This window comes from Marinobacter sp. BSs20148, from assembly GCF_000283275.1.
GTDB lineage: Bacteria > Pseudomonadota > Gammaproteobacteria > Pseudomonadales > Oleiphilaceae > Marinobacter > Marinobacter psychrophilus.
Window position 1 is genome coordinate 801,304 of record NC_018268.1, and the last position, 56,978, is coordinate 858,281.

52 protein-coding genes, 1 other RNA gene and 2 pseudogenes (2 of these 55 only partly in view) are annotated in these 56,978 nt (G+C 55.8%); 42 read left to right on the plus strand and 13 right to left on the minus strand.

Annotated features, from left to right (window positions below):
- The 3 genes from MRBBS_RS03595 to MRBBS_RS03605 form a co-directional block, all read left to right on the plus strand.
- Window positions 1-713, plus strand: the 3' portion of a protein-coding gene (locus MRBBS_RS03595; RefSeq protein ID WP_014870055.1) for a cytochrome c1. The gene continues 43 nt to the left of window position 1, outside the view; 713 of the gene's 756 nt are visible here — the last part of the coding sequence; its start codon lies beyond the left edge, outside the window; it ends in the stop codon at window positions 711-713.
- A gap of 108 nt (window positions 714-821) precedes the next feature.
- The gene (locus tag MRBBS_RS03600; protein WP_007348967.1) at window positions 822-1,451 is read left to right on the plus strand and encodes a glutathione S-transferase N-terminal domain-containing protein; all 630 of its coding nucleotides are present in this window, start codon (window positions 822-824) and stop codon (window positions 1,449-1,451) included.
- 62 nt (window positions 1,452-1,513) lie between these two features.
- Window positions 1,514-1,927, plus strand: coding sequence for a ClpXP protease specificity-enhancing factor (locus tag MRBBS_RS03605; protein ID WP_227497620.1), 414 nt, complete (start codon window positions 1,514-1,516; stop codon window positions 1,925-1,927).
- A gap of 184 nt (window positions 1,928-2,111) precedes the next feature.
- Here MRBBS_RS03605 and MRBBS_RS03610 read toward each other — a convergent pair whose 3' ends face one another.
- From MRBBS_RS03610 to MRBBS_RS03620, 3 genes are read right to left on the minus strand one after another with little or no spacing between them, the layout of a single operon-like run.
- Entirely contained in the window at window positions 2,112-2,702 is a 591-nt protein-coding gene (locus MRBBS_RS03610; RefSeq protein WP_014870057.1) for an SIS domain-containing protein, read from the minus strand.
- Between the two features lie 9 nt (window positions 2,703-2,711).
- A complete protein-coding gene (locus tag MRBBS_RS03615) occupies window positions 2,712-3,077 on the minus strand; it encodes a YraN family protein (protein ID WP_014870058.1) in 366 nt (121 codons plus the stop codon).
- A 26-nt stretch (window positions 3,078-3,103) separates the two neighbouring features.
- Window positions 3,104-5,089, minus strand: a complete 1,986-nt coding sequence (locus MRBBS_RS03620) for a penicillin-binding protein activator (RefSeq protein WP_227497570.1) — start codon at window positions 5,087-5,089, stop codon at window positions 3,104-3,106.
- A gap of 64 nt (window positions 5,090-5,153) precedes the next feature.
- Between MRBBS_RS03620 and rsmI the strand changes: the two genes are divergently transcribed.
- From rsmI to lpxC, 18 genes and pseudogenes are all read left to right on the plus strand, one after another.
- Window positions 5,154-6,035, plus strand: a complete 882-nt coding sequence (gene rsmI, locus MRBBS_RS03625) for a 16S rRNA (cytidine(1402)-2'-O)-methyltransferase (protein ID WP_014870060.1) — start codon at window positions 5,154-5,156, stop codon at window positions 6,033-6,035.
- A gap of 50 nt (window positions 6,036-6,085) precedes the next feature.
- Window positions 6,086-6,442, plus strand: an RNA gene (gene rnpB / locus MRBBS_RS18725) — RNase P RNA component class A.
- Window positions 6,443-6,745: 303 nt separating this feature from the next.
- A complete protein-coding gene (gene mraZ / locus MRBBS_RS03630) occupies window positions 6,746-7,195 on the plus strand; it encodes a division/cell wall cluster transcriptional repressor MraZ (protein ID WP_014870061.1) in 450 nt (149 codons plus the stop codon).
- Window positions 7,192-8,169 carry a 16S rRNA (cytosine(1402)-N(4))-methyltransferase RsmH gene (gene rsmH / locus MRBBS_RS03635; protein WP_014870062.1) on the plus strand — a complete coding sequence of 326 codons (978 nt, stop codon included), beginning with the start codon at window positions 7,192-7,194 and terminating at the stop codon, window positions 8,167-8,169. Before mraZ ends, rsmH begins: the two co-directional genes overlap by 4 nt.
- Window positions 8,169-8,576 carry a cell division protein FtsL gene (ftsL, locus tag MRBBS_RS03640; protein WP_014870063.1) on the plus strand — a complete coding sequence of 136 codons (408 nt, stop codon included), beginning with the start codon at window positions 8,169-8,171 and terminating at the stop codon, window positions 8,574-8,576. The genes rsmH and ftsL overlap by 1 nt, the downstream gene beginning before the upstream one ends.
- A 73-nt stretch (window positions 8,577-8,649) precedes the next feature.
- Window positions 8,650-10,395 carry a peptidoglycan D,D-transpeptidase FtsI family protein gene (locus tag MRBBS_RS03645; RefSeq protein ID WP_014870064.1) on the plus strand — a complete coding sequence of 582 codons (1,746 nt, stop codon included), beginning with the start codon at window positions 8,650-8,652 and terminating at the stop codon, window positions 10,393-10,395.
- A 2-nt stretch (window positions 10,396-10,397) separates the two neighbouring features.
- On the plus strand, window positions 10,398-11,882 hold the full coding sequence (locus MRBBS_RS03650; protein WP_014870065.1) for a UDP-N-acetylmuramoyl-L-alanyl-D-glutamate--2,6-diaminopimelate ligase: 1,485 nt from the start codon (window positions 10,398-10,400) through the stop codon (window positions 11,880-11,882).
- Complete coding sequence (locus tag MRBBS_RS03655; protein ID WP_014870066.1) at window positions 11,879-13,258, plus strand: UDP-N-acetylmuramoyl-tripeptide--D-alanyl-D-alanine ligase; 1,380 nt, start codon at window positions 11,879-11,881, stop codon at window positions 13,256-13,258. Before MRBBS_RS03650 ends, MRBBS_RS03655 begins: the two co-directional genes overlap by 4 nt.
- Window positions 13,243-14,328 (plus strand): phospho-N-acetylmuramoyl-pentapeptide-transferase, encoded by a 1,086-nt coding sequence (gene mraY / locus MRBBS_RS03660; RefSeq protein WP_014870067.1) that lies wholly within the window; start codon window positions 13,243-13,245, stop codon window positions 14,326-14,328. Before MRBBS_RS03655 ends, mraY begins: the two co-directional genes overlap by 16 nt.
- A 15-nt stretch (window positions 14,329-14,343) precedes the next feature.
- Window positions 14,344-15,690 carry a UDP-N-acetylmuramoyl-L-alanine--D-glutamate ligase gene (gene murD, locus MRBBS_RS03665; protein ID WP_014870068.1) on the plus strand — a complete coding sequence of 449 codons (1,347 nt, stop codon included), beginning with the start codon at window positions 14,344-14,346 and terminating at the stop codon, window positions 15,688-15,690.
- Window positions 15,687-16,889, plus strand: a pseudogene (gene ftsW, locus MRBBS_RS03670) (putative lipid II flippase FtsW). The gene murD and the pseudogene ftsW overlap by 4 nt, the downstream one beginning before the upstream one ends.
- Window positions 16,882-17,967, plus strand: coding sequence for an undecaprenyldiphospho-muramoylpentapeptide beta-N-acetylglucosaminyltransferase (gene murG / locus MRBBS_RS03675; RefSeq protein ID WP_014870071.1), 1,086 nt, complete (start codon window positions 16,882-16,884; stop codon window positions 17,965-17,967). The pseudogene ftsW and the gene murG overlap by 8 nt, the downstream one beginning before the upstream one ends.
- The gene (gene murC / locus MRBBS_RS03680; protein WP_014870072.1) at window positions 17,960-19,420 is read left to right on the plus strand and encodes a UDP-N-acetylmuramate--L-alanine ligase; all 1,461 of its coding nucleotides are present in this window, start codon (window positions 17,960-17,962) and stop codon (window positions 19,418-19,420) included. Before murG ends, murC begins: the two co-directional genes overlap by 8 nt.
- A 55-nt stretch (window positions 19,421-19,475) precedes the next feature.
- Complete coding sequence (locus tag MRBBS_RS03685; RefSeq protein ID WP_187290793.1) at window positions 19,476-20,414, plus strand: D-alanine--D-alanine ligase; 939 nt, start codon at window positions 19,476-19,478, stop codon at window positions 20,412-20,414.
- Window positions 20,407-21,246, plus strand: coding sequence for a cell division protein FtsQ/DivIB (locus tag MRBBS_RS03690; protein ID WP_014870074.1), 840 nt, complete (start codon window positions 20,407-20,409; stop codon window positions 21,244-21,246). Before MRBBS_RS03685 ends, MRBBS_RS03690 begins: the two co-directional genes overlap by 8 nt.
- Window positions 21,247-21,282: 36 nt before the next feature.
- Complete coding sequence (gene ftsA / locus MRBBS_RS03695; protein ID WP_014870075.1) at window positions 21,283-22,518, plus strand: cell division protein FtsA; 1,236 nt, start codon at window positions 21,283-21,285, stop codon at window positions 22,516-22,518.
- 97 nt (window positions 22,519-22,615) lie between these two features.
- Window positions 22,616-23,602, plus strand: a pseudogene (ftsZ, locus tag MRBBS_RS03700) (cell division protein FtsZ); the annotation flags it as partial.
- A 376-nt stretch (window positions 23,603-23,978) separates the two neighbouring features.
- Window positions 23,979-24,893: a UDP-3-O-acyl-N-acetylglucosamine deacetylase gene (gene lpxC / locus MRBBS_RS03705; protein WP_014870078.1), complete on the plus strand. Its 915-nt coding sequence runs from the start codon at window positions 23,979-23,981 to the stop codon at window positions 24,891-24,893.
- Between the two features lie 10 nt (window positions 24,894-24,903).
- Here lpxC and MRBBS_RS03710 read toward each other — a convergent pair whose 3' ends face one another.
- Entirely contained in the window at window positions 24,904-25,350 is a 447-nt protein-coding gene (locus MRBBS_RS03710) for a DciA family protein (RefSeq protein ID WP_014870079.1), read from the minus strand.
- A 147-nt stretch (window positions 25,351-25,497) separates the two neighbouring features.
- Between MRBBS_RS03710 and MRBBS_RS03715 the strand changes: the two genes are divergently transcribed.
- The 6 genes from MRBBS_RS03715 to ribA all read left to right on the plus strand — a co-directional run bounded on the left by MRBBS_RS03715 (window position 25,498) and on the right by ribA (window position 32,968).
- Complete coding sequence (locus tag MRBBS_RS03715; protein ID WP_014870080.1) at window positions 25,498-26,430, plus strand: M23 family metallopeptidase; 933 nt, start codon at window positions 25,498-25,500, stop codon at window positions 26,428-26,430.
- Window positions 26,431-26,567: 137 nt separating this feature from the next.
- Window positions 26,568-29,303, plus strand: a complete 2,736-nt coding sequence (gene secA, locus MRBBS_RS03720; protein WP_041635059.1) for a preprotein translocase subunit SecA — start codon at window positions 26,568-26,570, stop codon at window positions 29,301-29,303.
- A 117-nt stretch (window positions 29,304-29,420) separates the two neighbouring features.
- Window positions 29,421-30,638: a bifunctional glutamate N-acetyltransferase/amino-acid acetyltransferase ArgJ gene (gene argJ / locus MRBBS_RS03725; protein WP_014870082.1), complete on the plus strand. Its 1,218-nt coding sequence runs from the start codon at window positions 29,421-29,423 to the stop codon at window positions 30,636-30,638.
- A gap of 17 nt (window positions 30,639-30,655) precedes the next feature.
- Entirely contained in the window at window positions 30,656-31,669 is a 1,014-nt protein-coding gene (locus tag MRBBS_RS03730) for a Nudix family hydrolase (protein WP_050996694.1), read from the plus strand.
- A gap of 107 nt (window positions 31,670-31,776) precedes the next feature.
- Entirely contained in the window at window positions 31,777-32,277 is a 501-nt protein-coding gene (moaC, locus tag MRBBS_RS03735) for a cyclic pyranopterin monophosphate synthase MoaC (protein WP_014870084.1), read from the plus strand.
- A gap of 76 nt (window positions 32,278-32,353) precedes the next feature.
- Entirely contained in the window at window positions 32,354-32,968 is a 615-nt protein-coding gene (gene ribA / locus MRBBS_RS03740; protein ID WP_041635060.1) for a GTP cyclohydrolase II, read from the plus strand.
- Between the two features lie 81 nt (window positions 32,969-33,049).
- Here ribA and dxs read toward each other — a convergent pair whose 3' ends face one another.
- From dxs to MRBBS_RS03760, 4 genes are all read right to left on the minus strand, one after another.
- The gene (gene dxs / locus MRBBS_RS03745) at window positions 33,050-35,014 is read right to left on the minus strand and encodes a 1-deoxy-D-xylulose-5-phosphate synthase (RefSeq protein ID WP_014870086.1); all 1,965 of its coding nucleotides are present in this window, start codon (window positions 35,012-35,014) and stop codon (window positions 33,050-33,052) included.
- A gap of 163 nt (window positions 35,015-35,177) precedes the next feature.
- Window positions 35,178-36,077 (minus strand): polyprenyl synthetase family protein, encoded by a 900-nt coding sequence (locus MRBBS_RS03750; protein WP_041635061.1) that lies wholly within the window; start codon window positions 36,075-36,077, stop codon window positions 35,178-35,180.
- Window positions 36,074-36,370, minus strand: a complete 297-nt coding sequence (locus MRBBS_RS03755; RefSeq protein ID WP_014870087.1) for an exodeoxyribonuclease VII small subunit — start codon at window positions 36,368-36,370, stop codon at window positions 36,074-36,076. Before MRBBS_RS03755 ends, MRBBS_RS03750 begins: the two co-directional genes overlap by 4 nt.
- A gap of 86 nt (window positions 36,371-36,456) precedes the next feature.
- The gene (locus MRBBS_RS03760; protein WP_014870088.1) at window positions 36,457-37,263 is read right to left on the minus strand and encodes an NRDE family protein; all 807 of its coding nucleotides are present in this window, start codon (window positions 37,261-37,263) and stop codon (window positions 36,457-36,459) included.
- 122 nt (window positions 37,264-37,385) lie between these two features.
- Between MRBBS_RS03760 and MRBBS_RS03765 the strand changes: the two genes are divergently transcribed.
- Genes MRBBS_RS03765 through MRBBS_RS03780 form a run of 4 tightly spaced genes read left to right on the plus strand, consistent with a single transcriptional unit; the run spans window position 37,386 to window position 40,360 of the window.
- On the plus strand, window positions 37,386-38,171 hold the full coding sequence (locus MRBBS_RS03765) for a sulfite exporter TauE/SafE family protein (RefSeq protein WP_014870089.1): 786 nt from the start codon (window positions 37,386-37,388) through the stop codon (window positions 38,169-38,171).
- A 9-nt stretch (window positions 38,172-38,180) separates the two neighbouring features.
- Complete coding sequence (gene lgt / locus MRBBS_RS03770) at window positions 38,181-38,969, plus strand: prolipoprotein diacylglyceryl transferase (RefSeq protein WP_014870090.1); 789 nt, start codon at window positions 38,181-38,183, stop codon at window positions 38,967-38,969.
- Complete coding sequence (locus MRBBS_RS03775) at window positions 38,966-39,805, plus strand: thymidylate synthase (RefSeq protein ID WP_014870091.1); 840 nt, start codon at window positions 38,966-38,968, stop codon at window positions 39,803-39,805. The genes lgt and MRBBS_RS03775 overlap by 4 nt, the downstream gene beginning before the upstream one ends.
- A 39-nt stretch (window positions 39,806-39,844) precedes the next feature.
- A complete protein-coding gene (locus MRBBS_RS03780; RefSeq protein ID WP_014870092.1) occupies window positions 39,845-40,360 on the plus strand; it encodes a dihydrofolate reductase in 516 nt (171 codons plus the stop codon).
- Here the strand turns inward: MRBBS_RS03780 and MRBBS_RS03785 are convergent.
- Window positions 40,339-41,853 (minus strand): DEAD/DEAH box helicase, encoded by a 1,515-nt coding sequence (locus MRBBS_RS03785; protein ID WP_014870093.1) that lies wholly within the window; start codon window positions 41,851-41,853, stop codon window positions 40,339-40,341. The genes MRBBS_RS03780 and MRBBS_RS03785 overlap by 22 nt on opposite strands.
- A 142-nt stretch (window positions 41,854-41,995) precedes the next feature.
- Entirely contained in the window at window positions 41,996-42,340 is a 345-nt protein-coding gene (locus tag MRBBS_RS03790) for a hypothetical protein (protein WP_014870094.1), read from the minus strand.
- 116 nt (window positions 42,341-42,456) lie between these two features.
- Here MRBBS_RS03790 and MRBBS_RS03795 point away from each other — a divergent pair, with 116 nt between their 5' ends.
- Window positions 42,457-43,593, plus strand: a complete 1,137-nt coding sequence (locus MRBBS_RS03795) for an AI-2E family transporter (RefSeq protein ID WP_014870095.1) — start codon at window positions 42,457-42,459, stop codon at window positions 43,591-43,593.
- 167 nt (window positions 43,594-43,760) lie between these two features.
- Entirely contained in the window at window positions 43,761-45,014 is a 1,254-nt protein-coding gene (locus tag MRBBS_RS03800) for an HDOD domain-containing protein (RefSeq protein ID WP_014870096.1), read from the plus strand.
- Between the two features lie 6 nt (window positions 45,015-45,020).
- Here MRBBS_RS03800 and MRBBS_RS03805 read toward each other — a convergent pair whose 3' ends face one another.
- The 3 genes from MRBBS_RS03805 to MRBBS_RS03815 are packed head-to-tail and all read right to left on the minus strand — an operon-like array spanning window position 45,021 to window position 48,450.
- Complete coding sequence (locus MRBBS_RS03805) at window positions 45,021-46,472, minus strand: bifunctional DedA family/phosphatase PAP2 family protein (protein WP_014870097.1); 1,452 nt, start codon at window positions 46,470-46,472, stop codon at window positions 45,021-45,023.
- Window positions 46,472-47,467, minus strand: a complete 996-nt coding sequence (locus tag MRBBS_RS03810; RefSeq protein ID WP_014870098.1) for a GGDEF domain-containing protein — start codon at window positions 47,465-47,467, stop codon at window positions 46,472-46,474. Before MRBBS_RS03810 ends, MRBBS_RS03805 begins: the two co-directional genes overlap by 1 nt.
- Window positions 47,464-48,450, minus strand: coding sequence for a diguanylate cyclase domain-containing protein (locus MRBBS_RS03815; protein ID WP_014870099.1), 987 nt, complete (start codon window positions 48,448-48,450; stop codon window positions 47,464-47,466). Before MRBBS_RS03815 ends, MRBBS_RS03810 begins: the two co-directional genes overlap by 4 nt.
- Window positions 48,451-48,586: 136 nt before the next feature.
- Between MRBBS_RS03815 and MRBBS_RS03820 the strand changes: the two genes are divergently transcribed.
- The 9 genes from MRBBS_RS03820 to MRBBS_RS03860 all read left to right on the plus strand — a co-directional run.
- Complete coding sequence (locus MRBBS_RS03820) at window positions 48,587-49,843, plus strand: glutamate-5-semialdehyde dehydrogenase (RefSeq protein ID WP_041635063.1); 1,257 nt, start codon at window positions 48,587-48,589, stop codon at window positions 49,841-49,843.
- 3 nt (window positions 49,844-49,846) lie between these two features.
- Window positions 49,847-50,497 (plus strand): nicotinate-nucleotide adenylyltransferase, encoded by a 651-nt coding sequence (gene nadD, locus MRBBS_RS03825; protein WP_014870101.1) that lies wholly within the window; start codon window positions 49,847-49,849, stop codon window positions 50,495-50,497.
- 69 nt (window positions 50,498-50,566) lie between these two features.
- The gene (gene rsfS / locus MRBBS_RS03830; protein ID WP_014870102.1) at window positions 50,567-50,923 is read left to right on the plus strand and encodes a ribosome silencing factor; all 357 of its coding nucleotides are present in this window, start codon (window positions 50,567-50,569) and stop codon (window positions 50,921-50,923) included.
- Window positions 50,924-50,925: 2 nt separating this feature from the next.
- Window positions 50,926-51,396: a 23S rRNA (pseudouridine(1915)-N(3))-methyltransferase RlmH gene (gene rlmH, locus MRBBS_RS03835; protein ID WP_014870103.1), complete on the plus strand. Its 471-nt coding sequence runs from the start codon at window positions 50,926-50,928 to the stop codon at window positions 51,394-51,396.
- 21 nt (window positions 51,397-51,417) lie between these two features.
- Entirely contained in the window at window positions 51,418-53,325 is a 1,908-nt protein-coding gene (mrdA, locus tag MRBBS_RS03840) for a penicillin-binding protein 2 (RefSeq protein ID WP_014870104.1), read from the plus strand.
- The gene (gene rodA, locus MRBBS_RS03845; protein WP_014870105.1) at window positions 53,325-54,467 is read left to right on the plus strand and encodes a rod shape-determining protein RodA; all 1,143 of its coding nucleotides are present in this window, start codon (window positions 53,325-53,327) and stop codon (window positions 54,465-54,467) included. The genes mrdA and rodA overlap by 1 nt, the downstream gene beginning before the upstream one ends.
- 112 nt (window positions 54,468-54,579) lie before the next feature.
- Window positions 54,580-55,551, plus strand: coding sequence for a septal ring lytic transglycosylase RlpA family protein (locus tag MRBBS_RS03850; RefSeq protein WP_014870106.1), 972 nt, complete (start codon window positions 54,580-54,582; stop codon window positions 55,549-55,551).
- A gap of 106 nt (window positions 55,552-55,657) precedes the next feature.
- Window positions 55,658-56,824, plus strand: a complete 1,167-nt coding sequence (locus tag MRBBS_RS03855) for a D-alanyl-D-alanine carboxypeptidase family protein (protein ID WP_041635458.1) — start codon at window positions 55,658-55,660, stop codon at window positions 56,822-56,824.
- A gap of 27 nt (window positions 56,825-56,851) precedes the next feature.
- On the plus strand, window positions 56,852-56,978 hold the start of the coding sequence (locus tag MRBBS_RS03860; protein WP_014870108.1) for a YbeD family protein. It continues 143 nt past the right edge of the window; 127 of the gene's 270 nt are visible here — the first part of the coding sequence; its start codon is at window positions 56,852-56,854; the stop codon falls past the right edge of the window.

A 56,978-nucleotide genomic window follows, 5' to 3' on the forward strand; every position in this document is an offset into this window, starting at 1 on the left:
CACTTGGGCTGGCAGCGGGTGGCGCCGTGCCACTGGACCACATTAAAACCGATCACACCGATAAAGCGTCATTACAGCGCGGTGTGGCAATGTTCACTAACTATTGCATGGGCTGTCATTCCATGGAGTACGCCCGCTATAAACGTGTGGCGGACGATCTGGAAATCCCGGTTGATCTGTACACGGAAAATCTGATTTTCACCGGTGCAAATATCGGTGAATTGATGAAAAACGCCATGAACAAAGATATGGCTGCCGACTGGTTTGGTGCGCCGCCTCCGGATCTTACGTTGGAAACTCGTCTGCGCGGTGAAAGCTGGGTGTATTCATACCTGCGAGGCTTCTACAAGGATGACAGTCGCCCGCTAGGCGTTAACAACGTCGTGTTTGCAGCCGTGGGTATGCCCCATGTACTGGTTGAATTGCAGGGCTTGTGCGCGGTTAAGCCAAATATTGGCGTGAAAGCCTCGGTTGAGCCACTCAGTGGCAACATCAATAACGCAGAAATTTGCCCCAGCTATGCCATCGAAGGCAGTATGGAGGCGGCCGAGTTTGACCGTGCCATGTATGACCTGACCAACTTCATGTCTTACATGGCGGATCCGGTCAAGGTAGAGCGCGAACGTCTTGGTGTTTTTGTGCTGATCTTCGTCGCGATTTTCTTTATATTCGCCTACCTGCTCAACCGTGAGTACTGGAAGGATATACACTGAAAAGTAGGGTATAATTCGCAGCCCTGAGCTTCAGCGAGCCATGATTGGTTCGCTGGGCTTTTTTCGTTTTTCAGGGCCAATTTTTTTGATCAATCATGAGGTAGTGCTATGGGCGTTGTGACCAAGCGGTCGTCGATGACGTTTTTTTCAGACCCCGCGAGCCAGTATAGCCACAGGGTTCGCATTGTATTGGCTGAGAAGGGCGTTACCGTTGATATCGTAGATGTGGATCCGGATAACCCTCCGGCCGAGCTTGCTGACCTCAACCCGTACAACGCGTTGCCGACACTGGTGGATAGGGATCTTGTGCTTTACGAGCCCAATATTATGATGGAATATCTGGATGAGCGTTTTCCTCATCCGCCGTTGCTGCCGGTTTACCCGGTCGCCCGTGCTAACAGCCGCCTGATGATTCATCGGATTCAGCGCGACTGGTGCGTCAAGGTCGATCAGATTGTGGCCCAGCCCAATGCTAAGGCTTCGGAAGTCGCTCGTAAGGAATTGCGCGAAAGCCTGCTGGCCACTGCGCCAGTATTCGGTGAAATGCCGTTTTTTCTGTCGGAAGAATTTACCATCGTGGATTGCTGTATTGCGCCAATTCTGTGGCGTTTGCCGGCTCTGGGTATTGAACTGGACGACAAGCAGGCTAAGCCGCTGGATAAGTACATGAAGAGTATTTTCAGTCGCGAAGGTTTCAAGGCCAGTCTGTCTGACCTTGAAGAAGACATTCGTAGCTAAGCAGTGATTAATACGCCAGTCGTCGCAGCAGGAGAATCGCAGTGGCCGATGTAAAAACTACCATGAGCTCAAGTCGCCCATATCTGGTGCGGGCGTTGAACGAGTGGGTTCTGGACAACGATTGCACGCCGTATATCGTGGTTGATGCCGGGATTCAGGGTGTGCAGGTTCCTAATGAGCATGTGGCGAATGGCCAGATCGTGCTCAACATAAGCCCTGGTGCGGTCAAGTCTTTGGTTATTGGCAATAGTGCTTTGGAATTCAACGCCCGTTTTGGTGGTGTGCCCATGCAAGTATTTGTGCCATTGCAGGCGGTGATCGCTATTTACGCCAAAGAAAATGGCGAAGGTATGGTGTTTGGTTCTGAACCTGGCATGCCAGATCCGAATGGCGCGGGTGAGACCAGTAACGCCGGCGGCTCCAAGCCCAAGCAAGATCGCCCGAGCGGTCGCCCGACTCTAAAGGTTGTTAAGTAGAGTTGTCCACTCGGAAAAGCTGATGTTCTGGCAAATAAAAACCGCTGTATCCAACCGGTCTATTGACCGCAAGGATACAGCGGTTTTTATTTGGCTAAAGTTCGTCAGCGCCCCGTCTGGCTACCCCTGAGCGCTCAGATGCTCAGTACGTCTACGAATTAGCCAGATGGGACGTTAGCCGTTGTTAGCCACCGAACAGCTTGCTATCAACTCTGGCACACAGAACGTTGATGAGCAGCATCAGTAGCGGCATGGCATCGCTTGGGCTTAGATTGTTCAATGCGATTTCATGATCTTGTGGATCCAATAAAGACGTAATGTCGGATTTTTCACGGGCGCTCAATACGGCGACGCTCATGTCACGATCGTGTGCGGCCTGAATGGCTTGAATGAGGTTCGCCTTGTGGCCGTTGTCCACAATTAAAAATAGAAGGTCGCCGGGCTTGCCCACGGCGCGGATTTGGCGCGAAAAAGTGTCGTTAAAGCGGTTGTCCCGACAAATAGCCGAGTAGGTAGTGGCGTCGGCGCCCAGATTGATGGCAGGCAGGGCCGGACGATCTTGCTCGAAGCGGTTTAGAAATGCGGTGCAAAAATACTGTGCTAGTACGTTGGCGCTGCCGTTGGCGCAGGTCACGATTTTTCCATCTTGTAATAATACATTTACAAAAGCGTCAGCCATGGCTTCAATATTTTCGGTGGCCATACTTGCTGCCATAGCGGTATGTTCCATATGGTTGGCAAAGCGCTGATTGATCTCTTGTGCAGAATCGGTCATGGGTTGAAGTCATCCTGCCTGTAGTGCGTTTTTAAGCCATTGTACCCGGTATTTTTTTAGGCTACCCGGACCAATAGCGATAACGTCAATACGGCTGTCGGTATTGTTCAGTTGGTGGCGGTGCAAATAAAAACGCGCCGCTTGAATCAGACGTTGCTGTTTACGCCAGGTAATAGATTCAGCCGCTCCGACCAAGCTGCCGGCGCGGCGATAACGAACCTCAAAAAATACTAATGTAGTGCCATCCTGGCCGATCAGGTCGATTTCTCCGCCGCGATTATAAACATTTCGCGCCAGAATTCTTACACCATGACTGCCCAGATAGCGGGCGGCTACTCCTTCGTAGTAATCGCCGATTTTGCGTTTGCCGTCCATGGCTTTGGCTGTCCTTTTTCAGGTGATCAAAGTGCGCCCCCGGCAATCGCTGGCCGAGTCTGAGGCAGGCTAACGTTGGTTTCTGTCTTGGGTAAGCTGTCAGGTATTGCTGGCAGCAGTTCGACGTTGCCAGAACTAAAGCGGGCCCAACGCTGATAACGGCGAATGCTGCCGGAGGGCGTCATTGTCAGCACACCGGTCTGGCCGTCAATAGTGGCTCCTGGAACCTGCTTGAGCAGGGGCAGGCGTTTGCTTAAGTGCCAAGCGTCTGCACCCATGGCAAACAGGCGGCCCAGCTGCCCGCGTGTGGCGCCCGGAAGTTGGCTGCCGGCTTCATCCCGGAGAGAATTTTTTTCGTCCAGCACCCAGGGTATGTCGGTAAATATCACCCCGTTCAGGTCGCGGTCGCGGCCAGGCGCGGGGGTGCCGGCATAAACAATAGAGGGTGCGTAAACAGGCAGGTCGCCGGCGAAGTAAAACGCAAACAGGGGGTTCAGCTGGCGTGCGGTATCAGGCTCGGCCACCATCACAATGGCTTGAGCGTCCTGGCGCCGCCGCGCTTCGAACTCAATATTGAGGCCTATAGTACGTTCCACATCAATAGCGCGGTCGCGGGAAGTGTTGATGCCCAGCAGGTCGGCCGTAATCGCGCGCAGGTTGTCCTCTCGCAAAAACCTCTGGATGCCAATAATGCGCCCGCTATGTTTGGCCATCTGTTCGATTAAGGCGGCCTCGACGCGGTTGCCCCATTCGCCACTGGGAATAATCACCAGTATGCGTTTAAGCCCCTCGGCGTCCAGTCGATCCGCAATTTGCCGGGCTTCATCTTCAGCGGACAAGCCAAACTGGTACAGTCCTGCGGGCGCGCTGACGCCCGGGGGCAAATAGTTAAGGGCCAGTGTTTGCAGGGGTAGACTGGGCAATTTGCCCAGTTCGGCCAGAGCGTCTTTATCCAGCGGGCCTACCAACAGGTCTACTGGCTGCTTCGCCAGTTCTTGATATAATTCTCCAAAGGGCTTCTGTTTGCTGTCGACAACACGTATTCGCGTGGCTTCGCGGTCAACGGATGTATCGCTGAAGTAAGCAGCCAGAAAACCGTCTCGTATGGCTTTACCGGCGGTGGTCAGTGGGCCGTTCAGGGGCAGTGCCAGAACAATCTGCTCAGGCCGGCTGGCAGCAAGGCCTGCAATCAGCTTTAGCTCAGAGGGCAGTAGCTGGGCAGCGGGATGACCTGGCCAGTTTGACTGCCAGCGTCGGATAGTCCGGCCTTGCTCGTCGAAGCCCGTGCCCGGTGATCTTACCTGCGTTGCCAGTTCCAGCCAGCCCTGGGCTTCGTAGCCTATTTCGCGACTATCGGCACTACTAAGTTGTATGTTGCTGATGGTTTTTAGCAATTGCCAGATGCGATCGTGCAGCGGTTGTGCGTTGGCGCTGCTGTCAGCCTGGGTCAGGGCGATCAAGGTTTTGGCTGCTCCCAGCGGATTACCCGCCAGCGCGAGCGTCTGCGCCTGCAGGTTACCAGCGCGATTAAGCAACTCTGGCGTTACCTCCATAAAGCTGGTGGTGCTAAGGTTCGCGGTAATCTGCTGTGCCCATGTTTGGTCTTTCAGCGTCACCGCGCCGTTCATGGCCAATAAGCGTTTCTGGTTGGTCAGTTCAGGTAGGGGTTGCGCTAATTGCTCGCTTTGCAGTAGCTTGCGCGCTCCCTGATGATCACCCTGCTGCTGAAAGCGGCTGGCGATGCGCAGCAGGTAGCGTTGTGCTGTATCTTGATTGTGCTCCTGGCTGGCCAGTTCCAGAGCTTGCGCTGGTGTACTGACGACTTGGGACTGCAGGTCAACCCCTGCGCAGCCGGCGGTTAGCAGAATAGCGGCCAATAGGCCGGCAATGGCGGGGTGGGCAAGGCGCTTGTTAGTCATAGCTGGCTCAGCGTGCTCCGGGTGGTTAAGCTTGGAAGAAAAACCTGCGAAGTTTAGCAGTTCCGGCATCAATTCACATGAAGTAAGTGTCATGCTGCGCTTCTGTAAGTGCGGGTTCACACACAGTCTCGCTTTTGCGGGCAAGGCGGTTAACACAATGGTTACAAAGCACGCAGACAAAGCTCAAGCCACTGGCGCCGGGGTGCTTTATATTGTCGCAACGCCCATTGGTAACCTGGACGACTTATCGACGCGTGCGGTAAAAACCTTGGCAATGGTAGACCTGATTGCCGCTGAAGATACGCGCCACAGCGGGCGTCTGTTGCAGCACTTGGGCTTGCACAAGCCAATGATGGCGCTACACGATCACAACGAGCGTGACCAACATAGCCGGATACTCGCCGAGCTAGGGGCAGGCCGCAGCGTGGCTTTAATTTCGGATGCCGGAACGCCATTGATTTCAGATCCCGGTTTTATTTTGGTGCGCGAAGCCCGAGTCCAAGGCTTTCAGGTTAGCCCCATACCAGGCGCTTGTGCTCTGGTAGCAGCCTTGAGCGCTAGCGGCCTACCCACCGATCGTTTTCAATTTATTGGTTTTTTGCCGGCCAAAGGTTCTGGCCGTCGTTCGGTGCTGGAATCGTTGCAGGCCGAAACGTCAACTCTGGTGTTATATGAGTCACCACATCGCATCACTAATACAATTGCTGATGTCATTGCGGTAATGGGCGCAGGCCGGGAGCTGGTTCTGGGGCGGGAGCTGACGAAGGCGTTTGAAACCTTTTACTGTGGCACAGCCGAGCAGGTACTGGCCGAATTGCAGCAGGACCCCCACGGCAGTCGCGGTGAGTTTGTGGTGATGATTCACGGAGCAACTCCAGAGCCGGATAGTGAACAGACAACGTTGGAAACGGATCGCCTATTAACGATTTTGTTGACCGAATTGCCAGTTAAGACTGTGGCAAAAATGGTGGCGGAGATTACCGGCCGCAAGAAGAACGAGCTCTACCAGCGCGCCTTGCAACTTAAAAGTGGTGGCTGAGCGCTGCGCTTTTGCTTGCATGAGCTGCGGTGCCGCGCTATTGTCGGCGCCGAGCTCGCCAGACAGTCGCCGCCGTTTCACCGGGGGAGGAAAGTCCGGGCTCCATAGGGCAAGGTGCCAGGTAACGCCTGGGCGGCGCGAGCCGACGGAAAGTGCAGCAGAGAGTAGACCGCCTAAGCCAGCGGATTCGTCCGGTGGCCGGTAAGGGTGAAAGGGTGCGGTAAGAGCGCACCGCGTGGCTGGCAACAGTTCACGGCATGGTAAACCCCACCTGGAGCAAGACCAAATAGGAGTCCGTTGGCGTGGCCCGCGCTGGACTCGGGTAGGTTGCTTGAGGCCTGTGGTGACGCAGGCCCTAGATGAATGACTGTCCACGACAGAACCCGGCTTACCGGCGAGCTCGATTTTTTCGCCCCTCTTTTAATCCCCTTTTTATTTGCCTTTGTGTGATCTATCGCTAAAAAATCTTACACCTCAACTACAGTCTGCGGTGTTCGATGCAGGTATTTGATTTTATTTATTTTCTTAAGTTTAATCTGGCAACTTCCCTTCAGCGCTGTTTGTAACTCCTTGTCTTAAAAGCAACTTTTTAACATTGGCTCTCATAGCCGACGCTTGCATTGTAGGGTGCGTGTTTCTATAGTGTGCATAAGTGGGAAAAAGTGGTTTTTAGTGGTTTTTAGTGGATCCAAATCCCAGAGACAGGGCTAATGAGTAATTTTTTTGGCAGTCATGCGATCAATATGGACGTTAAGGGTCGCTTGGCGATCCCTGCAAAGGTGCGCGAGGAACTCATTCAGATCTGTGGCGGCCGTTTTATATTGACAGTTGCAGACGCTGACCGTTGTCTGCGGTTGTATCCGCAATCTGTGTGGGATGAATTGCGTCCCGCCATTGAAGCGCTTCCCAACATGAGCAGAGCAGCATTACGCCTGCAGCGCCTGGTGCTGGGTAATGCCGCGCAAATGGAACTGGATTCGGCAGGCCGGGTTTTAATTCCACCCACGCTCAGACAATACGCCCGGCTGGAGAAAAAACTGATGTTAATAGGCCAAGGTAAAAAGTTGGAATTATGGAGCGAGGAAAGCTGGAATCATTTGCTCGACACACCTCCTGACGCAGAAGAGATGACTGACGCCATGAAGGACTTGTCGCTGTGACGCTGACGTCGATTAATAGCGCTGCGGGTTCGTTCTCGCATCGCTCGGTGTTGTTGGACTCAGCGGTAGATTTATTGCTGACCGATAGTGGCGGCCACTACGTTGACGCTACGTTTGGCCGTGGCGGCCACAGTCGCATGATTCTTGAACGCCTGACTGAAAGTGGCGTGCTGCTGGGTATCGATAAAGACCCGCAGGCCATCGACGAAGCTCGTACTCTGGCGGCGGCAGATTCACGTTTTAATGTTTTTCACGGCTCGTTTGCCGATCTGAGTCAGGCGCTGGAACAGGCGCAGTGGCCTCAGGTTGAAGGCGTATTAATGGATTTAGGGGTGTCTTCGCCACAGCTGGACGATGCTTCTCGTGGTTTTAGTTTTATGCGCAAGGGCCCACTGGACATGCGGATGAATCCTCAGCAAGCGCCCAGTGCTGCAGAGTGGCTTGCCAGTGCTGATGAAAAAGTGATTGCTGACGTTATTTTTAAATACGGTGAAGAACGATTCTCCCGCCGTATTGCCCGGCTGATTGTGGAGCGCCGTGCAGAAACGCCGATCAGCACCACCCTGGAATTGGCAGAACTGGTGGCTAAGGCGGTACCAAAAAAGGAAAAACACAAGCATCCGGCGACTCGGACATTTCAGGCTATTCGCATTTTTATCAACCGCGAACTGGAAGACCTGGAGCTTGGTTTGAGGGCAGCTGCTGAGAAACTGGCCCCCGGTGGCCGTCTGGTAGTGATCAGTTTTCACTCGTTGGAAGACCGGTTGGTGAAGCGTTTTATGCGTGATCTGGCGCGTGGGCCGCAGATGCCCAAGGGTATTCCGGTCACTGCAGCTGAAGAGTCATCGGCGTATCGTCTTATTGGTAAGGCCAGCAAGGCGGCGTCTGACGAGGTGAGCGATAACGTAAGAGCCCGCAGCGCGGTAATGCGGGTGTTGGAACGTCGCGCAGACATTGCACAGGACAATATTTGATGGGCGCTGTGGCGATCGAAGAGCGGGTGCAAACCCGCCGCTTGAATACCAAAGTGGTGAGGAGTGGCGTAGCGTCTGCGCTGCGCATTTCCGGCCAAGTGTTCGTTGCAACACGGCAAAGCAACGTTTTGATCTCGCTGGTACTTGTGATTGTGTTGGTGGCTTCTGCCATTGGTGTGGTGGCGAGTGCCCATAAAAATCGTGTGCTGTTCAACGGGCTGTCACAACTGCATGAAGGTCGCGACGATTTCCAGCGAGAATGGAGCCAGTTGCTGTTGGAACAAAGTGCGTTAAGTGCTCACGGACGTGTTGAAAGCTTGGCGTCCACGCGTTTCGATATGGTTGTGCCCGGGCGTCAGGACATTGTGTTGGTGCCGCTACTGGTGCCAACAAAACGGCTTTATTGAATTTCACGCAGATATATCAGGCAGCGGTCAAGCCGACTGACGATGAACAGAATCTTGAGCAGGAATCGCTAACGTGTCCGACCCGCAAGCCACAGCTACATGGAGTCAGCGCATCGCCGCTAACTGGCGCTATGGCTTCGTATTAGGCGCATTTATTCTGGTGGTCGGCTCTATTTCTGTGCGTTTAGTGGATCTACATGTCGTCGACAACGATTTTCTTCGCCAGCAGGGCGACGTCCGAACAATTCGCGTAGAAAGTATTGACGCTCATCGTGGCGTTATTTCCGATCGGTATGGTGAACCATTGGCAGTTAGTACGCCGGTACAGACACTTTGGATGAATCCATCGGAGATGGACCCAGCAGAGCCGCGCATCGCCAACCTTGCTCGCTTGCTTCAGCTTAACGAAGCGACTCTGCGTCAGCGATTGACTGACTATGCTGCTCGGGAATTTATTTACCTTCGCAGGAAAGTTCAGCCCGAACTGGCGCGTAAAGCGATGGATCTGGGCATCGGCGGAGTCTACTCTCGCCAAGAATATCGACGCTACTACCCTGCAGGGGAAGTCACCGCGCACGTTGTTGGCTTTACCAACATAGACGAGAGCGGTCAGGAAGGTATTGAGCTGGCTTACAATCGGGTTTTGTCCGGAGAGTCCGGGCGTAAGCGCGTGTTGAAAGATAACCGTGGTCGGCTGATCAAAGATTTGACGCTGATTCGTAATGCCCGTCCGGGTGCCAAATTGACATTAAGCCTCGATTTGCGACTCCAGTATTTAGCTTACCGCGAATTGAAAGCGGTCGTCAGCGCACACAATGCCCGCGGTGGCACCCTGGTGATGCTGGATGCGAACAGTGGCGAAGTGCTGGCGATGGTGAACCAAGGCTCCTATAACCCAAATGATCGCAGCCAAATGGCGGCGGAAAATCTTCGCAACAAAGCCATTACCGATCTGTTTGAACCTGGTTCTGCGATGAAACCACTGGCTATGGCCGCGGCCCTGGAAACGGGTCAATATACGATCGGCAGCCATATTGATACGTCCCCGGGTTTTCGCCGTTTTGGTCGTTTTACCATTCGTGACAGCGGTAACTACGGCGTTTTGAGTCTGACGGATATCGTTGTGAAGTCGAGCAACGTAGGCATGAGCAAGATTGCCACCGAGATTGGCGGCCAAGTGATTCGCGATTTTTACGCCCGTGTTGGCCTGGGTCAACCAACGGGCATCGGCTTTCCGGGTGAAGCTATCGGGGTTCTGCCATCGCCTGTTAAATGGCGCCCGGCAGCAGAGGCCACGCTGGCTTACGGTTACGGGCTTAGCGTAAATGCGCTGCAGTTGGCGCAAGCTTATATGGTCATTGCCAACGGCGGCGTGCGCTATCCGTTGAGCTTGTTGAAGCTGGATCATGCGCCGACCGGCCAGCGCGTGGTGTCAGAGCAGGTAACAGCAAAGATTCGTAGCATGCTAAGTGACGTTGTCACTCGCGGTACCGGCAAGCGCGCGCAACCGGGGTTCTATTCTGCCGGAGGTAAAACCGGCACCGTTCACTTGGTGGGGGCCCAAGGTTACGAAGACGGCCAATACAAGGCTATTTTTGCCGGCATGGCGCCCATCAATAACCCGCGAATTGTCACTGTCGTGGCGGTGGATGCGCCTCAGTCTGGCGAATATTACGGCGGTGAGGTGGCTGCGCCAGTGTTTGCAAGAGTGATGAGCGATGCTTTACGGTTGCTTAACGTTAAACCGGAGTTGGATATAGTGCACAGCAGTGCGCGGACGCCGCCAGCACCTTCATCCGCCAGCGGGGAGAGGGGCTAACCATGCAGATAGCGTCGTTAAATACATTGTTGCAAGGTCTCGTTGTGGTGCCGGCGGTATTTGATGTGACCATCCACGGCTTGCAAACCGACAGCCGAAAAGTGCGGGCCGGTGACGCGTTTGTAGCTTTGGCTGGCGCTCATACCGGCCCCGAACGTTATATAGATGACGCTATTCTCGCAGGCGCATCGGTGGTTTTACTGGAGTCGGAGCAGGCCGGTGAGTGCAGCGAGCGTAGCGGCGCTTTAATAGTGCCGGTGCCCGACTTGAAATCCTGCCTGGGTAAGTTGGCGGACCGGTTTTTTGAATATCCGTCCCAGCGCCTGCAGCTTATCGGCGTAACTGGTACCAACGGCAAAACCTCGGTAACTCAGTATATTGCCCAGCTGCTTCAGGCGGCGGGCATGCCCTGTGGCCTAATGGGCACATTGGGTTACGGCATGCTCGAGGCTTTGCAGCCGGCGACGCACACAACCCCAGATGTGGTGCAAACCAATCGGGTACTGGCAGGTATCTTGGCCAACGGTGGCCGTGCTGCCGCGATGGAAGTGTCTTCCCATGCTTTGGACCAAGGCCGCATCGATCGTCTTACTCTAACGGCCGCGGTGTTTACCAATCTGACCCGGGATCATCTTGATTACCACGGCTCCATGGCCGCCTACGGTGAAGCCAAGGCCAAACTTTTTACCCGTGAAGAATTGCGTTTCGTGGTGATTAATGTCGACGACCCATTTGGTCGCAAGCTTTACCACCAGCTTGAAGGCAAGTGTGATCGCCTTCGTTTCAGCCTTGACGAGTCGCATATGGAGTTATGGCTGAAAGAATTTTGTGTTTTGGACAACGGCTTTCGCGCTGTGCTGGATGGCCGGTGGGGCGAATTCACCATCGAAGCGCCGCTGATGGGCCGCTTTAATGCCAGTAATGTACTGGCTGCGGTTACCACCGTGATGGCATTGGGGGTCGATGTAATCCAAGTGCAGCAAGGCGTTTGCCGGTTGGCGCCACCCCCTGGGCGTTTGCAGGTGTTTACCGCCGGTGACGGTGCTCGGGCGGTGGTGGATTATGCCCACACCCCGGATGCATTGAACAACGCGCTGGCGGCGTTGCGCCCCCACGTAAGCGGACGGCTGATTTGCGTTTTCGGCTGTGGCGGCGATCGTGACAGCGGCAAACGGCCGGAAATGGCGCACCAGGCTGAAAACGGCGCTGATTTGGTGATTGTCACGGACGATAACCCGCGTACTGAAAACCCGTCCGCTATCACGGCCGCTGTCATGGCCGGATTCATAGCTCCAGAAAAGGTTCAACTGATTCACGGTCGCGCCCAAGCCATCGCTGCCGCCCTTGCTCTGGCTGGCCCGAACGATCTGGTACTGGTGGCTGGTAAAGGTCACGAAGATTATCAGGATATCGCCGGTTGCAAGCATCCGTTCAGTGACAGCGAGCAGGTAACCCATGCGCTGACACAGCGGGAGGAGGTGGTATGATGCGCGCCTTTTCGCTAGCTGAAGCCGTGCAGTGGTTGCAGCCTGAATGTCATTTTGACGGGCCAGACAATGTAACGTTCAACGCGGTCAACACCGACACTCGCAGCTTGCTGCCAGGGCAGTTGTTTGTGGCGTTGCGCGGTGACAATTTTGACGGCCACCGGTTTTTGCAGCAAGCGCAGGAGCAGGGTGCAAGCGCTGCCGTTGTGGATCGTATTGATGCCGCTGTGGCCCTGCCCCAGTTACTGGTCAGCAACACCTTGATCGCGTTGGGCCAGCTGGCAACGGCGCACCGTGCAACCAGCAACGCAATCCTGGTTGCCATTACCGGTAGCAGCGGCAAAACCACGGTGCGTGAAATGACCGGGGCTATTTTGCAACAGATGGGCCCGGCTTTGATTACCCAGGGCAATCTGAACAATCACATTGGTGTGCCGCTGACCCTGTTTGGTCTGGCTCCTCAACACCGCTTTGGTGCGATCGAGCTGGGCGCCAGTGGCCTTAATGAAATTGCTTATACCGTGGCTATGGTGAAACCGCAGGTGGTGATTCTAACCAATGCGGGCCAAGCCCATCTGGAAGGTTTTGGCAGCTACCAGAACATCGTGCTTGCCAAGGGCGAAATTATCGACGGCGCAGCCGATGATGGCCTGGTTGTGCTTAATCGGGACGATCCAGCGTTTGATCAGTGGCTGGCCCGTGCCGGCCGTCGCCGTGTGGCAAGCGTAAGTCGCGCAGACCATGCTGAAGCTGATTATAAGGCCACAGCCGGGGCCGGCGGCCAGCTGCAGATCAGCGGGCCAGATGGCTGGCTTTGCGACCTGCGGCTTGGTCTTGAAGGTGACCACAATCTCAGTAACGCGGCTATGGCAGCCGTTGCAGCGCGTGAACTGGGCGCCACCAATGAACAGATTAAAGCCGGGCTGGAGCAGGTGTTAGCGGTAAAAGGTCGCTTGCACATACAGCCACTGGCGCAGGGTTGGACCCTCATTGATGACAGCTACAACGCCAATCCCGCGTCGATCAAAGCCGCGCTGGCGGTGCTGGCAAAACGCCCGTCACCGCGCATCGCAGTGCTGGGCGCCATGGCTGAACTGGGAGAGGAGTCTGCCCAGCTGCACCGGGAAGTCGCGCAATACGCTCGTGATCTGGGCATTGAACGGCTGCTGGCGGTAGGCCCGGGCTGTGAAGGCTACGGCAGGGGATTTGGTGCCACGGTCGAAATCTGCGCCAGTCACGACCAGGCCATTAATGCCGTTTTAAAAAACACACAAGTACCGGCTACTGTGCTGGTGAAAGGTTCTCGTAGTTCCGCCATGGATATTGTGGCGGAAGGAATAAAAAATAAGGTGAATGGCACATGCTGCTCTGGTTGACAGAGATACTCTCACAGTACTTCACATCGCTGACGGTGTTTCAGTACCTCACCCTGCGTGGCATTCTGGGCACGCTAACGGCGCTGCTGATTTCGCTGCTGGTGGGCCCGGTGATGATTCGCAAACTGGCGCAATACCAAATTGGCCAGGCGGTGCGCGACGACGGCCCGCAAACCCATCTAAGCAAAGCCGGAACACCAACCATGGGTGGCGCGCTTATTCTTGTGGCCATCGCTGTTAGCACCCTATTGTGGGCAGATTTAAGCAACCGCTACGTGTGGATCACCCTGCTGGTCACTCTGCTATTTGGTGCTATCGGCTGGGTAGATGATTATCGCAAAGTGGTCGAGCGCAACCCTCGTGGCCTGCCCGCCCGGTGGAAGTATTTCTGGCAGTCGGTGGTAGGCGCTGGTGCCGCTGTTGCGTTGTTTATGACAGCCTCTCTACCTCAGGAAACCTCGCTATATCTGCCGTTTTTCAAGCAGGTGTCGCTCACTATGGGGCCGGTGCTGTTTATTCTGCTGACCTATTTCGTGATTGTTGGCACCAGTAACGCGGTCAACCTTACCGACGGACTGGATGGCCTGGCGATTATGCCCACGGTAATGGTAGCCGCTGCGCTGGGCATATTTGCTTACCTGTCGGGCCACGTCCAGTTTGCCAATTACCTGTTAATTCCGCGCTTGCCTGGCACCGGCGAACTGATTGTGTTTTGCGGCTCTATTGTCGGCGCCGGTCTGGGGTTTTTGTGGTTCAACACTTATCCCGCTCAGGTGTTTATGGGCGATGTCGGTGCTCTTGCTCTGGGTGCAGCGCTTGGCATAGTGGCGGTGATTGTGCGTCAGGAAATTGTGCTGTTCATCATGGGTGGCGTGTTTGTGATGGAAACCGTATCGGTAATCTTGCAGGTGGCGTCGTTCCGCCTGACCGGGCGGCGAATTTTTCGCATGGCGCCGCTGCATCACCATTTTGAATTGAAAGGATGGCCCGAGCCGCGGGTTATCGTGCGCTTTTGGGTCATTACCGTGGTTCTGGTGTTAATTGGTTTGGCCAGTTTAAAACTGAGATAAGGAGGGTTGCCGAATATGGGTGTCATTGTGTCGGATCGTCGCACGTTAATCGTAGGGCTCGGTAAAACCGGGCTTTCCTGCGTGCGCTATCTGGCAGCACAAGACCGTAAGCTAGCCGTTGCTGACACCCGTGAGGCTCCACCGGGTCTTGCCGAGCTGCAAGCCGGTTGGCCTGACGTCGAAGTGCATCTGGGCGCATTTGACAGCGACTTTTTCAGCGCTTTTAGTGAGCTGATTGTGAGCCCGGGTATCAGTGTGGCCGAGCCAGCTATTGCTGCTGCTGCAGCCAGTGGCGCGCGTATTCGCGGTGATATTGACCTGTTTGCAGAAGCCGCCGATGCTCCGATTATTGCCATCACCGGCTCCAACGGCAAAACCACGGTAACCACGCTGGTCGCTGACATGGCTCGTGATGCCGGTTACCTGGTTGCAGTGGGAGGCAATATTGGCACTCCGGCGCTGGATTTGCTGAATACCGGTGCGCGCTTATACGTGTTGGAGCTGTCTAGTTTTCAGCTGGAGACCACGGACGAACTGAAGGCGCTGGCGGCTACGGTGCTCAATATCAGTGACGATCATATGGATCGTTACCCAGATAAAATGGCCTATTACCAAGCCAAACAGCGGATATTCCGCGGCTGCCAGTACGCCATTGTGAATCTGGATGACGCTCTTAGCACACCTATGGCGCGGACCACTCTGCGCTTTATCTGCTTTGGTATGAACCGGGTCAATCCGGATACCTTCAGCACCCGTGACGACAGCGTCAGTGGCCACCCCTGGGTAACCTGGGGGTTGGATAATTTGATTCGCGCCGATGAACTTGGACTCATCGGTCGCCATAATCTCAGCAACGTGATGGCGGCCCTTGGTCTGGGCAAAGCGGCCGGTCTGCCCATGGATAGCATGCTGGCGACCGCGCGCGCATTTCACGGTTTGCCCCACCGTTGTGAATCGCTTCGCCTGGTCAATGGCGTTGAGTACATCAACGATTCCAAAGGCACCAACGTGGGCGCGACAGTTGCCGCGCTCGACAGTCTGGCACCGGCGGCGGGCAAGATTGTGCTGATTGCTGGCGGTGATGGTAAAGGGGCGGATTTCAGCCCGCTAGCGGACCCTGCACGCCGACACTGTCGTGCGGTCGTTTTGATTGGCCGTGATGCAGCGCAGCTGCAAAAAGTTCTGGCGCAGGGCACCGCAACCCACATTGAAAATAGCTTGGCCGATGCGGTGGCAAGCGCCGCACGGCTGGCGCAACCGGGTGACCGGGTATTGTTGTCGCCCGCCTGCGCCAGTCTGGATATGTTCCGTGATTATATCGATCGCGGTGAGCGCTTCCGCACGCTGGTGGAGGCGCTATGATTCAGACCCAATCAGTATTGCCCGCGTATGGCAATCGTCATTCAGCGCTGCAGCCTTTGCCATTGCTGATTGTTAGCGCTGCTGCGTTGATGGTGTTGGGGCTGGTGATGATTTCGTCGGCGTCTATGGACATTGCCAGTGCGACCTTTGGCAATAGTTACCACTTTATAGTTCGCCAGCTTGTGTTTGCGGTGCTTGGCTGCATGTTGGCTCTAATCGCGGTTAATGTGCCGGTTTACTGGTGGCAGAACAGCGGCTGGTTGCTGTTGGGCGTGGGGTTGTTGGTTTTGGTGCTGGTGCTAACGCCGCTGGGGCGCACGGTAAACGGTTCTACTCGCTGGATTCCGTTTGGCATTTTTAACGTTCAGGTGTCCGAAATCGCCAAGCTTTGCCTGGTGGGCTATCTGGCCAGCTACGTGGTGCGCCGCCGCGACGAGCTGCTGAATACCTGGCCTGGTTTTATCAAGCCGCTGGTGGTGATGGGCGTGGCTTCTGGCCTGCTGATGGTGCAGCCGGACTTTGGCGCCACCGTGGTGCTGGTAGGCGCAGCTGCCGGCATGATTTTTCTTAGCGGTGTCAGCCTTATGCGCTTTGCACCCTTAGTAATGATACTGGCTGCACTGGGCGCCCTGGCAGTGATTGCCGAACCCTATCGAATGAAACGCGTGGTGAGCTATCTGGACCCGTGGCAAGACCAGTTTAACAGCGGTTATCAGCTGACCCAGTCGCTGATTGCGTTCGGCCGTGGAGACTGGGCCGGAGTCGGCTTGGGCAATTCAATTCAGAAGCTGTTTTTTCTGCCCGAGGCCCATACCGACTTTATTTTCGCCATTATTGCCGAAGAATTTGGCCTGATTGGGGCTTTGTTAGTGGTCGCACTGTTTACCATTCTGGTGATCAGCGGTTTTGTGATTGCCCGCCGCGCAGAACAGGCAAAGCAGCCATTTGCGGCCTGTTTCGCCTATGGCATTAGCCTGTTGATTGGCCTGCAGGCGGCCATTAATATGGCGGTAGCTACCGGGTTGCTGCCGACCAAAGGCTAACGTTGCCGTTGGTTAGTTACGGCGGTTCCAGCTTGATGATGACCTGCGTGTGCCTGAGCATATTGGCGCGGATAGAGATGGAGCGCTTAGATGCCGCAACGGCAGTAGCCGAGCCTGCCGGCAAAAAAACACCGGGGAGGGGCCGCTTATGACTGAACCCCGGCGTTTTTTGATGATGGCCGGTGGCACTGGTGGCCACGTGTTCCCGGCGTTGGCTACCGCCCGCGCCTTGCAGGCCCGCGGCCATCAGGTGTTCTGGCTGGGTGCTATTGGCGGAATGGAACAGCGGCTGGTCGCCGATACCAATATTGAAATGTCGTTGATTCATATTTCTGGATTGCGCGGCAAGGGTAAGCTGGCGCTGATAAAAGCACCGTTCAAACTGATGCGTGCCCTGGGCGAAGCATTCACCATTATGCGGCGCATTCGCCCGCACTGCGTGGTTGGCATGGGCGGCTTTGTGACCGGCCCTGGTGGCTTGGCGGCCAGATTGACCGGCACACCCTTGGTCATTCACGAACAAAACGCTGTTGCCGGCATGACCAATAGACTGCTGGTGCGCTTTGCCGACACTGTGCTGGAAGCGTTCCCCGGTAGCTTTGATGCCAAAACCGTCACCCGCTGCACCGGCAATCCGGTGCGCACGGATTTTGCCGCGCTGGCTGCCCCCATAGAACGCCTGGCGGGGCGCACAGGCCCGCTGCGGTTACTTGTCGTTGGTGGCAGTCTGGGTGCACAGGTGTTCAACCAGCAGGTGCCCCAGGCGCTGGCGCAAATGGCGGGCGAGTGTCGCCCACAAGTGCGCCATCAGTGTGGTGAAAATCACGCCGAGGCCGCTCGCGATGCTTATCAGGCAGTAGGCGTTGAGGCCAGCGTGGAACCCTTCATTACTGATATAGCTGCGGCTTTTTCCTGGGCCGATCTGGTGCTGTGCCGCGCGGGTGCGTTAACCGTGTCGGAACTCTGTGCCGCCGGTTGCGCCGCCATTCTGGTGCCTTTCCCCTACGCGGTGGATGACCACCAAACACGCAACGGCGAACAGATGGTTAGCGCCGGTGCGGCCCTACTTATACCTCAGCCGCGCCTTACCCCCGCGCTGTTGGCAGACACTCTGGGCGATCTGGTAAACGATCGTGACCGGGTATTAATGATGTCGCAGGCAGCTCGCAAGCTGGCCCGCATCGACGCAACGGAGAGAGTCGTGAATTATTGTCTGGAGGCCGCCAATGGCTGATGCCAACACAGTGCCACTGGTATATCAGGTACCGGAAATGCGCCGCATCCGCCATATTCATTTTGTCGGTATTGGCGGCGCCGGCATGAGCGGTATTGCCGAGGTGCTAAAGAACCAGGGCTATAACGTGTCCGGCTCTGACTTGCGCCACGGTGCCGTTACCCAGCGCCTGACGGCAATGGGTATTGATGTACAGATTGGCCATCGCGCCGAAAATACTGAAAAAGCCGATGTGGTTGTGGTGTCTTCAGCGGTGGCGGCCAACAACCCGGAAGTGGTTGCTGCGCGCAGTAATCGCATTCCCATCGTGCCGCGAGCGGAAATGCTGGCGGAAATCATGCGTTATCGCCACGGCATTGCGGTTGCTGGAACCCACGGCAAAACCACCACCACCAGCCTGATTGCTTCGGTGTTCGCTGAGGCGGGCCTGGACCCGACCTTTGTGATCGGTGGCAAGCTAAACAGCGCCGGCACCAATGCCAAGCTGGGCGGATCGCGCTACCTGATCGCGGAAGCGGACGAGAGCGACGCATCGTTTTTGCACCTGACACCGCTGATTTCCGTGGTCACAAACATCGAAGCCGATCACATGGACACCTACGGTGGCGATGTGGAAAAGCTGAAGCAGACCTTTGTTGATTTCCTTCACAACTTACCGTTTTACGGCGTGGCCGTGATGTGCATAGACGATCCCTACGTGCGTGAAATACTGCCGCGTATCTCGCGCACCATTATTACTTACGGTATTGATAATCCGGAGGCCGACTACCGCGCCGAGAATATTGTGTCTGACGGCCTGCGCATGCGCTTTCTGGTAAAGCGCCCGGGGCCGAGGGCCGATTTGCAAGTAGAGCTGAAAATGCCTGGCCGCCACAACGTGCTTAACGCCCTGGCGGTGATTGCCGTGGCCACCGATGACGGTGTTGACGACGCCTCAATCGGCCGCGGTTTGGCCGGTTTCGCCGGCGTTGGCCGGCGCTTTCAGGTCTACGGCGACTATCCAATCGCCAAGGGTTCGATAACCCTGGTTGACGATTATGGCCACCACCCCACTGAAGTCGCCGCCGTCATTCGCGCCGCTCGTGACGCTTGGCCCGGCCGACGCGTGATCATGCTGTACCAGCCGCACCGATTCAGCCGTACCCGCGATCTTTACGAAGATTTTGTCAAAGTGCTGTCCACGGTGGATGGTTTGCTGCTGATGGACGTTTACTCCGCCGGCGAAGCAGCGATCCCCGGATGTGACGGCCGCGCCCTTTGCCGCAGCCTGCGCCAGCGAGGCAAAGTAGAACCGGTGTTTGTCGAACACAATAAAGACATCGAAACGCTGTTGGCCAGCGTGTTGCGCGATGGTGACTTGCTGATCACTCAAGGGGCCGGTGATATCGGGGCGGTGGCAGCCCGCCTGGCAACAACGGGAGTGATAGCAACAGGGGGGGGGAGCGGTGAGTGACCAGCAGCACAACCCAATAGTGTACCAAACACAGCCGTTTCTGGCCGAGCCTGCCATGCTGAAGGCCTTTGGCCGGGTGGCCGTGTTTATGGGCGGTGATTCCGCCGAGCGTGATGTGTCGCTGAAAAGTGGACAGGCAGTGCTTTCGGCGCTGCTGTCAGCGGGTGTAAATGCCTTTGGCGTAGACGTGCAGGGTTGTCTGTTGAAAACCGTGGAACAGCCAGAGTTCGACCGAGTATTTATTGCGTTGCACGGTCGCGGTGGTGAAGACGGTACGCTGCAAGCGATTCTGTCCCAAGCCGATATTCCCTTCACTGGCAGTGACGTGATGGCTTCAGCCCTGGCCATGGACAAGCTGCGTTCAAAATATGTGTTTGCGGGTTGCGGTTTGGCCACGCCCAAGTTCCGCACCATGACGTCTGCGGAAGACGCCATCAGTATCGCCGCTGAGTTGCGCATGCCGCTGAGCGTGAAACCGTCGCGCGAAGGATCCAGTATTGGCATTTTTAAAGTCACCAGTGCAGACGAGTTGGTGCAGGCCTGGCAGGCGGCCGCGGCGCTGGACACCTCGGTGCTGGTGGAAGAGTGGATTGAAGGCCCGGAATTTACCGTCAGTTTGTTGCAAGACCGCGCGTTACCGGCTATCGGCCTGAGCACCGATCACGTGTTTTACGATTACGACGCCAAGTATCTGGCCGACGACACCCGCTACTGCATTCCTTGTGGGCTGTCAGCAGACGAGGAACTGCGCCTTCAACAGTTGGCGCTTGAAGCCTTTCGGGTTGTGGGCTGCCGCACCTGGGGCCGGGTCGACATCATGCAGGATGCTGACGGTAAGTTCTGGTTGCTGGAGGTGAATACCGTTCCGGGAATGACTGACCACAGCCTGGTGCCGATGTCGGCACGGGCAGCGGGCATCAGTTTTGAAGAACTGGTGGTGCGGATTCTGGCTGACACTCTGGAGCAAAATGGGGGAGAGCCAGGCCATGCTTGATAACCTGCTGATCCGAACTCGGACACTGCCGTCTGAACCGCCGCAGCGCCGCGGGGCAACAACCCTTGGCCCGGAGCATGATCGGTTCGCAGTGTTAAAAGCGGCATTTGGCGCCGTGCCTTGGTTGCAGTTTGGTTTGGGTGTGGTGGTGATCCTGACGGCAGCACTGGTGCCCTGGGGTGTCAGCAAAGTGCTGGCTGCCATGGATCAGCAGATTTTGGCTATTGACGTGAGTGGCACGCTGGTTGGTGAAAGCCAGGTGGGCCTTGAACGCCACCTTGGGGCCTGGGTTGGAGGCAGCTATTTCGCAACTGACCTGGAAGAGATCAAGGCCAGCTTAGAGCAGCGCCCGTGGGTTGAATCGGCGGCCGTGAGGCGCGAATGGCCAGACCGTCTAACGGTCAACATCCGCGAGAAAAAGCCGCTGGCCTACTGGAGTGACGGCCGCCTGGTTAGCCGCACGGGCGAGTTGTTTAGCCCACCAAACCCGCAAGTGGCCGGCGCTTTGCCGTTGTTGTCGGGTCCTGATGAGCGGGTACGAGATGTGATCGCTATGGCGCGCGCGTTGAGTGATCAGCTGGTTGGCCATGGACTTGGCTTCAGTGGCTTGAACCTGGAGCAGCGCGGGGCGTGGACCTTGCGCCTGAGTAACGGGATAGATGTTGTGCTTGGCCGTGATCAGGTCGAGCAGCGTTTTGAACGGTTTATGACCGTGTATCAGGCCCGGTTGGCATCCCGGTCAGATGAAGTCAATAGGGTGGATGCGCGCTACACCAATGGTGTTGCGGTGCAGTGGAAGGCGGTTACGGCCGCCTCAACTCCGAAAATATAACAACGGTTTATTCAGACCTGGGGTTTGGTGAAACACATGTCATCGGTTGAAACGGAAAACATGATTGTCGGCCTGGACATTGGCACCTCAAAAGTGGTGGCCATTGTTGGCAAGCGCAAAATGGACGGCTCTATTGAGGTAGTGGGCGTTGGCTCTAACCCCTCAAAAGGTCTGAAGCGCGGTGTCGTGGTCAATATTGAAGTCACGGTTCAGGCTATCCAGCGCGCGGTGGAAGAAGCCGAGCTGATGGCTGGCTGCCGCATTCACTCGGTGTACGCAGGCATTGCCGGTAGTCACATTAAAAGCCTGAACTCCCATGGCATTGTGGCCATTCGTGATCGCGAGGTGACCCAAGCGGATATCGACCGGGTCATTGACGCAGCTCAGGCAGTGGCCATTCCGGCAGACCAGAAAATTCTGCACATATTGCCGCAGGAATTCGTGATTGATAACCAGGAAGGCATTAAAGAGCCGCTGGGCATGTCTGGCGTGCGCCTGGAAGCCAAGGTGCACTTGGTGACCTGCGCGGTGAACGCCGCCCAGAATATTGAAAAATGCATTCGCCGCTGCGGCCTTGAAGTCGACGACATCATTCTTGAACAGCTGGCTTCCAGCCACGCCATTCTCACTGAAGATGAAAAAGAGTTGGGCGTGTGTGTGGTGGACATGGGCGGCGGTACCACCGACATCGCCGTGTTTACCGGCGGCGCTATTCGCCACACCGCTGTAATTCCGATCGCCGGTGATCAGGTCACCAACGACATCGCCATGGCGTTGCGTACGCCGACACAGAACGCCGAAGAAATCAAAATCAAATACGCTTGCGCGCTGACCCAGCTGGCGGGCGCGGATGAAACCATCAAAGTGCCCAGCGTCGGCGATCGCGCTCCGCGAGATTTGTCGCGTCAGGCTTTAGCCGAAGTGGTTGAACCGCGCTACGAAGAACTGTTCATGCTGGTGCAGTCGGAGCTGCGACGTTCGGGATTTGAAGACATGATCCCGGCGGGCATCGTGATTACGGGAGGCGCGTCTACCATGGAGGGCGTGATTGAGCTAGCAGAAGAGATTTTCCACATGCCGGTCAGGCTGGCCTGTCCGCAGGCCGTGTCGGGCATGACGGAAGTGGTTAACAATCCGATTTACGCCACGGGTGTTGGATTGTTGATACACGGTTTCCGCCAAATGGATCTTGGACGGACACCGGTGCTCAAGGGGGAGCGTGCTCCCACGCTGTTTGAGCGAATGAAAGCCTGGTTTACCGGCCATTTCTGAGCCGCCAGATAAGAACAACAGCAACCGTTTTGAACCATCAAATCTTTTAAAAGAACAGCCGAAAAACAGGCTGACTAAAGCACGAAGGAGTGGGGATATGTTTGAACTTGTCGATAGTGTGCAGCAAAACGCAGTTATAAAAGTGGTTGGTGTGGGTGGCGGTGGCGGTAACGCCGTGCGTCATATGCTTAACAGCGATATTGAAGGTGTTGATTTTATCTGTGCCAACACGGATGCCCAGGCCTTGAAAGACCTGGACGCACGTCAAATCATCCAGCTTGGGGGCGCTATCACCAAAGGCTTGGGTGCTGGTGCTAATCCGGAAATAGGACGTCAGTCGGCGTTGGAAGATCGCGACCGTATTGCTGAGGCGCTCAGCGGAGCGGATATGGTGTTCATTACCGCTGGCATGGGTGGCGGTACCGGTACCGGTGCGGCACCGGTAGTGGCTCAAGTGGCTCGCGAGTTGGGCATTCTGACCGTCGCCGTAGTCACCAAACCATTTCTGTTTGAAGGCGGCAAGCGCATGAGCGTGGCGGAAGCCGGGCTGCGTGAGCTGGAAGAGTGCGTAGATTCGTTGATCACCATCCCTAACGAGAAGCTGCTGTCGGTGATGGGCAAGAACACCAGCCTGCTGGATGCCTTTGCGTCTGCTAATGACGTACTGCTGGGTGCGGTTCAGGGTATTGCCGATCTGATTACTCGCAATGGCATGATCAACGTCGACTTCGCAGACGTGAAAACGGTGATGTCTGAAATGGGCATGGCGATGATGGGTACGGCCCGAGCAACCGGTGAAAATCGTGCCCGTGAAGCCGCCGAAGCCGCTATTCGCAGCCCGCTGTTGGAAGACGTTAACCTGCACGGTGCCAAGGGCATTCTGGTTAACATTACCGCGGGCATTAACCTGAATTTGGGCGAGTTTGCTGAGGTAGGCGACATCATTCGCGAATTTGCCTCAGATACGGCCACAGTGGTTGTGGGCACGGTGATTGATCAGGACCTGACTGACGAACTTAAAGTGACCGTAGTGGCCACCGGCCTGGGCGGCAGTCGCGAAAAACCGACCAAAGTGGTCGATAATAGTCGCACTCTGGATGGCAAAACCGACTACAAACAACTGGACCGGCCGGCCATTCTGCGCCGTCGCGCAGTGGCTTCCGGCAACACGGCGCTGGATCAAGGTCGCGAAAGCGAAGAGCAGAATGTGGACTATCTCGATATTCCCGCATTCCTTCGCCGTCAGGCGGATTGATAGACTGGCACAAATATGAACCGGAGCCGGCTGGGGCGAGTGTTTGAAACGTTCAGTCGGGAAAGTGTGCACTGGTCACTCATGGTCCGTTTTGGCTGTTTTTTGAGCAGAAAAGGGCGTTTTCATGGTGGCCGGTTGTATTTTCTGATATTGTGCGAGCAGTTTTTTGCTTAGCGTATCGCCTTTTCGACGGAACTATGGACCGATGATCAAACAACGGACTCTTAAAAACACCATTCGCGCGACCGGCATTGGCCTGCATTCAGGTGAAAAGGTGTATCTAACCCTGAAGCCCGCACCCATCGACGCTGGCATTATTTTTTGCCGTACCGACCTGGACCCTGTGGTCGAAATTCGGGCCCGTGCAGAAAATGTCGGCGAGACCATGCTGTCCACCACATTGATGAAAGACGGCGTACGGGTGTCAACGGTAGAGCACTTATTGTCTGCTATGGCTGGCCTGGGTATTGATAACTGCTTTGTGGAATTGAGCGCTTCTGAAGTGCCGATCATGGATGGCTCGGCAGGGCCTTTCGTGTTTTTGCTGCAGTCTGCCGGTATTGCCGAGCAAGACGCAGCCAAGAAATTTATCCGCATCAAACGTGAAGTATCGATCACAGACGGTGATAAAAGCGCCACCTTTTTGCCATTCAAAGGCTTCAAGGTCAGCTTTGGCATCGACTTTGATCACCCTGCTTTCAAGGGCCGCGCCCAGAACGCCACGGTTGATTTCTCCAGCACTTCGTTTGTGAAAGAAGTCAGTCGGGCCCGCACCTTCGGCTTCATGCGCGATATTGAAAAACTTCGCTCCATGAACCTGGCTCTTGGTGGCAGCGTTGATAATGCCATCGTTGTTGATGATTACAAAATTCTTAACGAAGACGGTTTGCGTTATGACGACGAGTTCGTCAAGCACAAGGTTCTGGACGCGATTGGTGACCTGTATCTGTTGGGCAACAGCCTGATTGGTGAGTTTCGCGGCGTGAAATCCGGCCACGACCTGAACAATCGCTTGCTGCGCCTTCTTATTTCAGAGCAAGACGCGTGGGAAGTCGTCACCTTTGATGACGAAGCCAATGCTCCGATTTCTTACGTCAAACCTGTATTAGCCAGCGCCTGAGGCGCCATCGTCAGTCGCGAACGTGACTGGCGAGCTTTTCCAGAATCTCGCGCAACGCTTTGTCCTTTGTGTTTCCGGCTTCTTCTTTGAGGAGCTGGGCGTTTTCTTTACTCAATGGCAGCTTTTTGGCCATCGCCTTGTCCTGAAAACGCGGCGGTACAACCTTTACTTTCAGCTTCCAGACAAAGCGAAATAACTCCAGATTGCGCGCAGCAGCCATAATGTCATGCTGGCGAAAGCGAATCTGGCTGGCTTTGGGCCCGCTGTCTGCTGCCAGAACAAGTTCGCCCTCATGACAGCTCACGAAACGCGTACCTGACTGCAACGACGGCGGCAACTCAGCCAGCAGCGTCTGCTCAGCAAGCCGGTGTTGCTCGGCCCGCGCTACCAGTTTGCGCAAGCCAGCCGGCCCGGAGAATGGGTCGAAAGTCATTTTCTGTTCATTTTTTGGCGTCATTGCGGCCTGAGTACTCGACTGAGCTGTAAACCATTGGGTACACTTCTTTTTCTTTTTAAGGTGAGTACCCCGACTATTCATAACCAGTGTAACCGCTGGCGGGTGCTTTAAACATCCGTTTGCGATCCACTGCAGTAATCACACATTATGACGACAAACACTGTTTCGGATTCGCTCCCGCCTCCAGTCATCATACTGAATCGCCGTCTTTTACTCGCCTTGCTGTTTTTTGCTCTGGTGCTAACAGCCATTGCTAGCTGGGCTGGCTACACGCTGGCAGTGGCGAAAATTGGAGCTGAAACGCCAGCCAGCGCCGAGTTAGTTGTACGCTGGCAGGCACGCTTGCAGGAGCAGAAGGCTGCATTGGACCAGGTTGAAACAGACGTGCAGCATCAGGTCGATGTCATGACGTTGCGTCTGGGCGCGATGCAGGGCCGCTTGTTGCGGCTGGACGCTTTGGGGCAACGATTTGTCGAAAGTGGACTGGTGAACAACGAAGAGTTTGATTTTAGCGCTCCGGCGCCAGTGGGCGGCCCCAAAGTGCTATTGCCGCCAGAGTCTTACAGCGTGCCGGGCCTAAGCGAGATGATTGAGCGCTTGGAGCGCCGCTTAGACAATCGCGAGCAGCAGTTGCGTTTGCTGGACAAGCTGGCCTGGCGGCAAAAACTGGATGATGAACGTTTTGTTGAGGGCCGTCCCATTATCTGGGGTTGGCTGTCATCCGAATATGGCTATCGCACGGATCCGTTCAGCGGCAAACGCACTTGGCATGGCGGCGTCGATTTGGCAGGCAAAGATGGCAGTGACATTGTTGCGGTGGCCGCGGGCGTTGTTACTTGGGCTGGCAAGCGTCATGGCTATGGCAACCTGGTGGAAATCGCCCATGGCGATGGTCTGGTTACCCGCTATGCCCATGCCAAAGCCGTGAGTGTAAAAATCGGTGACTTGGTCCAGAAAGCCCAGGTGGTGGCGCTGATGGGCAGTACCGGCAGGTCTACCGGGCCCCACGTGCATTTTGAAGTACTAAAACATGGCCGCACGACAGATCCGGTGAAGTACATGGCGCGGGCCAGCCATTAGAAAATCCTGTAACGCACATGTGATAGGCAGCGCCGAATTGTCGGCTGGCGTTGTTGTCACCGGCTGTGGCTTTTGCCCCGCCGCTAAATAAAGGTAGAATGCCGGCTTCCTTAGTTTAATCAAAGAAGCATTGGTCTATGTTCACAAAGCTTGCAACGAAAGTATTCGGTAGTAAGAACGCCAGGGAAGTCAAGCGAATGCGCAAGATTGCCGTGCGTATTAATGAACTTGAAGAGCAATTTGGCAGCCTGACCGACAGCGAGTTGCAGGGGAAAACCACAGAGTTCCGTGAGCGCCTGCAAAAAGGCGAAAGTCTAGACGAGCTAATGCCCGAGGCGTTTGCCTGCGTGCGCGAAGCCAGTGGCAGAGTGATGGGCATGCGCCACTACGACGTGCAGTTTGTAGGTGCTGTAACCCTGCATGAAGGCCGCATAGCTGAAATGAAGACCGGTGAGGGTAAAACCCTGATGTCCACCGCGTCGGCTTATTTGAACGCTTTGTCTGGTAAAGGCGTTCACGTGATTACTGTGAACGATTATCTGGCCCGCCGCGATGCGGACTGGATGGGCAAGCTGTATAACTTTGTGGGTCTGCAAGTGGGCGTTGTAAACGCCGGCCAGCCGAGCGAAGAAAAGCGCGCCGCTTATCAGGCTGATATCACCTACGGCACCAACAACGAATTCGGTTTTGACTACCTGCGCGACAACATGGCGTTCAGTACCGCAGACAAAGTTCAGCGTGGTCTTCATTTCGCTATTGTTGACGAAGTCGACTCCATTCTGATCGACGAAGCCCGTACACCGCTGATTATCTCGGGCGCCGCCGAAGACAGCTCGAAGATGTATCAGGCGATTAACATTCTGATTCCGAGTCTGGACAAAGGCGAAGTGCCAGAGGAAGGCGATCCTACCGGCGATTTCACTATTGACGAAAAAACCCGTCAAGTAGAACTGACCGAGCGCGGCCACGAAAAAGTGGAGCAGTTGCTGCTAGAGCGGGAACTGCTTAAAGCGGGTGAAAACCTGTATTCCGCCGTCAACCTCAGCCTTCTGCATCACGTGCACTCCGGATTGCGGGCCCATAACCTGTTCCAGAAAAACGTGGATTACATCGTGCAAGGTGAGCAGGTTATCATCGTTGACGAGCATACCGGTCGAACCATGCCGGGCCGGCGCTGGAGTGAAGGTCTGCATCAGGCGATTGAAGCCAAAGAAGGCGTGAAAATTCATGCGGAAAGCCAGACTCTGGCGTCCACTACTTTTCAGAACTACTTTCGGCTGTATGAAAAGCTGTCAGGCATGACGGGTACCGCAGACACCGAAGCGTTTGAATTTCGCCAGATTTACGGCCTGGATGTGGTGGTCATTCCGCCCAACAAACCGATCATGCGAACCGATTACAACGATTTGGTGTATCTGACGGAAGAAGAAAAATTCCACGCCATTATCGACGAAATTAAAGACGTTACGGCCGAGGGTCGACCCATCCTGGTGGGCACTGCGTCCATCGAGGCGTCCGAGCGCCTGGCGAACCTGCTGAAGAAAACCCAGATTGATCACAAAATTCTGAACGCCAAACAGCACGAATCTGAAGCCCAGATTATTGCCCAGGCGGGCCGCCCTGGGGCCGTTACCATTGCCACCAACATGGCTGGGCGGGGTACCGATATCGTGCTCGGTGGTAACTGGGAATATGAGTTGGCAGGACACGATAGCCCGACTGACGAACAGAGCGCGGTGCTGAGAGATGCGTGGACTGAGCGCCACAACAGCGTGCTGGAAGCTGGCGGCTTGCACATTATTGGCACCGAGCGTCATGAAAGCCGCCGCATTGACAACCAATTGCGGGGTCGTGCCGGCCGTCAGGGCGACCCGGGTTCATCTCGTTTCTTCTTGTCGCTAGAAGACAACCTTATGCGGATATTTGCTCCGGATAAGGTCAAGAGTCTGATGCAGGCCATGGGCATGAAAAACGGCGAGGCGATTGAGCACCGCATGGTCACCAACGCCATTGAAAAATCCCAACGCAAGGTCGAAGGCCGGAACTTTGACATGCGCAAAACGTTGCTGGAATACGACGACGTTGCCAACGACCAGCGTTCGGTCATTTACGACCAGCGTAACGAGGTAATGGGCTCGGACGATGTGTCGGAGATAGTGAAAACCATTCGCGCTGACGTAGTAGACACCCTGGTGAGTGCTCACATTCCACCGCAGAGCATGCCGGAGCAATGGAATGTTGCCGGTTTGGAGACCCAGCTGCAGACGGAAATGGGCGTTGATCTTCCGGTTCAGAAGTGGCTGGATGAAGACAGCAAACTCTATGAAGACAATTTACGCCAGAAAATTCTGGAGCTGATTGTGATTGCTTACGACGCCAAAGAGGCAGTGGTCGGCGCGGAACCCATGCGTAAGTTTGAAAAACAGGTGTTTTTGCAGGTATTGGATACCTTGTGGAAAGAGCATCTGTCGAATATGGACCACCTGCGCCGCGGTATTCATCTGCGTGGTTACGCCCAGAAAAACCCGAAGCAGGAGTTCAAGCGCGAAGCCTTCAATCTGTTCGAAAGTATGCTGGAAGCCATGAAGGGCGATGTTATTCGGGTGCTGTGCCACGTTAAAGTGCAAAGCCAGGAAGAACTGGAAGAAATTGAGCTCCAGCGTAAACAGGCATTAGCGAATGAACTGGCACGCGCTCGTCTGCGCCACGACGAAACCAGCGCGACATCTCAGGCCGGCGCCGGTGGCGACGATAGTTCACGCCAGGCCATGCCGGAAACCTTTGTACGTAACGAGCCAAAAGTGGGCCGTAATGAGCCTTGTCCTTGCGGGTCTGGTAAGAAGTTCAAGCAGTGCTGTGGCAAAATTAGTTAAACAGCACTGTCATTGAAAGCTATTTTCAACCCGCAGTCTGGTTCATTCAGGCTGCGGGTTTTTGCGTTTTGAATGCCTGCGGGCAGTCTTTATTCATTATTTGTCAGGAGAATTACCATGGCTGTAGGTCCAGGAACCTTACCCGAGTTTTTTCCCATCACAGGCGTAGAGCTGGGCATTGCCAGTGCCGGTATCAAAAAGCCTGGCCGCAAAGATATCGTATTATTTTTCTTGGCTGAGGGCACGCAGGTAGCCGGAATTTTCACCCGCAACCAGTTCTGTGCGGCACCGGTTACGCTTAGCCGCAAGCATCTTGCTGCCGGTGTGCCGCGCTATCTGCTCATTAATACCGGTAACGCCAACGCGGGCACTGGCGAACGCGGTCTGGCCGACGCAGCAGCCTGCTGCGAGGCTCTTGCCGCTGCTGCCGGCGTTGGCGAGCAACAGGTGTTGCCATTTTCTACCGGTGTGATCGGTGAGCCCCTGCCAGTCGCCAAAATTGTTGCAGCGCTGCCCAATGCACTGGCGGATACTCGCGTAGATCGCTGGGCAGAAGCGGCCAACGGCATTATGACCACCGACACTCGTCCCAAAGGGGCATCGGTGCAAGTGGATTTGGGCGGTCATACAGTGTGTATTTCCGGCATCAGCAAGGGTGCGGGCATGATTCGCCCCAACATGGCCACCATGCTGGGGTTCATTGCTACCGACGCCCGTATTGCGCCGGATGTTTTGCAATCCCTGGCATCTGAGCTGGGTGAGCAGTCCTTCAATCGCATTACCATCGACGGTGACACCTCCACCAATGATGCTTGCATGCTGATGGCCAGCGGTTGTTACGGCGGTCCGGAAATAACCGCTGACAGTCCGCTACTGGCGCCTCTGAAGGACGCTCTGCGCCAAGTGTATATGGATCTGGCCCACGCGATTGTGCGCGACGGTGAAGGAGCAACCAAGTTTGTGACCATTGAGGTGAACCACGCAGCGACAGTCAAAGAAGCTCTGGATGTGGCCTACACGGTCGCTCATTCGCCGCTGGTTAAAACTGCGCTGTTTGCATCAGATCCCAACTGGGGTCGCATTCTAGCCGCCGTTGGCCGCGCTGGTGTCGAAGGTCTTGACTTGAATGCCCTGGAGATTTATCTGGGAGATGTGTGTCTGGTAAGCAGTGGCGGTCGGGCAGACGACTACTCGGAGGAACGCGGGCAGGCGGTGATGAACCAGGAAGAAATTACCATCCGCATCGACCTCAAGCGAGGCGCCGTGAATGAAACCGTCTGGACCTGCGACTTCTCCCACGATTATGTCACCATCAACGCCGACTACCGCAGCTGATGCCTGTGATTAAGAAAATGTCTAAGCGACTGTCTGCGACAGCACCTGGAAAGGTACCTGAGAAGGCGCCAGGCGTATTACCTGAAGTACACGTCGCCGTCGGTGTGATCATTCGCGATGGGCGGGTACTGATTGCCCGCAGGCTGGAACATACCCATCAGGGCGGATTATTGGAGTTTCCTGGCGGTAAAGTGGAGCCGGGTGAAACTGTGCAGCAGGCGTTGGTGCGTGAGATTGCCGAAGAAACCGGATTAAAGTTGATCGAATCCGCTTTGCAGCCCGTAATTGGTGTTCGACACGATTATGGCGATAAGCGTGTTTTTTTGGATGTTTGGTCGACCGACATAGCAGCGGGCGAGGCTCACGGTCGCGAAGGTCAGCCGATCCAGTGGCTATTGCCGCGGGATTTACGCGACGCGGATTTCCCCGCAGCGAATCGCCCGATTATCCGCGCTCTTCAACTGCCTTCGCAGTTGGCGTTAACGGGCTGCGACGTAGCAGATGATGAATGTGGCCTGAAACGTTTGCAAACAGCGCTGCAGGTTAGCCAGCCGCCGCTGATCGTGTTGCGGGCTCCAGCTTGGGCCGAACAGGCGATAGCTTACAATCGCTTGGCGCAGGGTGCTCTGGCGCTGTGTCAGAGTAATAGCAGCGAGCTTATGTTGCACGGTGTGCCCGAGTTGATGGACCTCCATCCCCAAGCTGCTGGCGTGCATTTGCCCTGGCGCCACGCCAGCCAATGCCAGCAGCGGCCTGTGGCTGAATGCTACAAGTTAGGGATTTCCTGCCATAACGCAGAGCAATTGGCCCACGCTGTGGCCATTGGTGCCGACTATGCGATTTTGGGGCATGTGTTGGCTACGTCTAGTCACCCCAATGAGGCGCCTCTGGGCTGGCACGCGTTCAGCCAACTGGTGTCAGCGGCACGACTACCTGTGTATGGCATTGGCGGCTTATCGCCAGCCGATCTGCCACAGGCCCGCCAATGCGGCGCACAAGGCATTGCTGGCATTGGCTTCTGGTGGGCATAAGCCGGCGTTTTACAGCGCAGGGCAGCGCCACATTTGTTATGATGTAACATATTTTTTACATCATAGATGTGTATTGAACCAATACCGTCGAAGGTGTTTATCCGGCGATGATGCTAACGGGAGAAGCTGTGAGCAAACTGACGCACCTGAATGACAAAGGCGAAGCACGCATGGTCGACGTTACCGCCAAAGTGGTAACTGAGCGCGAAGCTCGCGCCGAGGCCACGATCAGTATGTCGGCCAAAACTCTGGCGATGATTGTGGATGGCCAACACCCGAAGGGTGACGTTTTGGCGGTGGCTCGTATTGCCGGCATTATGGCGGCCAAGCGCACTCATGATCTGATCCCCCTGTGTCATGCCTTAAACCTGACCTCGGTGAAGGTAGAGTTAGAACCCGGTGCAGACGGCATGTCGGTCCACATTCGCACCTTGTGCAAGCTGTCTGGTCAGACCGGCGTAGAAATGGAGGCGCTAACGGCAGCCAGTATCGCCGCGTTGACCGTTTACGACATGTGCAAAGCAGTCGACAAAGCCATGGTTGTGAGCAACCTGCGCTTGGTGGAAAAAAAAGGCGGCCGTAGTGGCCACTGGCAGGCCAGCACCTAATCCATTAGAAACAATGTACCTGCCGCAGGCAGGCTGCTCCATCTAAGATCATAAGATCGAACCACGAGGAATTACAGTGGCTGTTCGTTACATTGAGACTTGCCGGCTGCCGACCCCATTTGGGGTTTTTGAAATGCACGGTTTTGAAGAGCCGGACACCGGCAAAGAGCACGTCGCGTTGACGCTGGGTGATCTGGCTGGCGACGAACCCATGTTAGTCCGTACCCACTCTGAGTGCCTGACCGGTGACGCTCTTTACAGCATGCGCTGTGACTGTGGTTATCAATTGGAAGAAGCCTTGCGCAGCATCGCTCGTGAAGGTCGCGGTATTTTGATGTATTTGCGCCAAGAAGGCCGCGGCATTGGCTTGCTCAACAAGATTCGTGCCTACAACCTTCAGGACCAGGGTGCCGACACAGTCGAAGCCAATGAACGTCTGGGTTTTGCAGCGGATCTTCGTGACTACAGCATGTGCAAAGATATGTTGGAACACTTGGGTATAAAGCGCTTGCGGTTGATGACTAACAACCCGCGTAAAGTAAAGGCGTTGTCGTCATACGGCATTGAGGTTGTGGAAAGAGTCGAGCTGCAAGTCGGGAGAAATCCCCATAATGAGCACTATCTGGACACTAAACAGAGCAAACTCGGCCATTTTCTGGCGATTCATCAAGACGATGACCCCCAGCTCTGAGCCTTTGAGCCTCTGAGCGCAGCAGGCGGCTTTCATGTCTTGCCTGCTCAGTCTCCACCTCATGTCAGAGCCAAGCCATTATCAGAAAGACTGCGCGGCTTTGCCCGGCTGGCTAACCAATCGTTGCACGCGGCCAGTTATGCTGCGCTCGATCGTGGCGGCATCCAGACCACATTCCTCTAACAGCTGATCGCGGCTGCCGTGGTCGACGAATTTGTCAGGCAGCCCCAGTTGCAGCACCGGCATGGTGATTTCTTCCTGATTCAACCATTCGCAAACCGCACTGCCGGCGCCCCCGGCGATGGCATTTTCTTCCAGAGTCACCAGCAAATCGTGCTGCTCTGCCAACTGGCGTATCAGGTCTTCATCCAGCGGTTTTACAAAGCGCATATCGGCCACTGTGGCGTCCAGCGCCTGTGCGGCTTGCAGGGCTCGCGGCAAAAGGGTGCCAAAATTCAGGATGGCGATACGGCCGCTTGCGCTCTTGCGCTCGCGCACAACTCGGCCTTTACCCATGGGCAGTGTGTGCAGCAGCGGGTCAATCTCGGCTCCGCTGCCGCTACCGCGGGGATAGCGCACCGCCGCCGGGCCTTCATGCACCAGCCCGGTGTGCAGTAACTGTCGGGTTTCGTTTTCGTCAGACGGTGTCATCAACACCATATTAGGGATGCAACGCAGATAACTGATGTCGAAGGCTCCGGCATGAGTTGGGCCGTCTTCGCCTACCAGGCCGGCGCGGTCAATGGCAAACAGTACGTCCAGATTCTGAATGGCTACATCGTGGATAAGCTGATCGTAACCACGCTGTAAGAAGGTGGAGTAGATTGCCACCACCGGTTTGGCGCCATCACAGGCCATGCCAGCGGCCAAAGTAACAGCGTGCTGCTCGGCAATGGCAACGTCAAAATAACGCTCGGGAAAACGCTCAGCAAAAGCCAAAAGATCAGAGCCCTCGCACATGGCGGGGGTTATGCCCATTACCCGCTCATCCGCGGCTGCGGCATCACACAGCCATTGGCCAAACACGTTGGCGTATTTGGGCGCGGCCGGGCCAGTTTTAACCGGCGTCGGATTGCCGCTGGACTCAGTGGTGGCGGCCAGGGGTTCTATCTTGTTGATAGCGTGGTAGCCAATCGGGTCGGCTTCTGCGGGAGCAAAACCTTTGCCTTTGGTGGTGACAATGTGCAAAAACTGCGGGCCGCTGAGCTCGCGGATGTTCTCTAGGGTTTCTACCAGTAATGGCAGGTCGTGGCCGTCAATGGGGCCAATGTAATTGAAACCCAATTCTTCGAACAGGGTGCCAGGGGCAATCATGCCTTTGAAGTGTTCTTCGGTTTTTTTTGCCAGTTCGCGCAGGCCCGGGGCTATCTCAAGCACTTTTTTGCTGCTGTCGCGCATTTGGTGATAAGTGCGACTGGACAACAGCTTGGCAAAATAATTGGACAGGCCACCTACGTTGCGGGAAATCGACATGTCATTGTCGTTCAGAATCACCAACATATCGGCCTTCAAATGGCCGGCGTGATTCAGTGCTTCAAATGCCATGCCTGCGGTCATGGCGCCATCACCAATCACCGCGATGCATTTGCGCGTCAGCCCTTGCTGATTGGAAGCAATGGCCATGCCCAGGGCGGCGCTGATAGAGGTGCTGGAATGGCCCACACCAAAGGTGTCGTAAGGGCTTTCAGTGCGTTTGGGGAACCCCGCTAGGCCGTTTTTGCGGCGAATGCTACCCATCTGTTCGCGGCGTCCTGTCAGAATTTTATGAGGGTAGGCCTGATGGCCCACGTCCCAAACCAGGCGGTCTTCCGGCGTGTTGAACACATAGTGCAGGGCAACCGTTAGCTCCAGTACGCCCAGGCCAGCGCCAAAGTGGCCGCCTGTCGTGCCCACTGACCACAATAGAAACGACCGCAGCTCTCGTGCTAACTGAGTTAACTGATCGGCAGGTAACTGGCGAATGTCTGCCGGCGAGCCAATACGGTCCAGCATGGGGGTGTTTGGTCGCTGTAAGGGGATTTCCCTGAAAATCATTGTGTCCTGCATCTGCTCGGTTCTTTTTTGCATAATCGACAAGGGTTGTAGCTGTATACGCTGTATCGTCTGGTTGTATCAGCGCCGAGCCTTGTCGTTTACCAAGTGTTTATCCCGCAGTGTGCGCCTCGTAGCGGGAGCGACTCAATGCCCGGAATGTTACGCGGGCGTTTGTTTAGTGGCTACGAGCCACTATGTAATCTGCCATGGCGTGTAGGGCGTCGGCCTGAATGCCAAGCCCTTTCAGGCTGTCGTGGGCCTCGGCTAGTAACCTTGCCAAGTGTTCGCGCGCGCCTTTTGGCCCCAATAGTGCGGGGTAGGTAGGTTTGCCACGGGCGATATCAGAGCCTTGGGTTTTGCCAATCACCTCGGTATCGCCTTCTATGTCCAGCAAATCGTCCTGCACCTGAAACGCCAGTCCCAGCGCGCGGGCGTAACGAGCCAGGGCGTCTAGCAACGCGGCGTCTTTTAAGCCACCGGCCAGGGCGCCAAGGTGTACGCTGGCTTCAATCAAAGCGCCGGTCTTGTGGCGGTGCATATTCTCTAGCTGTTCCAGAGTCAGGGTTCTTGCCACAGACTCCAGATCAATAGCCTGCCCGCCGACCATACCGTTTGCCCCGCAGGCGTTCGCCAAGGCTTTTACCATAGCCAGTTTGACTTCAGCGCTTAACCGCGGCGCTGTGGCCAGTACCCGAAACGCCTCTGCCTGCAGAGCGTCGCCAGCAAGTATGGCCGAAGATTCGTCGAATGCGATGTGCGCGGTGGCGCGGCCGCGGCGCAGATCATCGTCGTCCATGGCCGGTAAGTCGTCGTGCATCAGCGAGTACGCGTGAATCATCTCCAGAGCACAAGCCGGTGCCAGAGCTATTTGGCGTTGACCGCCAACGGCTTCAGCCGCGGCTAGACAAAGCGCCGGACGAATGCGCTTGCCACCGCCCAGCAAGCCATAGCGCATGGTGTCCTGCAGGCGCTGGGATGCGCTGGCTTGATCCATATAATCAGCCAGCTGCTGGTCAATCTCAGCGCGGCAATGTTGCAAAAAATCACTGGCTGGCAAGCGGGTAGCGGTGTTCACGAATCGCTGCTCTGATTGCTCTGCCCGCTTTGTTCAAGAAACGGTCGGGTTTCCAAGCTGCCATCGCCGCTCTGTATCAGCACTTCTACCCGTTGCTCAGCACTTTTCAGGGCTTGCTGGCAATCACGGGTAAGGCCGACGCCACGTTCGAAGGTAGTCAGCGATTGCTCCAGTGTTAACTCGCCTTGCTCCAGGTCACGCACCAGCTGTTCCAGCTCCTCCAAGGATTTTTCAAAGCCTCCCAGCGAGGGTGCTTTTGTCGCGGCAGCCGCGGTGTCTTTTTTACCAGCCATAAAAGCCTCCGCTGTATTTGAATCAAATTATGCCGCCAGACGGGGCACTAGGTGCATTTCCGGCGGATTATAACAGAGCTTACGGGCTACTGCTGCCAGCACAGTTGCCGACATTCACCGGGTTTGCCTCCAGGTTGCCATGTTTGCTCGGTAACCCGTATTTCGCCACTGGCGGACACGGTCACCACCGTGGTTACGCGGGTGCCGTAATGCTCGCCAATAATGAACGCCGGTGACAGCACCCGCTCAGTCGCAAGCCCCACGCCGGTGCGGGGCAACAAATGATCCGGGGCCGGAGTAGAGTCTTTTAAATGATTGATAAGGGCCTGGTGCAAAGGCTCACTGTTTTCACCGGCTGCGACTACGGTGCTGGTGACGTGCTGGCGCAGACGCAACAGTTTGGGCCAGGGCGTTTGCAGCAGATGATTGCTGACGCCATAGCTGCCACGGTGCAGACTGCGCCCCGGGTGAGCGTCGCGGTTGCTGAAATACCAGCCGCTCGGGCCGCTCGCGCGTTCCTGGCCGGCATCGAGTGTCACCAGATTAAAACCGGAATAGCGGCTGGCGTTGTCGGCCAAGTGCTTGCGCAAGGATTGGGCCGATTGTTGTAAGGTGCGAAGAGGCAAATCACCTCGGCTGATAACGCCGGCTTCCGGGCTGCCTTCGCGCACATTGGTGACCGCGCTAACAACACCGCTGGCGCTGATGGCTAGCCAGGTACCTCCGGCCTGTAAATCCCGGCCTGCCAGAACCGGCTTTGAAACCAGCGCACTGCTTGCATCCGTCCACCAGTCCATAGCGGCCGTAGGCCGGTTGAAGAATTCATCCCGGTTAGCAGCAACCACCAGCGGATAGTGCCGGTTCTGGCCCAGAGTAAACGCAATCAAACACATATCCGCGCTATTTCCTTAACGATGTGAATTCAGAAGGTGGGCACAATGGAGCCTTGTTTTCACAAGGTGTATCATAGCCGACCATAAATGTAACGGCGGTGTGCGCTGGAATGTCTTTCCTCATGCTTTTTTCGCTGTACCTCGCTTTGGGAGCGCTGGCAGGCACCTTAGCTGGCCTGTTTGGCATTGGTGGTGGCCTGGTTATTGTGCCGGTACTGATCTTCAGCTTCGGTGCCCAGAGCTTCAGCCCCGATATCGCCGCCCACATGGCAGTAGGGACCTCGCTGGCCACCATGGTGTTTACGTCGTTAAGTTCGATACGCTCACATCATGTTCACGGCGCAATTCGTTGGGATATTTTTCGGGCGATGACCACAGGTATCGTATTTGGCGCTTTAATTGGCGCTTGGACCGCCTCGCTGCTCAGCGGGCCAGCGCTGGAACTGATTATTGCCGTATTTGTGATCGTGATGGCGATAAAAATGTTGCTTGGTTTCAATCCCAAGCCAGGTCGATCGGTGCCAGGTAATAAAGGGCTGGGTGTGGCGGGCGCTGTGATTGGCTGGGTCTCGGCCATCTTTGGCATTGGTGGCGGAACACTAACCGTGCCCTACCTAAGTCGCTGTAACATTAAAATGCAGCATGCCATCGGTATCTCAGCAGCCTGCGGCCTGCCCATTGCGCTAGCCGGAGCTTTGGGCAACCTGTGGACTGGCTGGGGTGACCCGGAACTACCGCCGCACAGCCTTGGCTTTATTTATTTGCCGGCGTTGTTCGGGGTCATACTAACCAGCGTGATATTCGCCCGTGTGGGTGCCAATCTGGCGCACCGCCTCAACGCCGTCCTATTGAAACGAATCTTCGCCATTATGCTGGTGCTGATTGGTCTCCGTTTTCTACTGAGTTAAGGGATAATAATGTTGCAACACCCGCAAATCGACCCGGTGGCCATTGCTATCGGGCCACTAAAAATACACTGGTATGGTCTGACCTACCTAGTCGGCTTTGCTGCCGGCTGGTGGCTTGGGCGTTTACGCAGCCGCAAACCCTGGTCGCCGGTTAACGAAGAGCAAGTGGGCGACCTGCTGTTCTATCTGGCGTTAGGAGTTATTCTGGGTGGCCGCTTTGGCTATGTCATCTTCTACAACTTCGATGTGTTCCTTGCGGACCCTTTGTGGCTGCTGCGGGTGTGGGAAGGCGGCATGTCGTTCCACGGCGGCTTGCTGGGTGTCATGCTGGGCATGTGGTGGTACGGTCGTAAAATAGATACAGGATTCTGGCGTATGACCGATTTTGTTGCGCCACTCGTGCCTGTGGGCCTGGGGGCAGGGCGCATCGGCAACTTCATCAACGGCGAACTCTGGGGTAAACCCACGGATGTGCCTTGGGGTATGGTATTTCCGCAAGCGCCAGACGCCCTCGCTCGACACCCCTCCCAGCTTTATCAGTTCGCCCTCGAAGGCGTGCTGTTCTTCATTATACTGTGGTGGTTCTCGGCCAAGCCCCGGCCGCGGATGGCCGTATCCGGCCTGTTCCTGATCTGCTACGGCGCGTTTCGCTTTGCGGTGGAATTTGTGCGCGAGCCCGACGCCCAGCTGGGCTATCTTGCTTTTGACTGGCTTACCATGGGGCAAATGCTGTCATTACCTATGGTGCTAGCTGGCCTGATTCTAATGACCATAGCCTACCGGAGAAACGCCGTATGAAAGCCTACCTCGACCTGATGCAAGATATAGTCGACAACGGCAGCAACCGTGGTGACCGCACCGGTGTAGGTACCCGCTCGGTATTCGGCCGCCAAGTTCGCTTTAATCTGCAGCAAGGTTTCCCCTTGGTCACCACAAAAAAGATTCACTTGCGCAGCATCATCCAAGAGCTACTGTGGTTCCTGCAGGGCTCCACTGACAACAACTGGCTGACCGAACGTAAGGTCAACATCTGGAATGAATGGGCTTTGGATAATGGTGATTTGGGCCCTATATACGGCAAGCAATGGCGTAGCTGGCAGTGTCAAGACGGCCGAGTGATTGACCAGATCAGCGACCTGATCGACCAGATTCGCCAAAAACCCAATTCCCGTCGTCTGATTGTTTCCGCTTGGAATCCGGCCGAACTGCCCGACGAATCCATCGGCCCGCAAGACAATGTGCGCCAGGGCCGTATGGCACTGGCCCCATGTCACTGCCTGTTTCAGTTCTACGTCAACGACGGCAAACTCTCCTGCCAGCTCTACCAGCGCAGCGCCGATCTGTTTCTGGGCGTACCCTTTAACATCGCCTCCTATGCCTTGCTCACTCACATGATTGCCCAGCAGTGCGATCTCGACGTTGGCGAGTTCGTACACACCTTTGGCGATTGCCACCTCTACAGCAATCACCTGACTGATGACATCGTATTCGAACAACTCAAACGTGAACCAAGGGCGCTGCCAAAGTTAGTGATCAAGCGAAAGCCTAACTCCATCTTCGAATACGATCTGGACGATTTTGCGTTCGAAGGCTACGAGCCATATCCCGGAATAAAAGCACCGATTGCAATTTAATAGTTGAGTTAGCTTTCCGTGTTAAAAAAGGAAATCACCATGCAAAAAGCACTCATTGTCGCCATGGCTCAAAATCGCGTCATCGGCCGTAACAACAACTTGCCATGGTACCTGCCTGGTGACCTGAAATACTTCAAACAAGCCACCATGGGCAAGCCTATTATCATGGGCCGCAAAACATGGGACTCCATTGGTCGTCCCTTGCCAGGACGCATGAACGTGGTTATCTCACGCAATGAAAAATGGCAGGCACCGGTAGGCACCACTGCAGCCACAACGCTGAAAGCAGCACTAAAAAAAGCCGAAGCACAGGCAGAACTGGATGGTATTAAAGAAGTCATGGTGATTGGCGGCGGGCAAATCTACGCCGAAGCGCTACCGCTGGTGGATCGTATTTACATGACCCTAGTGCACGCAGACGTGGAGGGTGATGCTTACTTTCCGGAAGTAAATTGGGAAGAGTGGAACGAAGTCGGACGCGAAGATTTCTCCGCGTCCGACAACAATCCTTACAACTACAGCTTCGTAGTGTATCAGCGCATGGCGTCAGACTGACGCGGCGGGCGTTTGCCAGCGGGCTTGCCGGCAAACTTGCCTTTGCCGCCTGGCGCACCGCCACTCGGGCGTTTATTGTAGCTACCTGGCTTCGGGCCCTTGCGGAACTCGCCAGGGCGACCGGCTTTGCGGTCACGATTTGGCTGCGTGGTTGATACCGCTGGCAGAGCTTCCGGCTGCTCCAGCGGCAACGAACCTGGTTGAGTGGCTTCCAGCATGCACGCCAAAGCGCCTGCAACCATCGTAATGTCCATCTCGTTGCGCTCGGCAATATCGTCTAGCATCGCCATTGCTTTGCTCAGTTTGCGATCTTCCGCAAAACCTATCAGTTGGCTTTCAAACTGATCTACGCGCATTTTTTGCAGCGCCGCCGGCGAGGGCAACTCATAGGCTTCCATGGTCGCATTGGTAGCGCGCTCCAGCGTGCGCAGCCAGCTACGCTCCCGGGGCGTTACCAACAAAATAGCTTTACCATCACGACCGGCACGGCCAGTACGACCAATGCGGTGAATATACGCTTCGGTGTCGTAAGGTACGTCGTAGTTGATCACGTGTGTGATACGCGGCACGTCCAGACCACGGGCAGCAACGTCTGTGGCTACAACGATGTCTTTCTTGCCACGCTTCAGGTCTTCAACTGTCTGCTCGCGCTGTCGTTGATTCAGATCGCCGTTCAAGGGCGCTGCAGCGTGGCCGCGAGCCGCCAGCTTTTCCGCCAACACGATGGTTTCGGCCTTGGTGCGCACAAAGATAATTGACGCGTCAAACGGTTCCACTTCCAGAATGCGGGTCAGGGCATCAAGCTTGCGCTCAGCGTACACCGGCAGCACGTACTGGGAGATAGCGTCAACCGTGCGGCTTGCGCTTTCGATACGTACTTCAACCGCATCTTTCAGATAGGTCTGAGCAACCTTCTTGATTTGCGGCGGCATAGTGGCCGAGAACAGTGCGCGCTGGCAGTTGTCCGGGGTTTTCGACAGAATCGCTTCAACGTCGTCAATAAAGCCCATGCGTAGCATTTCGTCGGCTTCGTCCAGCACCAAGGCTTTCAAGTTATCCAGCTTCAACGTGCCTTTGCGCAGGTGGTCCAGCATCCGGCCAGGAGTGCCAACAATAACGTGGGCTCCACGGCGCAAGCCTTTTATCTGCGGGAAAAAGTCTTGACCGCCATAAATTGGCAGCACATGAAAATTAGGGAGCTTGCTGGCATAGGTAGAAAATGCCTCTGCTACCTGAATGGCCAGTTCGCGGGTAGGTGCTAGAACCAGAATCTGCGGCGCGTTGACGCTTGGGTCCACCCGGCTCAGCAGTGGCAAAGCGAAGGCGGCGGTTTTACCGGTGCCGGTCTGGGCTACACCCAGTAAATGGCGGCCGGACAATAGCGCAGGGATAGCTTGCGCCTGTATTGGTGTGGGGGTTTCATAGCCAACGGCGGTCACCGCTTCAAGAACGGCAGGATCAAGCCCCAGTTCGGCAAAAGACAATTCAGACATTGATGTACTCGGAATTCGAAAGGTAAAGCATTGACGTGCAATGCGTGATGTGAACGGATTATACCGGTTTTGTTGCTGCTTTAAAATGCAAAAATTAATGCTGGCCCGTAGGTAGTTGTCCGCGGATGTCAAATAAGGCGCGCTAAGCACCCTTATCAGGCTCTGGGTGACGATTTGAACGTTTGTCCTCCCAGCTCAATTCCTGTGGTCGATACCAGCCGACAGCCCGTAATACTTTCTCACGTGTTGGTAGCGACAAGGTAACCCAGAGTTGCTGGAAATCCTCCAGTCCTTGCGTACGCAGGCGGGCCTGCCTGCTTTGCAGTCGGTTAACGATGCGAGGCAGGTTTAGCGCGGCACCCAGCTGACCGGGCACAATAATTTCTTGCCCCAGCACTTTGCGGCGATGTGTGCGCGCGGCCAGCACTCGCTGCAGTTCAACAGCGGCGTCGAGCGCTGTGTCTTCGGTAAATGTGTTTACTTCCACTGATTCGGCTCGCGATAATGACAATTTTTTAATAAATCACGACAAACTGCTAGCTATCCCTGCGCCTATGGTGCCGTGGTAGGCTTAGGTCCGCAACAAGGAGAGTTTGGATTACTATGCACGCAAAACTTGAAACACGCGCCTTTCTGGCCATGCTGGTCGGGGTCTCAGTCGCCTTTATATTGCTGATGAAGCCTTTTTTCGGGCCGATATTCTGGGCGGTGGCCATTGCCCTGATTTTTCATCCGGTTCAGTTGAAACTGGCCCGGCGCTTTGGCGACCGGCCCAACACCAACGCCTTGATTACCCTGTTTCTGTGCATGGTGATTGTGGTCATTCCCGTGTTGTTGTTGGTGGCTTCCCTAGTAGCAGAGGGCGTCGGCCTTTATCAAAAAATCCAAAGCGGCGACGTGCGCCCGGGCGAATATATTGATCAGGTAAATCAGTCGTTTCCGGCTATTCAGTCTTTTTTGGCCCAGTTTGACATTAGCTTCGCTGAGCTGCGTGATCGCACCGTTAATCTGATGGTTAGCGGTAGTCAGTTTCTAGGTAAGCAGGCGTTAGGTTTGGGTCAGAATACTTTCCAGTTTTTTCTTGGTCTGGCGTTGATGGTGTATCTGGCGTTCTTTCTACTGCGCGATGGCGTAAGCCTGGTAGAGCTTCTGATCCGCGCCTTGCCGTTGGGAGACGAGCGTGAGCGTCTGCTGTTTGCCAAGTTTGCCGAAGTTACCCGAGCGACGGTAAAAGGAAATCTGCTGATTGCTGTTATCCAGGGTGCTATGGGCGGCCTGATTTTTTGGATTCTGGGTATTGAGGGCGCGATTCTTTGGGGTGTGGTGATGGCCATTGTGTCGTTGTTACCTGCGGTGGGTGCGGCACTGGTGTGGGTGCCTGCCGCTATTTACTTGGCCGCGGTAGGCGATGTAGTTCAGGCGCTGATATTGACCGCCTTCGGTGTTGTGGTGATTGGTCTTGCCGATAATGTATTACGCCCGATTCTGGTTGGGCGCGACACCAAACTGCCAGATTACATCGTGTTGCTGTCCACCCTTGGCGGCCTCGCCATGTTTGGTATCAACGGCTTTGTTATGGGCCCTCTGGTGGCGGCGCTGTTTAACGCTTTTTGGGGTATTTTTATTCGCGAGTTCAGTCGCGAGTCGCCGATTACCCAAGCGTGGTTGCGCGGCGGCGAGGCTAAAGATTCAGGCAAGGCTGATACGCCTTTAGAGACGGATAACACCAAGCTCCGTTAGCTGCTGGGGCACTCCTTAGGCTTTCAGAGCAGGCTGCAATAATCGATTTTTGCGGCATAATAAATGCCGGGTTTAACCGTTTTTACATGGTTGTTTTGCGCACCGCTGACTACACTTTGCGTCAACACGGCCCTTATTTATAAATTATGCGCCAGAGGAGTACCTTCATGGGTGGTCAGGAAAGCCTGTCACTTCGCCAGTTAAAAGCTTTCCAGCCTTTGAACAAGCTAACCGATGATGAGCTTGTGCTGCTGGCCAGCCGTGCCGATCGCTGTGTGTTTAAAGCGGGCAAGGGCATCATGCAACGCGGTGCTTGTGACGGCCAAGAGTTTTTTCTGTTGGCCGGCGAAGTAGAGCTAACGTCCGAAGACGGCCGTCAAGTCCGCATTACGGCCGGCAGCGAGCGTGCGCAGAACCCCATCGCCCGCCTGCAGCCGCGAATGTATGATGTAAGAGCGGTAAAGCCCAGTGAATTTTTGGTGATTGCCCAAGATGTCTTGGCGCAAATGCTGGGGCGGGCACCGATGGAACAGGTGGAAATGCAAGCCAGTGATGGCGATCAAGTCAGCAGTGAGCAGCAGCAACTGTTGATGGAATTCTATTCCGAGCTGCGTTCGAATAAGGTTCGGCTGCCCAGTGTGCCGGATGTAGCGTGGAAAGTGCGGCGTCTGGTAGACCGGGAGGATGCTGGGGTAGGTCAGGTTGCTATGGCTATATCGGCAGATCCGGCGATGTCTGCAAAGCTGGTGCGAGCCTGCAATAGCCCCCTTTATCGCGGTTTTAACGATGTTCGCAATGTACGCGAGACAGTGGTGCGCCTGGGTCTGAAGACAACCCGCCAGCTGGTGACTGTATTTGCCATGCGTGACGTGTTTAAGAGCCGTCAGCCGTTGCTGCAGAAACACATGGAGCGTTTATGGCAGCACTCTTGCGAAATGGCAGCGCTGTGCTGGGTCCTGGCTGATGAGGCGACCAAAATCAACCCGGAAGAGGCCATGTTAGCCGGGTTGCTGCACGACATTGGCGTGGTGCCAATATTGGTGCACGCCGAGCATTATCCTCATTTGTTTAACGACGAAGATCGCTTATTGGCAGTTATAGCAGAACTGCGCGCAGATACGGGTACCGGGGTGCTGGAAAACTGGGCGTTTCCTGCACCGTTTTTAGAAGCGACCCGCCACGCTCAAGATTGGGACTATGACAGCGATCAGCCGCAACCACAGCTGGTAGACATAGTGATCGTGGCGCAAATGCACGCCATGATTGGTTCTGGCGAGAGTGAGGGGTTGCCACGTTTTGATCAGTTGCCTGCTTACAGCCGTCTGGGCGGGCTTGAGCTGAATGCGTCGCGCAGCCTGGACTTGTTAACCCGCGCCCGCAGTCGTGTGGATGAAATAAAACAGCTGCTGGCAATTCGTTAGACTCATTCAGCTGGTGGCCGGCGCGAAGTCGGCCAGCGCCTGGGGCCAACGCAAATAAAGATAGCCTCCGCAAAATATTAACCAGGCTGTGAAAGCCGCCGCGGTTGTGCTGTCTGGATAGAGTGCGATGCGGTCATAACGACTGTAGCTTGCGCGTACTAAACCAGTGACCGCCAGTCCCAGCAACAAGCCACCCACAATATCGCTAAACCAGTGCACACCCAGATAAAGCCGACTTAACGCCACCGGAAGCAGCGGCAGCGATGCCAGCGTATATATCTGCCAGCGTTTGCGGGTGCCGGCTTCGGCTGCAATAAAACTAGCCGCAAGGGTTACCAGCACCGTAATGCCGGCGGTATGGCCGCTGGGAAACGAAGCGGATTGCGGCGGTGCAAACACTATTTCCGGTCGCGCTGCAGCAAAACCGTTTTTAAGAGCCCACACCAGAACAGTGGTCAGCACGCCGGCGGCCAGGCAATGCAGTGCGCCGGCGTAAAAACCGCGAAACGCCAAGGCCAGGCAGGCCAGCGCGGTGGCTATCAGTAAAATCGCCGGGTCGCTTAACGAGGTAATCGCAACAGCGGGTATGTCTAGCAGCGGTTGGCGCCAAGCCGCGAACCATTCTAGTACTGCTTGATCAAAAGGCCGCAGAACATCGGTAAATACCGCAAGCTGGCCCCACAACACAAAGAGACTGGCGCTGCCCAGACCCAGCATAAGAGATGCCAGCGGAAACTCGCCCTGGTTAGTAGGGCGTTGCTTGCTGTAAAGATGCCAGAATCGATGGCTGGCACGGTAGTTTTTCATAACCTGCTCCAGATACTGGTATACCCGGCCGTGGCCCGTTAGGCCCAGGTGTGCGCGAAATAACACCAAATACACCAGCAACAGAACCCCCACGCTTACCAAACTAACGGCATAGACGTGGGGCGGTGGCCGTAACTCTGACGTAAGCGCGCTGCCTACTAGAAATCCCGGCAGTACATAAACGGGTGCCCATGCAATAGCCGAGCTGATATTGAAGACAAAAAAGCGGTGCCAAGGCATCCAAAGCGCACCCGCAACCAGGGGAATGATGGGCCTGATCGGGCCAATAAAGCGCCCTGCCACAATACTAAAGGCGCCGTGCCGGTAAAAAAAGGCCTCTCCGCGGGCCACGATGGCCGGGTAACGGCTCATGGGCCAAACGTTATTAAGCCTTCCGGTCAGCAGGCGCCCTAGGGCAAAGCTTAGGGTGTCGCCGACAATGGCGCCAAAAAACACCCAGAAGAGGGCCTCGCCCAGTGCCATACCGGTCTGTCCGGCCAAGGCAGTTAACGCAAACAGAATGGCCACGCCGGGCACGAGTAGACCGGCAATCGCCAGCGACTCCACCAGGGCAGTGGCAAACAGCGCGGCGCTCAACCAGCCCGGATTTGCAGCCACTAAAGCGCTCAGCTCAACCAGCCAGACCTGCATTATAAAGCTACGGATCCGGGCACAAACCGCACATTGTTGCCGCCCGTTTTACGGACCTGACTGGCGCCGATATGGGCCCTTTTTGTTAAATCGTTGCTTTCGCTATCAGCTGGCAGGCGCGTGGTGCAGCCTACACTGACGCTGCTGCTTTCAACCGGCAGCCATTGCCGTTCGGCGATCGTGCGACGAATGCGCTCGGCGATTACTCGCGCCCCCTCCTCTGGGGTGAATGGCAATATCAGGAACAGAGTCGATTGACTCAGGGTATAAAGGGTATCGCCGGCGCGAATAATTTCGAACAGCTGCTGAATAATTTGCCGCTGCAAGGCAGTCAGGGTGTCGTTGCCATGCAGGGTCGCCACTTCATTAGCGTGATCTATATCCAGAGCAATCACCGACAATGGGTGTCCGGTTGCCTCGGCTCGGCTGATTTCCTGTTGCAGGTTTTCGTCAAGAAACCGGCCGTGGTGAGCCCCAGTCGACGGATCGATAATGGTCAGGTCATTCGCAGATTGCGCCATGGTACTGTAGCGCCGCACTGCCAGCGCGCCGGTTCCAAGTAGCATGGCCATACCACCGAAAGCCGCCAGAGCTTCTGTGGTTCCGGTTTTCAGCATTAACAGCAGTGTCATCAGTACCAGTAATAACAGCGACAGGCCCAAGCCTTCGCGCGCCGGCAGAATGAGCAAGTTCAGCGCTAGCAAAGGCATTGCCCAGTGGCCGGCAACCTGGCTCTGACTGGCAGCGCTGGTCGCCAGTACGGCGCCATTGAGGGTGCACAGCACAACAAAATGACCTTTTGCGGTCAATTGCTGATGCCTGTTCATAATGGTGTAGGCCAGGCCCGATCCGGCCAATACAGCCATAGCCAGAGCAATAAAAAACAGCCCATAAAAGCCGTAACGCAGATTTAGCAAGCCCAGCATCAGCAGGAATAGGGTGGTTAGCAGGTACGCTATGCCATGGGTGCGGGTGCGCAGCCGGGTTTCGATCATGCCCTTGGCTCCTGGTTAGGCCCATTGAAGGGTTGGCTGTTATTACTGGCGTGTTGCTGGGCTCTGCGCAACGCGCCTGTAACGCTGTGTTGCAGGCTGTTGGCGTCATCGCCGATGTTGAGCCCGGCGGCGCCGGTGCTGAGTGTCGTTGTTAGCTGGTGACTGTGTAGTAGTTGTTGCACGCCGTGCTGCAGAGCCTGGGCCTGCCGCGAGGCCTGGGGGCTGGTAATACCAGGAAGAATGATCAGGAACTGAAGATCTGCGACGCGATAATAAGCGTCAAAGTCGCGGATGTGGCTGTGCAAATAGCGCCCGATTTGCGGCAGAATCGAACGCAAATCGGCACCCGCCGGCTCTGCATCGTTGCTGGGTTTTAACGCCAACATGATGACTGACAGGGTTGTGCCTTCACGCTCGCTGCGTTGAATCTCTTTATTTAAATCGGAGGTCAGATGTTGCTGGCTGGCGGCGTTGGTGAGCTCGTCGGTGCGGCACAGGGGCATTAGCTGACGGCGTTTGAACTCCAGCAGAAATACCAGTATCAGGCTGAGGAGCAGGGTCAGAAAAAAAGCGCCGATCGTCTGGTGGCGTTGGGCAATGCCGCTGGCTTGGTACACCGTAAACATGGCGATGGCGACAACCGCAACAATGGCAATCCATGCGCCGCGCCGCGGTACTGCGACATAGGCCAACAGTGGCAGGCCGTAGAGCCAGTAACTCATAAACCACCGGTTGGTAAGGGCGGCAGTGGCCACCAATAGCATCAGAATGATAAAAAATCCGGCGCGCAGGGCAGGCCAAGGCGCGGCACCATGGCGTTGGTGGAACGTCGGGCTGCACACCACAATGCCGCCAACCGTTGCAGCGCAGGCAGCTAACAATGGCTCACTTGCCAGCACACAGAGCGCAGCCATAACTGCAGAACCAATGAAGGCGCTGTGGGCAAGGTATTTTAACAGCACAGAGCCGGCCATCATGGCCATGTTCGTGTTCCTTTATAATGACAACTGGTTTTCGGAGTTTGAGGCACGAGTATACTCGTTGTTTGGGGTGCGTACTTGAATGCAGACAGGTAAAGTTATGGCTCTTGCGACATCAGGATTCAAAGGTAACAAACGGATGGACATTGCAGCGTATATGAATGAAGTGGGTGCCCAGGCTCGTGCAGCAGCGAAACACGTTGCCCGATCAACCACAGCGGTTCGTAATCAGGCGCTGCTGGCGATGGCTCAGGCCTTGGACGCCGCTCGCGACGAACTGGCAAAGGCTAATCAACAGGACCTCTCTGCGGCCAAGGCCAGCGGCCTCGATAGCGCTATGCTGGACCGCTTGGAACTGACGCCGGCGCGGGTAGACGCCATGATTGAAGGGTTGCTGCAGGTGGCCGGCCTGGCAGACCCGATTGGCGCAATAACCGACATGGCCTATAGGCCATCGGGCATTCAGGTCGGTAAAATGCGTGTGCCGCTGGGCGTTATCGGGATTATCTATGAGTCACGCCCGAACGTGACGGTTGAGGCCGCCAGCCTTTGTCTGAAGTCTGGTAACGCCGCGATACTGCGCGGTGGCTCTGAATCCATTCACTCCAATCAGGCGATTGCGCGCTGTATTGCCAGTGGTTTGGCTCAAGCCGGTCTGCCGGAAACGGCTGTTCAGGTTATTGCCACCGCCGATCGCGCCGCAGTGGGCGAGCTGATCACTATGCCGCAGTACGTTGACGTTATCGTACCGCGCGGTGGCAAAGGCTTGATTGAGCGGGTTAGTCGCGACGCCCGGGTTCCGGTGATCAAGCACCTTGATGGCGTATGTCACGTTTATATCGACAGTCACGCCGATCCTGAAAAGGCGCTTGCGGTGGCCGTGAACGCCAAAACCCAACGTTACGGCACCTGTAATACCATGGAAACTCTACTGGTGGATGAGGAAATTGCCGCCGATATGCTGCCGCTGCTGAACGCTGCGTTCGTAGAAAAAGGGGTAGAACTGCGCGGCTGCGAGCGCAGTCGGGAAATTGTCAGCGAGATGACGCCGGCGACAGAAGCCGACTGGGAAGCAGAATACCTGGCCCCGATTCTTGCAATAAAGATCGTGGACGGTCTGGACGGCGCTATTGCTCATATCAGTCAGTTCAGCTCCCGACATACTGACAGTATTGTCACCGAAAATTACACCCGCGCCCGGCGCTTTCTTACCGAAGTGGATTCCAGCTCGGTGATGGTGAATGCCTCCACTCGCTTTGCCGATGGTTTCGAATACGGTCTGGGCGCGGAAATCGGAATTTCCACTGACAAAATCCACGCCCGCGGGCCAGTGGGGCTGGAGGGCCTGACGTCGCAAAAGTACGTGGTGTTCGGTGACGGTCATATCCGGGTTTAGCGCATGCACGTAATTTACGGTGGAACCTTTGACCCAGTGCACCACGGCCACCTGCGACTGAGCCTTGAGCTTAAGGATTATTTGGCAGTGGCTCAGGTGCACCTGGTGCCCAGCTATACTCCTCCGCACCGTGGCGTGACAGGCGCAAGCGCCGATCAGCGACTCCGGCTTTTGCAACTGGCGATTGCGGGCGAGCCGGCGTTAGCGATTGACTCGCGCGAGTTGGACCGTGGCGGCAAATCCTTTACTGCCGACACCCTGCGCCAACTGCGCGCCGAATTGGGCCCGGATTGCCCACTGGTGATGGCGGTGGGTACCGATGCGTTTGCCGGTTTTGATCGCTGGCGCCAGTGGCAGGAAATTCTGGCATTGGCGCATATTGTGGTGGTCAGCCGCCCTGGGCCGGTGTTAGATCCACAGGGCGTGCCTGCCTTTCTGCTGTCGAAGCATTGCGTCGAACACGGCAATGAGCTTAAAAGTTCGCCTTGTGGCCGAATTGTAATGTTTGCTCCGCCCTTGCTGGATATTTCCGCGACCGCCATTCGTCAGCGTCTGGCGCAGGGTCATTCCGCGCGCTACCTGCTGCCTTGGCAAGCGCTGGCAGAAATTCACCGGCAAGGGCTCTATGGTGCCTGCCCTGCGGTGGAACTTTAGTGCTACAATTGGGTTAATAGCGACTTTTCGGGCGGCCATTCTGGCCAGAGCCCGGGCAACAGGGTAATTATGCAGGCCGAACAACTGAAAGATCTGGTAATAAACGCGCTGGAAGATGTCAAAGCCCAGGATTTAAGTGTCATTGATGTGCGCGAGCGCACCGGTATCACCGATTTCATGGTTTTGGCGTCTGGCACGTCCAACCGACACCTTAAAGCGTTGGCCAATTCGGTCGTCGTTGACGCGAAAGAGCAGGGTATTCGGGTTGATCATATAGAAGGCGCAGGCGGTAGCGACTGGATACTGGTGGATTTGGGTGACGTTGTAGTGCATGTAATGATGCCGGCGGCCCGCGAGTTTTACGATTTGGAACGATTTTGGCGTGACGCCCCTGCACCTGACTTTGGTCTCGCGGGCGGCGAATAACCATGCGTTTACGTCTGATCTGCGTGGGGCAAAAAATGCCCGACTGGGTCAGCGCCGGTTATCTAGACTACGCTCGCCGCATGCCGCCGGAGCTATCTCTGGAACTGGTCGAAATCGCCATGGCACACCGGGGTAAAAATCCGGACATCCCCAGACTCATGCAGCGCGAAAGCGATGCCATTCTTGCCGCTACCCAGCCGAAAGACCGGGTGGTGGCGCTGGAAGTGGGCGGGCGGCCCTGGTCGACGGAAAAACTGGCTGCGCAACTTGAAAACTGGCAACAGGACGGTCGCGACGTCAATTTCTTGGTGGGCGGGCCAGATGGGCTTGCTGACGCCTGCCGCCAGCGCGCCGGCCAACAATGGTCTTTGTCGTCGCTGACGCTGCCTCACCCGCTGGTACGCATTGTGTTAGCGGAGCAGCTGTATCGAGCCTGGTCCATTACCCGCAATCATCCTTACCACAGGGCGTAAGGTGCACGATGGGAGTGCTTCATGCCTTGGGGTGAATTCAAGAACATAGCCGCTGAACGCCGTTTGTTCCAGCGCCGCACTCTGGTCATGCTAATTTTTGTGATGTTGCTAACGGGAGCGTTGATTGCGCGCCTGTACCAGTTGCAAGTAGTAGAACACGAGATCTACACCACGCTGTCAGACAAAAATCGGGTTCAGGTGCAGTCAGTGCCACCGCCACGGGGTTTGGTATACGATCGCAATCGTGTGCTGCTGGCGGAAAATCGTCCGGTGTTCAGCGTGACTCTGGTGCCCGAACGCATTACTGATATGAGCGTTACCCTAGCGCGCCTGCAAACCATTCTGTCCATTTCCAATGAAGACCTTGAACGCTTTCAGCGCCGCTTGGAAGAGCGCCGCCGTCCGTTTCAGGAATTGCCTCTGCGTTATGATCTTAATGAAGACGAAATCGCCCGGCTAGCGGTGCTGCGCCATGAATTACCGGGCGTAGAAGTGCAGGCCGAGCTGGTGCGCTACTACCCCCACAGCGAATTTACTGCCCATGCCTTGGGCTTCGTGGGGCGCATTAATCAAAGTGAGTTGCAGCGTATTGATCCGGTTAATTACGCCGGTACCAATTACATCGGAAAATCTGGAGTTGAACGTTTCTACGAGCAGATGCTGCACGGCAAGGTTGGCTATCAGCATGTTGAAACCAACGCTCGTGGCCGCACCCTCAGGGTGTTGGAGCGCCAAAATCCGGTGCCTGGTGAAAATATTCAGCTGCATCTGGATTTGCGCTTACAGAAGCTGGCCCACAAACTGCTTGACGGTCGCCGCGGAGCCATTGTGGCGATTGAACCGGCAACAGGCGGCATCCTGGCTCTGGCCAGTGTGCCGGGGTTTGATGCCAACCAGTTTGTGACCGGCATCAGCGTAGAAGACTATCGCGAACTGAGTGAAAGCCGCGACAAACCTTTGTTCAACCGCGCTCTTCGTGGGCAGTACCCCCCTGGCTCTACCTTAAAACCAATGTTGGCGATTGCAGCGTTGGATAGCGGTGCCACCACCCGCAACCGCAGCATTTGGGACCCAGGCTATTTCCAGTTCAACTCGTCTGGGCGGCGTTATCGGGACTGGAAACGATCGGGACATGGGTGGGTAGACCTTAACCTGGCCATGGCCCAATCCTGCGATGTGTATTTTTACGAAATCGCGGTGGACATGGGGGTTGATACTATTCACCACTATCTTTCTCGCTTTGGATTCGGTGAAGACGCCGCGCTGGACGTGGCGGGGGCGCTGAGTGGTCTGCTGCCGTCGAAGGAATGGAAGCAGGGCGCCCGCCAGGAGCCCTGGTACCCCGGTGACACGGTTAATCTGGGTATCGGCCAAGGTTTTATGTTGGCCACGCCCCTGCAGCTGGCCACGGCCACGGCGCTTATTGCCGACCGTGGTTATTGGGTCGAGCCGCGACTGCTAAAAAGTATTGACGGCCACAACGATCTCACGAGTTTTTTGCCGGAGAAAAACCACGCGCCGTTAACGCTAAAAAATCCGGACGACTGGGAGTTTGTAGTGGAGGCCATGGCCGATGTAATGCACGGTGCGCGCGGAACCGCCCGTGCCTCTGGCGCAAACGCCAGCTACCGAATGGCCGGTAAAACCGGAACGGCCCAAGTTTTTTCCTTAGCTGAAGATGAAGAGTACAACGAAGAGGAAGTGAAAGAGCGGCTGCGTGATCACGCGATGTTTGTTGGTTTTGCGCCGGTAGATAACCCGCAGATTGCTGTGTCGGTGATTGTTGAAAACGGCGGTGGCGGCAGCAGTACCGCTGCGCCGGTGGCGCGCGCCCTGTTTGACGCCTGGCTGTTGGAATTCGGCGAAGGTGGGGGTGATAGAGTGGGCAGGGCCGCCGCAGACATCGCCAATGTTGAGGGCCCTCGCTGATGGCCAATCGGGATATATTACACGGCACTGACAGTAGCTCCTTGGGAAATCCCCGCGGTTTCTGGGCTACGGTGCATCTGGACCCCATTCTTCTGGTGTTGCTGTTGATACTGATGGGTGGCGGCCTTTTTGTGCTTTACAGCGGTGCCGACCGCAATATAGACGTTGTCAAGGCTCAGGGTATTCGTCTGGGAATTGCCTTCGTTGTAATGGTCGTGCTGGCCCAGCTTGACCCCGCCGTGTTTCGCCGTTGGGCGCCGTTGTTTTACACCCTCGGCCTGGTGGCGCTTTTGGCCGTGCTGCTGGTGGGTGTTGGTGCCAAGGGCGCTCAGCGCTGGCTGGCGGTGCCCGGCTTGCCCAGGTTCCAGCCTTCGGAATACATGAAACTGGTGGTGCCAATGATGGCCGCCTGGTATCTGTCGCGTCACTATCTGCCGCCACGTTTGCGTCATCTGGCGGTGGGTATGGCCATTGTGTTGGTGCCTATGGCGATGATCGTCAAACAGCCTGATTTGGGCACCTCCCTACTGGTTGGCATGGCGGGTATTTTCGTGGTGTTTTTTGCCGGTATCAGCTGGAAGCTCATTGCAGCATTTTTTGCGTTGGTATCGGTGTCGGCGCCGGTGATGTGGATGTATGGCATGCGCGATTACCAAAAACAGCGTGTGCTGACCATGCTGGACCCGCAAAGCGATCCGCTGGGGGCAGGCTGGAATATTATTCAGTCTAAAACCGCTATCGGTTCCGGTGGCTACGATGGCAAGGGTTGGCTGCACGGCACCCAGTCGCATTTGGAATTTCTGCCCGAAAGTCACACTGACTTCATCGTGGCGGTGTTGGCTGAAGAGTTTGGCTTTGTCGGCATGCTGGTTTTGCTAACCGTGTATTTTCTGATTATTCTGCGCTGCCTTTACATCGCAGTTTCTGCCCAGGATTCTTTTAGTCGCTTGCTGGCAGGTGCATTGACCATGACGTTTTTCATCTATATTTTTGTCAATATTGGTATGGTCAGCGGCATGTTGCCTGTGGTGGGCGTGCCGCTGCCTTTGGTCAGTTACGGCGGTACCTCCGGGGTTACCCTGATGGCTGCCTTCGGGGTGTTGATGTCGATTCACACCCACCGCCGCATGATCTGTTCGTGAGCAGTTCCAGAGCGCAACCATGGCTGCTCGGTAATGGTGTAGTACCAGCCGCAGCCGTTAGAATGGAGTACTACCCGCTTTTGCGGTTTTCAATTATGGGGGATATCCCATTGTGATCATCAAGTCTGCCCTGTGGGTCGTGTTGGCGGGGGCTCTGGCCATGCTGGTCGGCTGTGCTTCTGCGCCCCCGGAAAAAGACCATTCCGGCCGTTATACGATCCGTCAGGATCGAGCGCCTGACGGCAACTTTGACGCCTCGGGGCTAAAAGATGCGCAACCGCGCTTTGAAGAGCCGCGGCGGGCGGGCAACAAATCGCCCTACACCGTGTGGGGCAAAAAATACAGCGTGATGGACGATAACAACGGTTACGTGGCTGAGGGCATGGCAAGCTGGTACGGTGAGAAGTTTCACGGCCACAAAACCTCTAATGGCGAAGTGTTCGATATGTACCAGATGACCGCCGCCCACAAATCGCTGCGCATTCCCAGTTACGCGCGGGTGACCAACCTTGCCAACGGCCGCTCGGTGATTGTGCGGGTAAATGACCGCGGCCCCTTTCATGGCGACCGGATGATTGATTTGTCCTACGCTGCAGCCAAACGACTGGGTTACCAGGGCCAGGGTGTTGCGCAGGTAAAGGTAGCGGCGATAACGGTGAGCCCGGACGGCGCCATGTTTGTGGCCAATAAGCCGTTTGGTGGCGCCGCTGGGGCACAAGTATTAGCTGCGCAAAAGCCGACGGGTTATTCAGTACCCAAACCAGAACCCAAGCGCGAGCCTGCGGTGGCGAAGCTGTCCGCGCCAGAACATCCGGATAGCTCAACAGTGGTTGCGCCTGCCGCACAGGGTGTATTCGTGCAGTTGGCGTCATTTTCCAGCAACGTTGCGGCCGAAAATCTGATCCGAAAAGTTCAAAACCAGGTGCAGACACCCATGCGGGTTAAAGTGGCCGACACCGGTAGCGGGCGTTTTCACCGCGTTCAGGCTGGCCCCTTCAACAATGAACAGAGCGCCCTGCAAGCCCAACAGTTGCTGCAGACCTACGGTTTCTATGAAACAATTTTGCTGACGGACTCTCGTTGACGGGCTCTCGCTGACAGATTTGCGCTGGCTGATCCAGGCAGAAGAGCCACGCTGAAGAGTCGCCGGTAAACCCTATCCATACACTGACCAATAAATGAAAAAAACCATGGCTTTCATATCTCTGTTCCGTTCCGCTTTGTTTGTGTACACACTACTGCTGGTCATTGCCGGCAACGCTTTGGCCCAGACCGTACTGATACCGGCGCCGCCGCAGATTGCCGGCAGTTCCTACGTGTTGATGGAGCCCAAAAGCGGGCACGTCATTATGGAAAACAACAGCAGTGAGCGCCTGCCGCCCGCCAGCCTGACTAAAATGATGACCGCGTACATTGTTGAGCGCGAACTGGATGAGGGCCGTATTGCCATGGGCGACATGGTGCCCATCAGCGTTACTGCCTGGCAAACCGGAGGTTCCCGCACCTTTGTGCGTGAAGGCACCAGTGTAACGGTAGAAGATTTGTTACGTGGGGTAGTGATCCAGTCCGGTAACGACGCCTCGGTGGCCTTGGCGGAATTTGTTGCCGGCAGCGAGGGCGCGTTTGTCGACATCATGAACCAGCAGGCTGAACTCCTGGGCATGACCAATACCAATTTCGAGAACGCCACCGGATTGCCGTCACCCAACCACTATTCAACTGCTCAAGACTTGGCTCTTTTGGCCCAGGCCACCATCAATGATTACCCCGAGACCTATCCGATTTACGCCGAAAAGCATTTCACTTTCAACAACATTCGCCAGCCAAATCGCAACAGCTTGCTGTGGCGTGACAACAGCGTAGACGGGCTGAAAACCGGCCATACCGAAGAAGCGGGATATTGCCTGGTGGCTTCGGCAAAACGCGATGACACCCGTTTTATAGCGGTTGTAATGGGCGCTCGCAGTGCGGAGTCGCGTTCACAAGAAGTGCAGAAAATGCTGAACTATGGCTTCCGTTACTATCAGAGCGAGCGCCTGTTCAGCGCCGGCCAAGAGCTGATTGAGTCACCGGTTTGGGGTGGTGTTGCCAACACCTTGTCGGTTGGGGTGCTTGAAGATGTTCATGTCACCATTTCCCGCGGTGCCCGCAATCAGCTGGAGTCTGTTATAGACCTTGACTCCGTGGTTAGAGCGCCGGTCAGCGCTGGTGATGAATTGGGCCGCATCAGGGTTTCGTATCAGGGCGAGGTGCTGGTAGACCAGCCCGTGTTGGCGCTGGTAGATGTGCCTGACGGCGGTTTTTTCAAGCGTATCTGGGACGCGGTAAAGCTGTTTTTTGTGCAGTTGCTCCCGTAAGTCATAACGTTATAGCCGGACAGTAAGATGAGTGACGAAAAAGCACCAAAAATAGAATTTCCCTGCGATTACGCGATCAAAGTGATTGGTAATGCAGCTCCGGATTTCAGGGATTTTGTACTAGCAGTGGTTGAGCGCCATGCACCGAGGCTAG

Coding starts and splice junctions, on each gene's coding strand:
- MRBBS_RS03600 (WP_007348967.1), top strand. CDS start 822: ATGGGCGTTGTGACCAAGCGGTCGTCGATGACGTTTTTTTCAGACCCC.
- MRBBS_RS03605 (WP_227497620.1), top strand. CDS start 1,514: ATGAGCTCAAGTCGCCCATATCTGGTGCGGGCGTTGAACGAGTGGGTT.
- MRBBS_RS03610 (WP_014870057.1), bottom strand. CDS start 2,702: ATGACCGATTCTGCACAAGAGATCAATCAGCGCTTTGCCAACCATATG.
- MRBBS_RS03615 (WP_014870058.1), bottom strand. CDS start 3,077: ATGGACGGCAAACGCAAAATCGGCGATTACTACGAAGGAGTAGCCGCC.
- MRBBS_RS03620 (WP_227497570.1), bottom strand. CDS start 5,089: ATGACACTTACTTCATGTGAATTGATGCCGGAACTGCTAAACTTCGCA.
- rsmI (WP_014870060.1), top strand. CDS start 5,154: ATGGTTACAAAGCACGCAGACAAAGCTCAAGCCACTGGCGCCGGGGTG.
- mraZ (WP_014870061.1), top strand. CDS start 6,746: ATGAGTAATTTTTTTGGCAGTCATGCGATCAATATGGACGTTAAGGGT.
- ftsL (WP_014870063.1), top strand. CDS start 8,169: ATGGGCGCTGTGGCGATCGAAGAGCGGGTGCAAACCCGCCGCTTGAAT.
- MRBBS_RS03650 (WP_014870065.1), top strand. CDS start 10,398: ATGCAGATAGCGTCGTTAAATACATTGTTGCAAGGTCTCGTTGTGGTG.
- MRBBS_RS03655 (WP_014870066.1), top strand. CDS start 11,879: ATGATGCGCGCCTTTTCGCTAGCTGAAGCCGTGCAGTGGTTGCAGCCT.
- mraY (WP_014870067.1), top strand. CDS start 13,243: ATGCTGCTCTGGTTGACAGAGATACTCTCACAGTACTTCACATCGCTG.
- murD (WP_014870068.1), top strand. CDS start 14,344: ATGGGTGTCATTGTGTCGGATCGTCGCACGTTAATCGTAGGGCTCGGT.
- murG (WP_014870071.1), top strand. CDS start 16,882: ATGACTGAACCCCGGCGTTTTTTGATGATGGCCGGTGGCACTGGTGGC.
- murC (WP_014870072.1), top strand. CDS start 17,960: ATGGCTGATGCCAACACAGTGCCACTGGTATATCAGGTACCGGAAATG.
- MRBBS_RS03685 (WP_187290793.1), top strand. CDS start 19,476: ATGCTGAAGGCCTTTGGCCGGGTGGCCGTGTTTATGGGCGGTGATTCC.
- MRBBS_RS03690 (WP_014870074.1), top strand. CDS start 20,407: ATGCTTGATAACCTGCTGATCCGAACTCGGACACTGCCGTCTGAACCG.
- ftsA (WP_014870075.1), top strand. CDS start 21,283: ATGTCATCGGTTGAAACGGAAAACATGATTGTCGGCCTGGACATTGGC.
- lpxC (WP_014870078.1), top strand. CDS start 23,979: ATGATCAAACAACGGACTCTTAAAAACACCATTCGCGCGACCGGCATT.
- MRBBS_RS03710 (WP_014870079.1), bottom strand. CDS start 25,350: ATGACGCCAAAAAATGAACAGAAAATGACTTTCGACCCATTCTCCGGG.
- MRBBS_RS03715 (WP_014870080.1), top strand. CDS start 25,498: ATGACGACAAACACTGTTTCGGATTCGCTCCCGCCTCCAGTCATCATA.
- secA (WP_041635059.1), top strand. CDS start 26,568: ATGTTCACAAAGCTTGCAACGAAAGTATTCGGTAGTAAGAACGCCAGG.
- argJ (WP_014870082.1), top strand. CDS start 29,421: ATGGCTGTAGGTCCAGGAACCTTACCCGAGTTTTTTCCCATCACAGGC.
- MRBBS_RS03730 (WP_050996694.1), top strand. CDS start 30,656: ATGTCTAAGCGACTGTCTGCGACAGCACCTGGAAAGGTACCTGAGAAG.
- moaC (WP_014870084.1), top strand. CDS start 31,777: ATGATGCTAACGGGAGAAGCTGTGAGCAAACTGACGCACCTGAATGAC.
- dxs (WP_014870086.1), bottom strand. CDS start 35,014: ATGCAGGACACAATGATTTTCAGGGAAATCCCCTTACAGCGACCAAAC.
- MRBBS_RS03755 (WP_014870087.1), bottom strand. CDS start 36,370: ATGGCTGGTAAAAAAGACACCGCGGCTGCCGCGACAAAAGCACCCTCG.
- MRBBS_RS03760 (WP_014870088.1), bottom strand. CDS start 37,263: ATGTGTTTGATTGCGTTTACTCTGGGCCAGAACCGGCACTATCCGCTG.
- MRBBS_RS03765 (WP_014870089.1), top strand. CDS start 37,386: ATGCTTTTTTCGCTGTACCTCGCTTTGGGAGCGCTGGCAGGCACCTTA.
- lgt (WP_014870090.1), top strand. CDS start 38,181: ATGTTGCAACACCCGCAAATCGACCCGGTGGCCATTGCTATCGGGCCA.
- MRBBS_RS03775 (WP_014870091.1), top strand. CDS start 38,966: ATGAAAGCCTACCTCGACCTGATGCAAGATATAGTCGACAACGGCAGC.
- MRBBS_RS03780 (WP_014870092.1), top strand. CDS start 39,845: ATGCAAAAAGCACTCATTGTCGCCATGGCTCAAAATCGCGTCATCGGC.
- MRBBS_RS03785 (WP_014870093.1), bottom strand. CDS start 41,853: ATGTCTGAATTGTCTTTTGCCGAACTGGGGCTTGATCCTGCCGTTCTT.
- MRBBS_RS03795 (WP_014870095.1), top strand. CDS start 42,457: ATGCACGCAAAACTTGAAACACGCGCCTTTCTGGCCATGCTGGTCGGG.
- MRBBS_RS03800 (WP_014870096.1), top strand. CDS start 43,761: ATGGGTGGTCAGGAAAGCCTGTCACTTCGCCAGTTAAAAGCTTTCCAG.
- MRBBS_RS03805 (WP_014870097.1), bottom strand. CDS start 46,472: ATGCAGGTCTGGCTGGTTGAGCTGAGCGCTTTAGTGGCTGCAAATCCG.
- MRBBS_RS03810 (WP_014870098.1), bottom strand. CDS start 47,467: ATGATCGAAACCCGGCTGCGCACCCGCACCCATGGCATAGCGTACCTG.
- MRBBS_RS03815 (WP_014870099.1), bottom strand. CDS start 48,450: ATGGCCATGATGGCCGGCTCTGTGCTGTTAAAATACCTTGCCCACAGC.
- MRBBS_RS03820 (WP_041635063.1), top strand. CDS start 48,587: ATGGACATTGCAGCGTATATGAATGAAGTGGGTGCCCAGGCTCGTGCA.
- nadD (WP_014870101.1), top strand. CDS start 49,847: ATGCACGTAATTTACGGTGGAACCTTTGACCCAGTGCACCACGGCCAC.
- rsfS (WP_014870102.1), top strand. CDS start 50,567: ATGCAGGCCGAACAACTGAAAGATCTGGTAATAAACGCGCTGGAAGAT.
- rlmH (WP_014870103.1), top strand. CDS start 50,926: ATGCGTTTACGTCTGATCTGCGTGGGGCAAAAAATGCCCGACTGGGTC.
- mrdA (WP_014870104.1), top strand. CDS start 51,418: ATGCCTTGGGGTGAATTCAAGAACATAGCCGCTGAACGCCGTTTGTTC.
- rodA (WP_014870105.1), top strand. CDS start 53,325: ATGGCCAATCGGGATATATTACACGGCACTGACAGTAGCTCCTTGGGA.
- MRBBS_RS03855 (WP_041635458.1), top strand. CDS start 55,658: ATGGCTTTCATATCTCTGTTCCGTTCCGCTTTGTTTGTGTACACACTA.